The organism is Ruminococcus sp. RTP21198st1_G1_RTP21198_201120 (assembly GCF_040924265.1).
In the GTDB taxonomy this organism is placed as follows: Bacteria; Bacillota; Clostridia; order Oscillospirales; family Ruminococcaceae; genus Hominimerdicola; species Hominimerdicola aceti.
The window spans coordinates 1-57,671 of record NZ_JBCOMH010000019.1 but is presented as its reverse complement, the minus strand read 5'-3'; the positions used below and the strand labels follow the sequence as shown (position 1 = coordinate 57,671).

The window sequence follows — 57,671 nt, the reverse complement described above, 5'->3', positions numbered from 1 at the left end:
AAGAGAAGATAGCGACATGAACCAAACGCAGATAGCCGAAATCCTTTTTACCAGTCAGACAGTGTATTCAAGATATGAGCGTGGTGCAAGAACTATCCCCGTGGAACACCTCCTTATCCTAGCCGACTTCTATGGCGTTTCCACCGATTATATCCTCGGCAGGACAAACAACAAAAAGCTAAACAAATAAAAGACCCTGCCTTACGAAAGACAGGGCCTTGTTTATATTTGGGTATATTACTTCTCCTCAGACTTGCCGTGGATAGCCTCGAACTTTTCTGTTCTCGCCTTGAGTTTCTTCTCGGCGTAGCCCTCTTTGATAGTCTCTCTGCCACGCTCGATAGCAAGTGCGTTGTCAGGGATATCAGTTGTGATAGTAGAGCCTGCCGCTGTGTATGCACCCTTGCCAACTCTTACAGGTGCAACAAGGTTTGTGTTGCAGCCTATGAAAGCGTTGTCCTCGATAACAGTTCTGAACTTCTTGTCGCCGTTGTAGTTTACTGTTACAACGCCGCAGCCGAAGTTTACGTTTGCTCCAACGTCAGAATCGCCGATGTATGTAAGATGTGCCACCGCTGTGTATTCGCCGATAGTGGAGTTCTTTATCTCCACAAAGTCGCCTATCTTCGCACCCTTCTTGATGTGTGAATTAGGTCTGAGCTGAACATAAGGTCCTATCTTAACGTCGTCCTCGATAACGGACTCATAAGCCTGAACGTTGTTGAGGTTTACGCCGTTTCCAACCGTTGTGTTCTCTATTATGCAGTTGTTGCCGATGTTGCAGTTCTCGCCGATAGTGGTGTTTCCTCTGAGGATAACGCCGCTGTGTATCTTTGTTCCGTGACCGATAGTAACATTGTTTCCAATAGAAACGCCGTCTGTGCAGCAGAACTCGATACCCTCGTCAAGCCACTTTCCTATTATCTCATATCTTGCAATGTCATTCAGTGCAAGCAGACCACGTCTGTCATTTGCACCCAGTGCAACATGAGGATTTGCAGAAATAAATGCGTCAGCCTTTTTGCCCTTTGCAATAAGAAGCTCGATACAATCTGTAAGATAATATTCGCCCTGAGCGTTCTCAGGCTTGATGTCAAAAAGAACTTCCAGCAGATCAGCCGTCTTGAACCAGTAACAGCCTGAGTTTATCTCAGTGATAGCAAGCTGCATAGGTGTGCAGTCCTTATGCTCAACGATTCCCGAAATGCCGTTCTCAGTGCGGATTATCCTGCCGTAGCCTGTAGGGTTCTCAACTCTTGATGTAACAACAGTTACACCGCAGTCCTTTTCAGTGTGTAATTCAAGCGCACCCTTGATAGTTTCAGCATCGATAAAAGGAGCGTCGCCACAGAGTATAAGTGTGTTTCCCTCAGCGTGAGCCTTAAGAAAATCAGCCGCCTGCATAACAGCATGACCTGTTCCAAGTCGCTCTTCCTGCATAACAGTGCAGATGTTAGCCTTTGACTTTCTTGCGTCAAGATAATCCTCTATCTGCTGACCCTCGTAGCCTTTTACAACGCAGATATCGTCAAGCTCCGCATTTTCACAGGCTGTCAGTACCCACTCCAGCATAGGCTCACCGATAACATTGCACAAAGCCTTTGGCATATTGGTCTTCATTCTCTTGCCCTGTCCGCCGGCAAGAATAATAACATTGTTCTCCATAATACAAATTCCTTTCAGATACGTCCCACAAAATAAGACTTGGCACTTTTGCACCATTTCCCTATTATTATAATACGGTTGGGATAAAAAGTCAACAGTTGGTTCATATTTTATCGCAATTTATTCTTTTGCTTGACAACATATTGCGACACTGCTATAATAAAACGTGTAGTTATCATGTTCATATATTGCAGTTTTTTCTGCTTCGGATATGGGGGAAAATATATGCAGAAACAATTCTATCCTGTTATAGGAACTGAAATAGCTCTGCCATTTTATATCATTGGCATAGGCGTGAGCTGCTGGCAGTTTCCTGTCAGCAGACCTGAAGGCTATGATTATCCTCAGCTTTTCGTCTGTATCGAGGGCGAAGGTGAGGTAACGGTAGACGGCAAGACCGTAAAAATAATGCCTGACAGCATTTTCTATATACCACCGCACTGTCCACACGAATATAGAGCCCTGTCCCATTCATGGTACCTTGACTGGGTGTGCTTTGATGGCAAGCAGGCTCTCGAACTGCTGAAAGAATGGGATCTTAACAACTTCCATGTTTTCTTAAACTGCGGTGCAGAGCGTATGCACAAGCTTTTTGACAGCGCATACTACACCATAAAAAGCGACAAAGCATATGGCAACTATTATGCCTCCGCACAGCTTTACGATATGCTTCTTGAATACCGCAAGCTTTCGGACGATAAGTTCCCATACAAGAGCCGTGTAAATTCTGACGCCGTCGCAAAGGTCATGAAATACACTGAGGAGAATTATTCAAAGCCTATAAAGCTCGCAGATATGGCGGCTGTGGCTGGGGTATCAGAACAGCACCTTTGCAGACTTTTCAAGAAAAATTTCAGCATAAGACCAATGGAATATTTAAACACAGTGCGCATAAGCCACGCAAAGGAGCTTCTTACCTACTCCTCAAAGACAGTTGCGGAGATAGCTTCGGAAACAGGCTTCAGCGACAGCTCGTATTTTTATGTTGTATTCAAAAAGCATGAGAACATTTCGCCTGCTGAATACAGGAAGATAAAGGCATAAGGTGGCGATAAATATGGAACAAAAATATATCTATTCCTTTTCTCAGATAGAGGATAAGGTCAAAGCTTTGCATGAAACCAATACTGAGGCTGCAGCAGCCGTTGCCCTTTCATGGCTGGGTCTAAGCCGTGATGAGCTTAAAACACTCAGGGTATCAGACTACAACAGCACAATGCGAATGCTCCACTCTGCAGACAGAGTGGTGTACGTCCGTGAAGATCTTATAGCAGATATGCTTAAAGCTATATGCGAGGAGGCTCCTGAATACAGCATGGGCTTTTTCATCACAGACGTGAACTCTGCATACGAAGTCGCAGAAAAGCAGGAGCTTTCCCCTATCAGCGTGCTTAAAATGAGATACTTCTACGAAAAGCACAGTGCAAAGCTTTCAGGAGAGCCTGAGGACAGAGTATTTCTCAAAGAGATACTGCGCTCAGTTGGCGAAAGCGAAGCTGATATGGAAAAGCAATTCGCCGAATACGAAAAGGACGCACCTGAAAAAATATAGACCATTGCCACTGCACAAATACATCGTCTATATGTAGTTCATTTGCCTACACATCTATTTGTTATAATTCACAAGACGGCTTTCAAAGCCGTCTTTTTTATGTCCTAACAACAAAAAAAGAGCAAAACCGAAGTTCTGCTCTTTTGTAAACTATTCTATTAGTCTATCAGATCGAAATTAGATAGAAGAATGGCTCTTTACATAGTCAACAACAGCGTCAACAGTTGTGTAAGCAAGACCTACGCAAGTGTCAGCACAGCCGTAGTAAATAGCAATTCTGCCTGTCTCAGCGTCGCAAAGTGTTGCGCATGGGAATGTTACGTTCTGAACGTCGCCTACGCACTCATAGATCTCTCTTGGGTTGATGAGATACTCGCCGCATCTGTACTTAACTTTCCATGGCTGCTCCTTGTCAAGGATGCAAGCTGAGAAGCTGTATACAAAGCCGTTGCAAGACTCAAGAACACCGTGATAGAAGCAGAGCCAGCCCTCGTCTGTCTCTATTGGAATAGGACCTGCACCGATCTTCTTGGACTCCCAGCCCTTGAGAGGTCCCATAACGTGTCTGTGCTCGCCCCAGTACTTCATGTCAGGTGACTGTGAAATGTACATATCACCGAATGGTGTGTGACCTGAATCAGAAGGTCTTGAGAACATTACATACTTGCCGTCGATCTTTCTTGGGAAGAGTACGCCGTTTCTGTTGAATGGGAGGAATGCGTTCTCACACTGATAGAATGTCTTGAAATCATATGTATAGCCTACGCCGATAGTTGGCTTCCAGCCGTATGCATTACACCATGTTACCCAATATCTGTCTTCGATGAAGCATACTCTTGGGTCATAGCCGTAGCCCCACTGATTTACTTCTTCTGTAGACTTTTCAGCCTGCTCGAACATAATTCTTGTTGGGTTGATGTTCCAGTGAATACCGTCCTCAGAGAAACCAGCATGGAGAGCCATGTTTCTTTCCTTATCGTCAACACGGAATACGCCTGCGAACTTGCCCTCAAAAGGAACTACCGCACTGTTGAAGATAGAGTTTGATGTAGGAAGAAGATTTCTAGGAATGATAGGGTTTCTGTTATCTCTCCAGATCACTTCATTGCAGTCAGCCGGCTTATCCTGCCAAGGCATATTTGGGATAGCCTGTCCGTTGATTACTTTAACGCTCATGTTAAAATCCACCTTTCATAATATAAAAAATACTGAGGCTGACCGTCAGGTCATGCCCTTGTTTTTATTCTTCCCTCGAATAGAAATGCGAAACTTTTCCCGCTTATTCAAGGCGATATCATTCGGCTTACCTTATCGGTAAAATGCCGCTGTTATTATTAAAACACACTTTCAGAAAAATTTCAAGCCCCTATTTTTGCTGAAAACGTTTAAAATTTATATGTAAACGTATTCTTCTTAAATTTAACATTTTATTAACAGTTTGCTTGGTTTCATATTTTTGCATCGCACTAAAAATATGCGACTTTATCCGCCTGCACGTCCGTTCTCCGCCCAGTCCATGATAAAAATGAAATATCAGGCAGTATTTTGAATGTAAATTATAAAAGTTGCCCATAATGACTACATTGGCATAAGCATATTCGTGCAAGTTTCTGATTTTTTGCAAGAATAGAAAAAAGCACTTGCAAAAACAGTGAAAAGGGTATACAATATAAGTAAGGATATCGGATACATTCGGCAGAGTGCGGCGAAAGTCGGGATTTGCCGAATTGTTCTGTATAATAGTGTACTATAATTTATAATTTACAAGTGGAGGACATTGATATGAAACTAACAGAAATGTCTGCAGAGGAACTGGCAGCATTCAAGGCGGAAGTCCAGAAAGAATATGACGATTTCAAGGCTCAGGGATTGTCGCTGAACATGGCAAGAGGAAAGCCGTCTGCCGAACAGCTCGACCTGACAGAGGGTCTGCTCACAGCAGTAAAGAGCAGCGAGGATTGTTTCGCTGAGGACGGTACAGATTGCAGAAACTACGGCGGTCTTGACGGTCTGCCTGAGGCTAAGGCACTTTTTGCTCCTATGCTTGGCGTAACACCTGATGAGCTTATCATTTGCGGAAACTCAAGCCTTAACATCATGTATGATACTATCGCAAAGTTCATGCTTTTCGGCACAGGCGACGGTGAAAAGCCTTGGAAGGACACAAAAGTCAAGTGGCTCTGCCCTGTTCCTGGATATGACAGACATTTTCTTATAACAGAAAAAATGGGCTTTGAGCTTGTAAACATTCCAATGGACAAAAACGGTCCTGATATGGATATGGTAGAAAAGCTCGTTGCTGAGGACGATACTATAAAGGGTATATGGTGTGTTCCAATGTACGCTAACCCTACAGGTACAACATACTCTGACGAAGTAGTAAAGCGTCTTGCAGCCATGACAACAAAGGCTAAGGACTTTAAGATATTCTGGGATAACGCATATTGTATCCACCACCTTTCTGATACGCCTGACACACTTCTCAACATTCTTGACGAGTGCGAAAAGGCAGGCAACCCTGACAGAGTTTATATGCTCGCCTCCACTTCAAAGGTAACATTCCCCGGTGCAGGCGTTGCAATGATAGCGTCATCTGAAAAGAACATCAAGTACCTCAAATCTATGATGACAGTTCAGACTATCGGTTATGACAAGATAAATCAGCTCCGCCACGTTAAGTTCTTCGGCACATATGAAAATCTTATGGATCATATGAAGAAGCACAGAGCTATAATCGAGCCTAAGTTCAAGATAGTTCTTGACACTCTCGAAAAGGAGATAGCACCTCTGGGAATCGGAAGCTGGGAGAAGCCAAACGGCGGTTACTTTATAAGCTTCAACGCTCTTAACGGCTGTGCAAAGAGAATTTGTCAGCTTTGCAAAGAGGCAGGCGTAGTCCTCACAGGTGCAGGTGCAACATACCCTTACAGAAAGGACCCTGACGATTCAAACATCAGAATTGCTCCTACATTCCCGCCTGAGAGCGAGCTTAAAGTTGCAGCCGACGTGTTTGCTACAGCAGTTAAGCTTGCAAGTGCAGAAAAGCTTCTTGCAGAATAATTCAACTAAGTCAAGATAACAATACTCTCTATATAAAAAAGCGATGACCTTGCAAAAGGCTCATCGCTTTTTTTGTTTGCCTATAAAGCAAAAGCGGTATCGACCTCCTAAAAGGTCATACCGCCCGCTATGGTAAGGAAATTAAAATGGAAATAAAGCTTATTCTTTTACAGCTCCCGAAACAAGTCCGCTGTAGATGTACTTTTGCAGTAAGAGGAATATAATAAGAGTCGGAATGATACAAATTACGATTCCCGCAAAAACTACCTCCCACTGTACAGAAGTGGCATTCATAAGATTGTAAAGCACAGTTGAGATAACAACGTGGTCATCATCAGGCATATAAAGCTTTGGAGTGTAGAAATCGTTGTAGATACCAACGAACTTGATGATAAGCACTGTTGCTATTGCAGGCTTGAGGTTAGGGAGAATTATGCTGAAATATACCCTTGGATAAGAAGCACCGTCCATAATAGCACTTTCGTCCAGGGAATATGATATCTGTCCCAAAAACTGAATGAAAATATAGATAGAAATGATATCAGTACCGATATTCAAAATGATAGGTGCAAGCATAGATCTGTAAAGACCAAGCTTGTAAACTATCTGGAATACCGTTACCTGCATTGTGATATTAGGCAGAAGCGTTGCAATAAGGAACGCTGTCTTTACTACTCTTGAAAAATAGGTGTTGAAACGCTGAACGACATAAGCCGTCATCGTACCTGTTATTATCGAACCAACGCAGGATACAACAATGATTATAGCCGTGTTTTTGAATGCAAGAAGAATGTTCTGTGTAAAAAACGCTGTCTTGAAGTTCTCCCACTGAGGCACTTCCGGAAGAGTGAACACCGTGGTGTTTGAAAGCTCTTTGTAGGTTTTCAGCGAGCCTATGAGCACAACAAGTATCGGTACTATTACTATAAGACAACAGAGTATAAGAAAAACATACTTGATAATGTTCAGTACCCTTGAGCCGATATAAAGCGGCTTTGAATCTTTGTTTTCATTCTGTGCCATTATTTCACAGCCCCCTTTCTGCTCCTTTTGTTCTCCTTAGGGGTCTTGTCGTCCTCACGGAAGAAGTATTTTTGTATAAACGTTACGATTATCGTTATGATAAGCAGCACGATACCCATTGCCGAAGCAAGGCCCACCTTTTTCAGCGAGAACGCTGTGTTGATAGTCTTGATAACGAATGTGGTAGTGCCCATCATGCCCTTTGTTGTGATATATGGTATCTCGAATACTGAGATAGCACCCTTTACAGCAAGGATAAGCTGCAATGAGATGATAGGCTTTATGCTTGGAAATACGATATATCTGAAATTCTGCCATGGGTTAGCACCGTCAAGGTCAGCCGCCTCATAAAGATCAGGGCTGATAGACTGGATAGCACCGATATACATGATGATATCAAAGCCTATGTATTTCCATATGGAAATGAACACCAAGCAGCAGTTTGCAAGAAACGGCCTGTCAACATCGAACCACAGTATCGGGTCAAGACCCAGTGTGGTAAGGATAGTGTTGAGCGTTCCGTCAGGGGTAAGACCCTTTTGACCTTTGAGGAAAAATCTTTGGAATATGATAGATACCGCAACGCCGTTCATAAGATAAGGGAAGAAAAGTATTCCCTTGAAAAGTCCCTTTGCTCTTATCTTTGAGCAGAGGATAGACGCCAGCAGCAAAGCCAGTGCCTGCTGAATGAATGAACCAACAAGATAATAAAGGCTGTTCTTGAAAGTTTCAAGATAGTCCTTGTCAGTGAATATCGTTACATAATTTGAAAATCCTGCATATGTAGGGTTAGTGCCGTATGGATCTCTGTTCTGAAAACTGAATATGACCATATCCAGAGCAGGGATAAAGGTAAACGTTACAAGCAGGATTATCGGCAGTGCAAGAAACAGTATAGAAGTATAGAACTTTTTACCCGCATAAGTCTTTGACCACTGTGCAATGCCTTTTCTATTGCCGTTTTGCATTTGAGGTCCTCCTGAACACAATTATCAGGCACAGGAACAATGCCTGTACCTGATAAGGGATTTATCTTAGATCTTAGCCGAGAACTTTATCTCTTGCAGCAGCCCACTTCTTGTTTACATCAGCGATGATCTCGTTGAAACCGTCGTCGCCCTTGCCTGCGAATGCTGCCTCAGCAAGCTTGATCTTGAAGTTGTCCTCGTCGCCCTGCCATACGCCAACGCCTGACTCCTTGTCGATCTCGTCGAACTTACCAACGAGGTCATCCGGACAAACAGCCTTCTCGAAGAATACAGCGTCCTTGAATCCTGACAGTGTGCTTGGAAGCTCCTTGTTCTGAACTGTTGAGATCATACCCTCCTGCTCAGAGAAACCTGAATCAGAAACGAACCACTCAACATATGCCTTTGCAAGATCCTGATTCTTGGAGTTTGCACTTACGCCGAGAGTATAGTCAGGGCCTTCCTCTGCGTATACCTTTCCGTCAGCTGCTGTGATAGGAACAGGCATATAACCGATATCGTCAGGGTTCTCAGCCTTTTCCATGAACTGTGAAACTGCCCATGAACCCATTACCATTGTAGCGATCTTGCCCTCGCCGAACCATACCTTTGATGACTCCCACTCTGTGTTAGCGTGGTCTTCTTCAAGAAGGTCAGGCTTTGAGAACAGATCATACATCAGCTTGTATACTTCATAATAGCCGTTGCCCTCTACAAAGAGGTCGCTCTTATCCTGAAGAAGCTTGTTCTCAGCGTCAGCACCACCTGCTGCTGAAATAACAAGGTTCTGCCACTGAGTAATAGTCCAGCTTGCATCCTTGAAGTTTGTGTAGTAAGGGATAGCGTCTGTGTTATCCTTGATGAGCTGAAGATCTGCAAGGAACTCGTCAGGAGTCTTAGGAGTTTCTGTGATACCAGCCTGCTCCCATATCTTCTTGTTGTAAAGAACGCCTGTAGCTGTTCCGCCTACCGCAAGTCCGTAAACATTGCCGTCAGCCGTCATCTTCTTGTCTGACCAGCGATATGTGTCCTTGAACTCGTCATAAGTTCCGAGAGATACGAAATATGTAGGAAGTTCCTCAAGCTTAAGGCTTGAAGGGATACAAAGAACATCGCCGTAATCATCTGTACCCATTCTTGTTGCTACATCTGTATCGTAGTCCTTGTATGCAGTGTATTCAACTGTGCAGTTGTAAGCTTCCTCAAACTTGTCTGTGAGAGCGTCGAGCTTGCCGTCCTCTTTTCTGTCAGTTCTGTTCGTAAGAACTTCCAGTTTTGCACCCTTTGCGTCGAATGAGTCTTTGATATCAGCCTGCGATACTTCAGGTGTAACAGCCTTGCTGCTTGAATCTGTAGAGCTTCCGCAGCCTGTGAACGCACTCATTGTTCCCATTGACAAAACCAGTGCCATTGCACCGGCACATATCTTCTTTGCTTTCATACTTGATAACCTCCGAATTAGCTTAATTTTATTAAGTAAATTAATTTGTCTCCAACGACAATATTAAGTATACAGCCTAAATAAAATTAAGTCAATATCTTTTTAGAAATTAATATCTTTTTAATCTCAATTTTGTAAACAAACATAAACTTTAAGACCTGAATTTTAGCAATATGCACAAAAAAGTGGCGACAGTCTTAACAAAGACTGTCGCCAAGATCAGACAACCGACACAACCAACGGGGTCATGTCGCAAACAATAGAAAATCATAGATTAGAAAGGTGCACTTAATAAGTACAGGTCTATTATAACTTAAAATTACTTATTTGTCAATAGCAAAACAAAAAAAGATCAACAAACACTATGTTGATCTTTTTGTTATATTTGCTAATAAAAGCGCACTATATTCTCTTCACAGAGTCCTTTATAACTAGGTCACCCTCGATAGTTATTATCCTTGGCTTGCCGTCAGGTTCTTCCATTCTATCCATAAGTGTCATTACCGCAAGGTCCGCCATATAATCTGCATCAACGTTTATAGTCGTGATAGTCGGGTCTGAAACTTCGGAGATCAAATAGTTATCATATCCCACAATGGAAATATCCTCAGGCACGTTATATCCCATGCCACGGAGCTGTCTTATCGCACGGTAAGCAGCCTCGTCGCAGTTGCACACGAAAGCCGTTGGCATATCGTCCTCAGGGAAAGTCATAGTGATAAAATCACGCTTGTAACGATCGTCGATACGCCACTTTTCGTTGACCTCATAGCCATGCTCTATCATAGCCTTTACATAGCCCATATATCTGTCAAAAATACTCGTTGTGGCAAATTTACTTCCTATGTATCCTATCTTCTTGTGACCCATTTTTATAAGATATGAAGTAAGCTTGTAGCCTCCGCTGTAGCCATTTGTCACAACAGCGTCCAAGTCTAAGGACGGCACATAATAATCAAGCAGTACAAGATCTTTCACATTGTCATTAAGAAGCTTTGCATAATTCTTTGAAAGCTGTCCCAGTGAAATAAGTGCTGAAACCTGCTTGTCCTTGATACAATGCGGGAGCATGAGCCTGTCCTCATCCTCCTGATCCAGATTTTCCATTATGCAGAACATATTCTCTTTTTTGAGCCTTGTTACAATAGCGTTATACAATGCCCAATAAAATGAACCGTTAGGATTAATGAATTTTGATGGGATAAGCACACCGATAGTATTACCTCCCCTGTTCTGAGTGCTTTTCACGCCCACATAACCCATTTCGTCAGCGACCTGCTTTATCTTCTCTCTGAGGGCATCGCTAACTCCGCTTTTTCCTGCAAGGGCTTTTGACACAGTGACATTACTTGTGTCACAGGCTTTGGCTATATCTATAAGTGTAACTGCTTTCTTCAAAATTCTCACCGCTTTTTCTTCTTAATGAACTCCTTAAAATAAACTCTGATAACATTCTCATTCAATTATATCATTTTATGACATAAAGTCAATAGAATATTGCAAAATCTCACATTTACACAAAAACGCAGACCAAAATCAGTTGATAATGCTCTCAACAGGAGCATTATCCCTCTCTCTTTGCAGTCTTTTTCGCTCAATGAGTTTTCTTATTATAGTGCAGATGAGCAGAGTCGCTGATATGACAGCAACACCTATTATAGGATAAAATCTCCACATATATTCCTTATCCATATTCTGCAAAGACTGATCTACAGCCGAATTGCTCAGCTTGTCCTGTATCCTTTTTATAAGATATCCGCCCGCTTTAAGAAACGATATCATGCCCCCAAGGCTAAGTATAAAGGAAACGATATATTTTTTGAAAAACGCAAACAATATTCCTGCAAACATAACAACAACGCCTGCCGCCATTGCCCACAGCACCCACTTTGGCGGAACGGGTTCTATATACTTGCCCATGATGCCCACGATAGTTACACCGCCGTAGAAAAATCCCGAATACGCAAACGGCACTATCATAAGAAGCTTCAAAATAAGATAATAAACAGGCTCACCGTTTGGTTTTGTGCGTTTCGCCTTTTTCATCATCTTTTTCGCTGAGCGGCTCTGCCTTTCTCTGGCTTCCTCACGCTCTCTCTGTTCTTCAAGCTCCTCTTCTTTTCTGAGCCTGTCCTGCTTTTCTTTCTGTGCTTTAAGTCTGTCTTTTTTTGACATAATGTACCTCTTTTATGTATTAAAATATTATCGTATCATAGTTTTCTCATCAGATATTTTATTATATCATAGTATGCCACGAAATTCAACACATACAAATGAAATTTTCTTCCTTTGCACTGTTAAGAAGGCAGAATAAAATTGAAAAAGGCTTTCCAAGACAAATAATACTTGTGCCGACGGCTGAATTAAATTTCTCAGCAGGTCAACAATAAAAGCGAAAAGAAAAACAGAAAGGAACGTGAAAAAATGTCGTCATTTTTCAAAAAAACAGCCTGCGTCACAGGGATAATACTGCTGGGGCTGTTTGGTCTTATAGGATTTTATTCCACAACGCTCCCCGATTTCTACCTTGTTTCAAAGGGCAGCGAGCTTAGCGTGAACTCCTTTTTCACCATATCCTCAAAGCCCTGCGAAAGCAAAGTGACAGTGGCGGTGTCAGGCGGTTCGTCAGGAGCATCACGATACACAAAAAATATGCTCATGCTTTTTGGGGCAGTGCCAGTCAAGGAGGTTGAATCAAAGACAATGGAAAGACCAATGCTTTATCCCTGTGGACAGCCATTCGGCATAAAGCTTCTCACAGAGGGCGTAATGGTAGTCGATCTGCAAAAGGTGGATTCTTCAAGTCCTGCCAAAGATTGCGGTATAAGAGAGGGCGATGTTATAGTATCTATCGACGGAGAAAAAGTCAAAAGCAACGCAGACGTTGCAAAGATAATAAGAAGCTCAAACGGTGAAGCCTGCTCAGTGCGCATAAAGCGTGGAAGCAATGACCTGACCTTCAAGCTATGCCCACGCCTTGAGAGCGGAAGCTATAAAGCGGGAATGTGGGTGCGTGACTCCTCCGCAGGTATAGGCACGCTCACATTCTATGACCCTGAAAACGGAACTTTCGGAGGTCTTGGTCACCCCGTATGCGACGCAGACACAAAAGAGCCCCTCCCCCTCTCCGCAGGCACAGTTGGCGAAATAAACCTCACAGGCTTCAACAAGTCACGCTCAGGCTGTCCGGGACAGCTTTTGGGCGAGTTTGCAAACTCCGCCTCCACAGGTGATATCCTGAAAAACTGCGAAAGCGGTGTGTTCGGCACACTGAATGCAAACCCTTGCCCAAATGCAAAAGAGTTTCCTCTCGGCTTCCGTCAGGAGATACACCCCGGCAAAGCCAAAATACTCTCCTCTATTGACAATGACGGACCAAAAGAGTACGAAATTTCTATCGAGCAGATAAATCTCTCAGATTCTGCCGAGCATGACCTTGTTATCAAAATAACTGACAAGACGCTTCTTGAAAAAACAGGGGGCATTTTGCAGGGCATGAGCGGCTCGCCTATCATTCAGGACGGAAGACTCGTGGGCGCAGTGACCCATGTTTTTATCGAAGACACCGCCAAAGGCTACGGTATCTTCGCTGACGAAATGTATTCAAAGACCTCAGAGCTTGCCGAAAGCACCATAGAAAACGCAGGTTAGCGACCTTTGCCGATCGCTGTCGATTTATGAAAAGGCTTTGCATAGAGAAAAATATCATCTGCAGTCGAACAATGCTTAATTATCTTGTTTTGACATATTCACGCACTGATATTTGTACACTTTGCATTAATAAGTCGATAATTTGTTGACGATTTTTCTAAAAAACTATTGCATTTAACAAATAAATGTGTTATCATTTATCTTGTGAAAGGGAGTTAAAACAAACGCTCTCAAACAAAAATGACAGATTATACGACGGAGGAAATGACAATGACAAACAAGATCAAAATTCTTATTGGCGACGATTCGGCACAGTACGGGGTAGCATGTGCTTCCTCACTGAGAGCAATGGGCTTTTTCGTGATAACACGTCCCAAGGACGGACTTACTATCTATGACGCTATCAAAAACGAACAGCCGGACGTTGTTATCGCAGACGCAGTGATGCCGAGCCTTGACGCAATCGAGCTTATCAGAAAGATACAGAACTCGTCCTATCAGAAACCGCTTTTTATAATCACAAGCGCCTATGAGAACTCATTTATAGAAACACAGGTCATGAACGCTGGAGCATCATATTTCATGCTCAAACCATTCGACATAAAGATACTTGGCGAGAGGATAAAGTCCATGCTGGATATCGACACCGATATATCCTCCGACTCAAGCTATACGAAAAACAAGCAGAGCATAAACCTTGAGATAATCGTCACAGACATAATCCATCAGATAGGCGTCCCTGCCCACATCAAGGGCTATCACTATCTCAGGGAAGCTATCATACAGTCCGTGAACGATAAGGAAATGCTTGAAAGCGTTACAAAGCTATTATATCCTGCAGTGGCAAAAAAATTCGCAACAACGCCCTCCAGAGTGGAAAGAGCCATACGCCATGCCATTGAGATAGCATGGGACAGAGGAGATATCGACACCCTCAACAGCTTCTTCGGCTACACAATAAACACAGGCAAGGGCAAGCCCACAAACAGCGAATTTATCGCACTTATCGCAGACAAAATAAGCCTTAAATTCAAGACCACCATGGCGGTCTAGGGGTCATAAGTCATATATGCAAAAAGAGCAGAACGCATTTTCACGTTCTGCTCTTTTGTTACTTGTTGATAAATGTAGGGGCGAACAGTGTTCGTCCGTCTTTGTTCGCCTGCTAAATTTGCAATAAGACAAACTTTTTCGCTTTGGGTGTGACGTTGCATTTCTGAACACAGGCGACCTCAGGTCGCCCCTACACACAATACAAAAAAGAGGGCGAAAATGATCCGCCCTCTGCATTTTCATATTATCACAGCTTTATCTCTTCGCTGTTCTTTTCGTCTTTGCTGTTGTCATGCTCTATCCTGTCACGGTGAGTTTCAAGAGGAGCTGAATCCTTTACGCCCTCAGTGGCTTCTGGTATAAAGCAGGTCTTTACCGTCATAAAGAATATTCTAAGATCAAGCATAAGCGACTGATGCTCTATGTACATAAGGTCAAGCTTCAGCTTGTCATAAGGCGTAGTGTTATACTTTCCCATTACCTGCGCATAGCCCGTAAGTCCAGCCTTGACTTTCAGCCTGTATTTGAACTCAGGCATTGTTTTTTCATACTTCTGCGCGATCTCAGGCCGCTCAGGTCTAGGTCCTACAAACGACATATCGCCCTTTAGTATGTTTATAAGCTGCGGAAGCTCGTCTATCCTTACTTTTCTTATAAGCTTTCCTATAGGAGTGATACGGCTGTCATTTTTCTTTGCAAGGGTCGCACCGCTTTTCTTTTCAGCGTCAACTATCATGCTTCTGAACTTGTATACCTTGAACACCCTGCCCCCTGTTGTGAGCCTTTTCTGAGAATAAAGCACAGGACCGCCGTCATAAGCCTTTATTGCAATAGCCGTCACTAGCATGAACGGCGAAGCGATAACAAGCGCTGCTGCTGACAACAAAATATCTAGCGTTCTCTTTACCGCACGCTGTTCCCAGCGCAAGCCGTCATTTCTCGCCAGCAAAAGGGGCGTATCGAAAATGTGGAAATCCTCCGCACCCCTTACGATAATATCTGACAGCTTAGGGTTTATATAAGTCCTGATAGAATTTTCAAAAGTAAATTTCAAAAGCTTGTTTCTCAGGTCATTTGGGATATCCGAGATTATAACAGCCTCGTGTTTTAATATCTCACGCTCGATATCCTCAAGGCTCTCCTCACTGCTTATAGAAGCGCATATCCTGTATTTGTCATTTCTCACGCTCATTTTTGAAACAAGGTACTTAGCGTTCTTGTTTCCATAAACGATTATCATTCGCCGTGGAGGGTATACCGCCTGATATATCCAAGTGAAAACATAGCTCCACGCAAAGGCTATGGCCACCTGAATTACCGTCATAACAAGTATGGGCGCTATGTTGAGCCTGCCTCGTCCGATAAGAGAAACGAGTATAAATTCTATAAAATTCGCACCCAGCACACCCAGCACCTGCGAGCCGAAAAGCCCCGTGAATTTATCATATCCAAGACGGAAGCCGTTAAAGGTCTTTGCCATGGATATATAGAGCACCGCATAGATAGCCACCATAAGAATGTTACCATTATGCCAGAACGGGTCACGCATCGCCTTGTTGTAATAGTTGTTCCAAACCGTGTCGAAGCACTTCATAAAGGCACAGATTATAACAAGTGCGCTGAGATAGTTAAGTATCTTTTTGAACTGATCTCTGTTATTCAACAAAAAACCGCCTTTCTCTGCTGTTTTTGTTATCTGCTCAATGAGTAAAGTATAGCATACTTTTCGCCAATAATCAAGCATTACACACAAATTTCACCGACTGCCACCTTTTTCAGCTTGATTTTTCAAGATAATACCTGTATCTCCATTCGATATAGTTTTAAGCTATGATAGACTATAAAATAAAAATTATTGATTTACTAGGAATTTTGTGTTATAATGTACTTTGCAGAAAAATAAAAAATATATTTTTATATAGATAACAGAAAAGAGGAAAATAAATGAAGACCTGCGAGCTTTTCAAGAAAAAGACAACATTATCCTTTGAGGTGTTCCCACCAAAGAGTTCAACGCCTGTTGAGAGCATATACAGCACAATATCACAGCTCCAGCCACTTAACCCTGATTTTATCAGCGTAACATACGGAGCAGGCGGAAGCACGAACAATGCAACTATCGACATATGCTCGGCTATAAAAAATCACCACAAGATAGAGTCGGTGGCACATCTTCCATGCCTTTATCAGACAAAGGAACGAGTATTAGAGCAACTTGAAGAGATGAAGTCTGCGAATATTGAGAACATACTTGCTTTGAGAGGTGACAGAAACCCTGATTTTGAGCCGGCAGGTGATTTTCACTACGCTTCCGACCTTGTATCTTTCATAAAAGAACACAGCGACATGAACGTAATAGGCGCATGCTATCCTGAATGTCACCCGGAGTGCGACAGCATAGTAGATGATATAAAGCACCTGAAGGATAAAGTAGACGCAGGCTGTTCACAGCTTATCACCCAGCTTTTCTTTGACAACAGCACATTTTACGATTTCAGAGAAAAAACAGCCATAGCAGGGATAAACGTGCCTATCGAAGCAGGAATAATGCCTGTGACCAACAAAAAGCAGATACTTAGAATGACAACTCTTTGTCATGCGACCCTGCCGAAGAAGTTTCTAAAGATAATGGACAAATACGAGAACGACCCAATAGCAATGAGAGATGCAGGCATAGCCTATGCGGTATCGCAGATAGTAGATCTCATCGCCAATGATGTAGACGGCATACACCTTTACACCATGAACAATCCATATATAGCGGAGAAGATATGTGAAGCGGTGAAGTCGCTTTTCTGATCTACACAAACGCAAGCAGGCGGAGAATTGATCTCCGCCTGCTTTTTTGTTTTCCGCACAGACCAACTGTAGGGGCGAACAGTGTTCGCCCGTTTCATTTTTTCACGATCCTACTGATTATTACATTGTATAAACACTGCACCCAAATGTAGGGGACGGCGCCCCCGACGTCCCCACATCGAAGCGTTAAGGTTTGATTTATCATAAAGCTGTGTAGGCAAACAAAAGCGGGTCAGAGCTTTACACTCCGACACCGCTTTATTATAGCTTATTATTCATATCTCAAAGCGTCGATAGGATTGAGCTTCGCCGCCTTTATGGACGGAATAAGTCCAAATACTATTCCAACTACCATTGAAAATACCACCGACACTACTATTGACGCCGAGGATATCGCCACAGGCACTTCCGCTACCTTCGCTATTACCTGCGAAAGCCCTATGCCCGTCAGCACTCCGATTATTCCGCCTATGCTCGTAAGCACTGCCGCTTCTGTCAAAAACTGTGCAAGAATTCTCTTTTTCCTTGCTCCCAGTGCTTTTTTCAGTCCTATCTCTCTCGTTCTCTCTGTTACCGACACCAGCATAATATTCATTACGCCTATACCGCCTACCAGCAGTGAGATGCTAGCTATCCATATAAGCATCTTATTAGTCGATGAACTCAGATCCTGCAATGACTTCGCCTGCTCCAGCAGGCTATCGCTCTTGTATTCCACAGAAGCGCTGGTTTCCTTGCTTCCGCCCTTTACAGTCGAAACGTTCTCGTTAAGAATATCCGCCGACTTTTTGCCCGCATTCGTCATCGAGTCCGTGTCCACAGCCTTTACGATACAGTTTTCTGGCTCGTCATAGCGGAAAACTATCCCCCAATCGTTTGTGGGGATAAAGATAAGTCCGCTTGATGTCTGATTGTATGTGTAGTAGTCCTCCACTGAGCTTATAACAGGCTCAAAGTTTGAATTTTTCACAGCCACGCCTATTACAGTGAACGGCTCGCCACTTATATCTATGACCTTTCCCACAGGGCTTTCACCCTGGAAAAGGCCCTCTGCAAGCGTCTTGTCTACCACTGCCACCTTGTCAAATTTGGTAAAGTTTCTCTCCGCAAAGCCCTTTCCCTCAACTATCTCGTATCCAACAGTGTCAAAATAATCCTTGTCTACTCCGTATATAGTTGACGAATCCATTTTGTTGTTAAGATAAAACAGATTGTCAGGATTGTTTCTTGTGCGGTAAAAAGTGCTTGACTCCACCTCTTTAAGCTCGTTGATACGTTTTTTAGTGTCCGATGTGAACATTGCCACATTAGACGGCGGCGCTTCATAAGAAAAGTCGCAAACAGTGTCGCCATTTGAAAGCTGGATCTTCACAGTGTTGTTTCCTGCGCCGATAAGATTGTTCTTTATCTGCTCATTTGTACCCTTGATAGTGGAAACTATAGCAATGATAGCCGCAATACCGATAATGATACCAAGCATAGTAAGAAACGAGCGTATCTTATGTGAAAGTATTCCCTTAAATGAAAGTCTGATATTTTCTATCATATTATCCGCCCCCTTTTAATACTCAGGATAAAGGACTTTGTCGGTCTCCTTTGTCCTTACGCCCTCTTTGACGTCCTTGCCGTATGGGAAGCATATCTTATCTTTCATAGAAAGTCCGCCCTTGACCTCGATATTAGTGCCATACATTATCTTGCCTGTTTTTATGTAGCTTTTCACAAGTCTGCCGTCCTTGTCGGCTTTCATTATATAGTAGTTTCCGTTTTCCTGCCTTACATAATGTATAGGCAGATAAACGCTGTCACTGGTCGTGGTGTCATTCACAAATGAAACGCCTACCCAGTCGCCCACGTTGAAATCCGTGCTGTCGCTGAGCCTAGCTTCTATAGTGTAGGTGGAGCTGTTAGGATTGTCGCCCCAGTTGTTTGTCGAGTATGACGTAGGCTCGCTGCTTATCTTTGTTATCTCAGCGCCAATGCTCATTCCAGTGTTGTATGAGTTCACCATAACAGTGTTTCCCACAGCCGCTCTGTCAAGATTAAGCTCGCCCACACTAAAAGTAACGGAAACTCCGCCCTCGCCCTCGATTATTGCGAAAACGTCATCATCAGAGCTGTCACCACTGTAGTCCATGCTGCTGTCTGTAATGTCCATATCGTCTTTGTCGTCACCATCGTCCGAATTATCACCCTCTGCGGCAGCGTCGCCTACAGTGCCTATCTTTTTAACGACTCCGTCGATATTAGCCACTACCTTGCCGTCTGTCTTTTTCTTCAAAGCGTCATTGTAGTCAAGCTTTGCAGACTTAAGGTTAAGCTTTAAGCTCTTTATCTCGTCCTCTTTTTCTGATATCATTTTCTTTATCTCTGCACGGCTGTGCATATAGTCCTCAGAGCCTGAATTTGTACCGCCCGTCTGTGACGGGTCAGCAGGAGTGACATCTATGCCAGCGTCATTATCATCATAATCACCGTTATCAGGTATATCCACATCACCGCCATTGTCGATATCATCAGTATCATCGCTATCGTCAGCACTGTCATCACTGCTGTCCGAGCCTGCAGGCAAAACGATAGAGAACTTGCCGAACTGCTCCACAGAAGTGTCAAGAGAAAGCGTACCGCTTTCCTTATCCTCAGTTATCCCCTGCGAAACTGTCCAGTCTGCAAGCGCCTTTTTGCCAATTGTTTCACGGTTGACTATCCACTTGTATATAAAGTTTGAGTTATCATCATAAACGCAAAGCTCCGCATAAGTCCCCGTTGTCTTTATCCTATCAAGAAACGCTCTGGATACCTTTGTGTTCCTGTTGCAGTTTATAATGTAAGGATCGTCCTTTGTGCCTGCATTTTTCGTCTGGAAAACAGCCTTTACAACGTCCACAGTTTCCACAGGCTCAGGAGTTGGCTCAGGATCTGGAGTTGGCTCTGGGTCTGGTTCCGGCTCTGGTTCCGGCTCAGGATCTGGATCGTCAGGCTCTTGCGGTGCGTCCTCAGAAGGCTTTAAAAGCTTATATTTAGCAAGCTCCTTTTCAGCCATTTTGATGTTCTGCTCGCAGACCTTTACCTGATTTTCTTTCTGTGAAAGCTCCAGCTCCACCACCGTCATGTCATATTCAAGTATAGTGTCGCCCTTTTTCACAGTGTCGCCCTTTTTTACAAACACCTTTTTAACAAGCTTCTCGTTGTCAAGAGTAATTCTCTGAGCATTGGCAGAAACTATCTGCCCGTCCATGTTCACTGAGCTGTCCCACTCGTAACTATCCGCAGTTTCCGCCATAAGGTCAACAGGAACTACCGACACAACAGTTTTCTTGTCCTGATTTTTCTTATATTTCATTGCTCCCGCATATCCGCCTCCGCCAAGGATAGCTATGCACAGGAGTGTTATTATTACCTTTTTCATTCCTGCTCACCTGCCTTTTCTCCATGAAGCTCGCCATCACGGATATACATTATCCTCTTTGCACATCTTGCAATGTCAGGCTCGTGTGTTATCATAACGATAGTAACACCGTCGTCATTAAGCTCCTTGAAAAGCTCCATTACCTGATCGCCCGACTTTGTGTCAAGAGCGCCTGTGGGTTCGTCTGCAAGAAGAAGCTTTGGATTGTTGACTATCGCCCTTGCAATAGCCACCCTCTGCTTCTGACCGCCTGAAAGCTGAGTAGGCTTGAACATCATTCTCTGTGCAAGCCCCACCTTTTCAAGAGCCGCCTTTGCTCTCTGACGTCTTTCTCTTTTGCCTACCCCCGCATAAAGCAGCGGAAGCTCCACATTTTCAAGTGCTGATTGTCTAGGGAGCAGATTAAAGTTCTGAAACACAAAACCTATCTTCTTGTTTCTTATCTCCGAAAGCTTCCTATCCTTTGCCTGCATAATGTCACAGCCGTCAAAAACAAAGCTACCCTTTGTCTGCTTGTCAAGACAGCCTATAATGTTCATGAGCGTAGACTTTCCCGAGCCTGACGGACCCATTATCGCCACATATTCCCCCTCTGAGACCTCAAGGGAAATATCCTTAAGCACAGGCACAGCTTCCTTGCCCTGCAAATAATCCTTGTAGATATTTTTCAGTTCAAATACCATTGCAAGCCCTCCTTATTCAGCGAAAGCTGCGTCAGCATCAGCAGCGTCGGCATTCTCACCGTCTGCATTTTCTGCATTTTCCTCTTCACCGTAAAGCTTGTTGAAGTATTCTTCTATCTCCTCGTCCGTCATGCTTGCAAGCATATCCTCGTCTATAGCCATGCCGTCCTCATCGCTTCCGTCATAAACGATGTCCTCGTCACCGCCCTCGATATTATCGTCACCGTCCGTGTTGTCGTTCGGGTCAAGGTCATTAGGCGGAACAGACACGTCAGCCTCATTTGTGGTAGCCGTCATGCCCTCCTCGATAGACTTGTCAGGGTATGCGATATAATCGCCTTTTTCAAGACCTGATTTTATCTCGCAGTCACCGTTATCCTCGTCCTTCTGACCTATTTCAACATATCTCTTTTCTATCTTTCCGTCCTCGTTCTTAGCCCAGACGTAGTTCTTTTTGCCGTCCTTGCAGATAAAGTCGGAATAGAGCCATATGCCCGTCTTGTTTATAGAAGTGTCCTGTCCGTTGTCTATCTCGATAAGAACGTGCTGACCGAGCATAAGTCCGTCAAAGCTCTCAGGCTTAACATAGAAAGCATAGTTTGAAGACTGGCTCATCTCATCGCTTGAACCGTAGCTGTACATGTACATATCGTCAGAATTTTTCTGCGGACTTGTGTCAACAGAAGTTATCTCGCCCTTCCAAGTGGAATCATCAAGCCTTGACTTTACGATAACAGAAACGCCCTGCATGATGTCAGTGCTGTTCTGCTCGTTGAATCTGCCCTTTATTCTGTAGTCGCCCTCTTCTGTTATCTGCATTATAACGTCGCCGCCGTCCTCCTGAAGCTTGTCCACCGTCTTGACGTTCTTAACAGTTCCGTCAATAGAAGCGGTGACGTATGCGTTCTTTGTGGAAACCTCCAGCTTTTTGATCTCAACGTTTTTAGCCTTTATGTCATATTCGTTCTTGGCGATGTCGCTCTGCAAAGAAAGTATCTGTGTCGTGTATGACACAGCGGCGTCCTGATCAACGTTTTTCTTTTCCTTTTCAAGCTCAGCTATCTGGCTCTTGTTTGAGGTTATCTCGTTCTGAAGCCTCTCGACCTCAAGCTTAGCCTGCTCAAGCTGAAGGTTTATAGCCTCAACGTCATATGTAAGAAGCTTGTCACCCTTTTTAACAGAGTCACCGTCCTTAACAAGTATCTCGTCCACCGTCTTTGAGCTGTCATACTTTACGTCCACAGACTCCTGCGCCTCAACAACGCCCAAAAACGAGCAATTAGAAAGCTTGAAGTCCGACACTGTGTTAAGCGACGATACCTTCTGCACATATACCTTCTGTGAGCTTTTTGAGCCTCCCTTGCCGGTCTTTTTCCATACGAAAAAGCCTCCCACACACACTGCGCAGACGATAACAAGCACTATTATAACAGTGCATATCCTTTTTTTCGTGGTCATTGCAATACCTCCGTTTGTGATTTTTTCAAAACAGCATAAAAAAAATCCGCCTGACAGCAGCCAGACGGATAAAACAGCCCCACTCTCCCCATAAGGGTATAGCATGAGCGTATTATTCTTTGTTATCTTGCTGTCCTGTTGTCTTTTGTTCTTATCTGTTTTTATGTATACATTATACCATAAAATCGGGACAAAGTCCAGCGCATTATATGAACTTTTTCGTTTTATACGCTTTTTCTTTCGGTATTACGGCATTTGCGAAGCTTCCGTGAAATCATATAATTGACTTCTACCAAAAATTTCTACCAATTTTTCTACCAAAATCGCTCTTTTTCGATTCTTTCTATTTCGTCCTCGGTTTTGTCACAGTATATTATATAATTACACGGCTGCGGTCTGTGACTTGTACGCAGGGGTATCTTTCTTCTTTTTTCTGCTGTTTGACTTCTTAGATGCTTCTTCCGGCGCAGTCTCCTTTGTGTTGGTGGGAGCATCTTCCTTTTTGCCGCTGAGAACCCTTGCAATGGTTTCAGCCGAAGTGACCTTAGCATGATACTCCAAATGGCTATAAAGATTTGCCGTGATATTAAATGTTGCATGACCGAGCCATTCCTGAATCGCCTTCATTGGAATATCATTTGCAAGCAAAAGACTCGCACAGCTATGTCTCAGATCATGGAATCTAAGCATCTTCATTCCATTCTTCTTGATCACCTGATGAAAATCATGAGTGACCGTGTTTGGACTGATGAGCTTTCCATAAGGATCACAGCATACAAAGCCTTCAAACTCCGTAATATAATCTTTACCACAGAGCTTTTTATGATGCTTATCCATATCCTTCTTTTCGAGAAGCATATCTCTGATATGAGGAATCAGCGGAAGTGTTCTTCTTGTAGAGTTTGTTTTCAGTCTTGTCTCCACAAAGAGCTTGGGCTGTCCACTTTCGTCATAATCGCTTACGACCTTGCGTTCGATAGTGATAGTACCTTTCTTGAAGTCGATTGAATCCCACTTCAATCCAAGAATTTCACATCTTCTCAGACCGTAGTATGCTGCGATATGCACGATAAGCTCCAGCTTGTGACCTTTGAATACCTCAAACAATTCATTCAGCTCGTCTACATTATAAAAGACAGCCTCATGTCTGTCTGCTCTCGGTACGCTCATCTTGTCCATAGGGTGCTGTGTCAGCATTTCCATTTTTACTGCATAGGCAAAAGCCGAATGCAAAGCAAGGTAATACTGCTTGACTGTACTTCCCTTAACGCCCTCGTCCATTTTATGGTTGAGGTAAGCCTGGATATGTGTATGGTTCAGGTCGGCAAGCGTCACATCAGGATAATGAACAGCCATGTATTTTACAAAACGCTCTGCATTTCTCTTGTAGCACTGGAATGTGGTTCTGGCAGAATTCGCCTTGATCGCAGTGAGCCAATCGGAAAAGAAACTGTTAAGTTCCTTATTAACGATGATGTTTTCATCACTTTCGGCGTCACTATCGTTCTTGCGGTTGATACTGAGCACGACCTGATTATTGTTCCACTGCTCTGCAAACTCAGCTACGATCTCCTCGACAGCTTCGTTGAGAGATTTCTTGGTGCATTTCTCAGGCAGTCCCGTTGACACCCACTTGCGCTTACGCTTTCCCACTTTATCCTTGAAATCAAAGACAACATACTGTTTTCCGTTCTTCACGGAAGTGATGTACTTATAAGGCAGACTTGCTTTCATTATTATTTCCTCCTTGCGTTGAAAGCGGTAGAAGTCTGCTGTTGACAACTCAATTATAGCGCGAATCGTAATATAATGCAAGACCTACCAACCGCAATTCTCTATTTTCGGCGCATTGACCTGGTTTTCACGGCTTGTTTTGTGCGCGTTGCAGAACGTAATTTATGACCTCGATCTTTGCCACTCTGATCTTGCGACCATCAGGCATCCGAGGTATCTTACCTTCTCTGACAAACTTGCATACCGTCTTGTATTTCAGGTCGAGCATTTCACATAGCTGGTCTACGCCTACAATATCGGGATACTCAGCAAACATCGTTCGATATACATCGTCCTCTGCCTGTTGATGCTCCTGAACTTCAACAGTTTCGTCCATGATGAACACTCCTCTCAGGGAGGAAGAAATAGAAAACAAATAGCGTTGATGTTTCATATTCAGTTTTCAAGATGCTGTAATACATCGTCTGTCGGTTATTTTTATGCCCAAAGATTGATGTACTGTTGGCAGCTCCTACTCCGAGGAATAGAAGCTCCCGACGGCACATCAGCCGTCGTTCAAAACAAGGAGGCGTGTGTGGAACGCCGTAGGCAGTACTCGTTGAACGGATACTCCCGACAGCGTTTCAGCTATCGTCCTGCTCGATAAGCGGCAGGATACCATCTTTCTTTAATTGGTCATAGATGAATATGCGCCCTTGCTGTGTCCAATAGGAATGGATTTTGGCAGTAGGATCGCCGTTCTTATCGTAAACAGTGTGTGTCTTTGACTTCATATATCCTCTGTCTGCATATTTCTGATACAGAAGCCATATCTGCCCTTGCTTATACTGTATTCCGTGTTCATGAAGCCATTTATTCAGCCATTTTGCGGACTTTCCGTAGTCTTTTGCTATCGTGGTTATGGGCATAAGCCCCTCGGAATGCAGTACCATATCGCAATAGTCTGCTTTCGGTTTCATAACCTCTATCTGCTTTGCCTGAACAGCAGTTGTTTCGATAAGGCTGCCGTTCTGCTGTTTAGCAAGCTCCAGCTTCTGGTCTGCGATCTGCAATGCCCTTGCCATGACCGCATCGGGACTGTTCCATTGCTTTTCAAGGTTTATGAAGTATTCACGGCAGCACTTGCCGATTTCGGTACGCTGGATCATACACAGCTCCTTTGCCATATCAATGGTGAGCTGATGGTCGATATACCCCTGAGAACCACCTTTTGAGTGATGAACAAAAATGTTCGTCACTGAATAATCCACATTTTCAGTGAATCCATACTCGCACATTCGTGGAAACCACATTCTATATGGTGTCTGCACTTCAAGTGCAGCGTGAAGCTCCCGTCCGCTGACGGTAGGATTATCATTATCGTATTTCACAGCGATTGTGATCTCATTCATATAGAACACCCTCTCTCTATCTTGTCGGTGTTTATGTTTGCGTTGTACTCCTGAGCTGTCGGGAACGGAAATCCGCTCCCGGCACAGGAGCGGCAGTTTAATCTGCCAATATGAAAATAGGAGAAATGGAACTGTCGCATTCAGAGATGTTTTTGGCAGAACCCAAGTCTCAGACACAGGTTCTCCCGACAGCATCTCTGCTGTCTTAGTGAAAGGTATTTCGATAGAGCATCGAAAAAAATGAAAGAAAAGCGAATCTGTGGAAACGGCTCAGCCTGAAAATGGACAAAGAAGCTGTGCCGTTCCCTCAGCTCAATAGTTTGCCTTCGTAAAAGAAGGAGGAATTCGAGAGGTTCAATGTCTGCTTCATTAAACCCCTTCACTTTACTACCGTGAAAATCGGAAAAGTGGGAAAGATTTTCGGGATTTTTTTCTTGAAAAAGAAGAAAATCGGCATTATGCACAAAGTTGTCTATTCGTTTTCGTGCAAGATGATGTACTCTTTCAGTTTCTCCTTTGCAAGCCTGAGACGATACCTCACCATATTCTTTGTAAGCCCATATTTGCTTGCAAGATACATCAAAGTCACCTTGTTCGTGCTATAAAAATAGTCCTTTATCAGTGCATAACCCTCCGGAAACTCTGCTCTGAGCATTTCCATTGCAACAGGCAGGAAGTCAAGCCGAGACTGAAATAGTGCTTCTTTTTCGGCTGCAATCTCGTTTATAGGAAGAGTCGAGGGATCGGCTATGACGGTCACAAGCTCGTCATAATCTACGGAATATGCCCGAAAGTCCGCTTCTTTCTCCTCAATCCACATTTCCTTGCGCCTGAGCTTGTTATATTCATCCTCAATATGGCGCGGCACATCATCTCCAAAGTGCGTATAGAAAAACTTACCCATTACTTGCTGCCCTCCATGTCAGAGGTCAGATTTGTAAGAGTTTTCACACCGAGCTTCTTCATACGGTCATTAAATGCCGTAAGGGTGTAGCTCTCATTGTAAGCACAGCCGTTCAGATAATCACAGAGGATATAATCAGCCTGGTTCTTGAAGCCGTATGTTCCTGGGATAAGATTATCGCTTTTGAAGAAAAGGTGTCTCTGTCTGAACGGGTGAAGCCTGAGTGCGATACATACAGCACACAGGTAACGCTGCCGTATCTTCCTCTCATTTTTCAGGTAACGGGAGATCGTACACTGGCTGATACCCGTCATTCTTGCGAACATATCCTGACTGATATTATACTCATTCAGATAACGTGCCAGTGCATCACCAAAGGTATCTGCATCCTGTAAAAGCCGATTGTCCGTCCCGAATATGTAGATAGCATAGCTTTGAGGTTCTTCTATTTCAGTGAACAGCGGAATCCGAGGAATCTGAATAATACTTTTCATAAAAATCTCCGTCCTTTCCGTCGGACGGAGAAGCGCAAATGAACACAGTAATCCTATCATTCGGTTTCAAACCGTCCGACAATCAAACATTACTCGTTCATTTGACTGTTCATTATTCAGTTGTCCATACAGTGATCGAGTAACCCTATTGCGCATTAGGTTCACCATATGGAGCGGAGTCCTCATATCGGACTGCGTACTCTCATAATTATAACCCAAACAGCGCGAAAAAGCCAGATAACAACCGTTTCCGAACGGAATAGCCGCTATCGTTCAAAACACCGTATTTCCGCATTTCTGTGATACTTTCTCTGTGCTGTACCCTTATAGGTGAATGATACAGTTTATCAGCATACAAGCCATAAAGCACCAGATTTTGTATTATTCCAAACGGAATATATTTCACAGAACTTTCATTCTGTAAGGCGATTTTTCATCATTCTATCACATTTCGGCATAGAAAAAACGGTCTGATCTGCTCAGACCGCCTTTAAGATGTATGTAGTGACATACAATCTCAGCATTTGTTACAGCAAAGAAGAAATCCGCAAGGCAATCATTGCAGACTGTCATCTATTGTTATTGTCCGGTACACAGCTATCACCTCCGTAAAATCGAAATAACCGATCAAGTCTGTATGGTACTGTATAGGAACAAACAAATGCCAAGCTGTATGCTTGTCTGATTATTATTACACCGGAAGACCGGATATAACCAGAAATTATAATAAAAGAGCCGTTACACACTAACAGCTCTCATCATGGGGAAACTTTGAACCCACTGGGATCAAAGTCGGTCACAATGGCTGGTAAGCACTCATTCACCGATAATATCCTCATCAGTAAGCTCGATCTCTCCATTCTCCTTTTCATATTCCTTTATTTTTTCTTTCACAAGAGTTTCGATCATATTAGTCATGGAGCGATTCTGTGATTCAGCGATCTTCTTGATCTTTGCGTGGTCGATCAGATTCAGGCGAAGCGTAAACGAAGTTTTTATAATAGCCATAGCAATACCTCACTTTCACTATTATCATACCACTTTAGGCTTCTTTTGTATGCAGTCAGGTTGACACCACTTTGATACCTTGATATAATAATTATAATATTATTTAAAGCGAGGTATACCGAAATGCTGAACATTTATACCGTAAGTTTTTTCGGACATAGAAGCATTGAACGAGCGTCAGAAATAGAAAATCGACTTGATAAGTTCCTGCATGACATTATCACGCAGAAAGAGTACGTCGAATTTCTCATAGGGCGTGATGGAGAATTTGATCTTCTTGCTTCTGCTGCTATCAAAAGAGCTGTCCGTGAATATGGATACGGCAACACGCATTTTACTCTGGTTCTGCCGTACATGAAAGCAGAATATCGGGATAACGAAAAAGAATACCTCGACTACTATGATGAAGTCGAGGTATGTGAGGAATCGTCCGAAGCTCACCCGAAGGCAGCTATCCTGATCAGGAACAGGTATCTTGTTTACCGTTCCGACCTTATTGTGTGCTGTATTCAGCGCGAAAGCGGCGGAGCATATAAAACAATGCAGTATGCGGAGAAGCTTGGAAAGAGAATCATAAATCTTTCTGAACAACAAGGCTTTGAAAGGTCAATCTGCTGAAAAGAAAAAGCCCTCATAGTTGAGAGCTTCACTATCTGATACCATGTTTTAGTCAGTCGAGGATTCTTCGAGCAGATTATAAATACCATCCTCAGAGAGAACGCCACGTTTCAGGTCTTTTGGGAGAAGTCCTGCTTCATCGGCAGCAAAGTCACGCTTCCAAGCATCACTGATGTAATAGGCAGATAGCTCACCAAGTAGCTTCTTGTGTTCAGGTGAGTTGCTGTCCAGTGCCTGAACCCTGTCCATTATCTTTTCGTAATGTGTGATACGCTCAATATGTTCCTGTATCGGAGCGGAATACTTAGGCGTGATCTTCTCAAATCCGTGTATGACCTGTTTATCCGAGAACTTGGACAGCTTACCATCCGACCATTCTATAAAAACATTGTCCATTTCGTCTATGTAAAGTATTGTTGCCGTAGAGCCGACGGGATAATCTCCGGTGACCGCTTCGGTCATTCTGATATTAGCACCGACTGTAATTGAATCCATCATAGTAATAACCTCCTACTGATTTCACACACTTGCTCTATTATACTACAATGGAGTTTGAGTGTCAAGAATCAGGAGGTTTATTCATCGGGCTGCACAAAAGCTGTGCAGCTCTTTTTCTATTTCAATATCTTCTTTATCTGTTCATCACTTGCATGGGGCAGAACCTTCCGCAGATGTTCAAAGATAAGCTGATAGGATTCTTCCGGTTCCCTCTGATAGACCTTATCCGTAAATTTATCACCCATATACTTTTCGGGAGTAGAATACTCTGCCACACCCCACCCGTAGGGCTGCCCGTTCTTGTCGGTCATATAGACGAAGTTGCTTGTGATAATATAGCATTGCTCCTGTAATTTGGTGATAGAAGTATCAAATCCTTTATTGCCGCCCTTGCGATAATCACCGAGCTTTTTCAGTTCTTTGGATATGATCGGAGCGTTATTGTCAAGCAGATCATAGAAGACTTTATCTGTATGTTTTGCAAGCCCCTCATCGTACCTTGCATCGAAGTCATATCCGTCACGGCGATAGTTTGCAAAGTCGGGAAACCACTCCTTGCTGATATAGACCGCTTTGTGTTCAAAGAACTTTCCATAGGCACAGCCTGTTTTCTGAATGACCGGACTTTTCCATTCCCAAGCGTCCCACTGTCCGCTGTCAGAGTAATACCAGTGTTCCGGTGCAATATGCTCCTCTATGGAAAAGCCTTTGATACTGTTTCGGAAGAACGGCAGAAATCCGTACTTGTTTATTGCTTTTATCAGGTCAGTTTCCGACCTGATCGTGAACCGCATAGCTGCCATAAACCTCAGCTCCTTTTCCTTATTATATCACGGCAGGCAGAATCGGTCAAGGTATGACACAATTTGATGGTGAGAAGGAACATATCGGAAGTAAAATTCACGCCAATCACAATTGTAAATTTTTTGTGAATATTTCCGCTTTTCTTTCCCACTTTTTCAATTTTCACGGTAGTAAAGTGAGGGGGTGTGTGCGCACAGTCGTACAGCTCCAATTCCCATATAAAGTGGGAAAAATCCGAGAGCCGCAGGCTCAATTTGAAAAACGCCCGATCAGGGCGGTTTCAAAACCAGCAAGCACGGCACTGGCGCACTACAAATTTGAGATTTGAGTACCGCCAGCGCAGATGCTTGTCAGAGGGCGCTGCCCCTAAGACCCCGAACAGAAAGGAGAGAAAATGAAGAAGAAAATCAAGCGAACACGGAGCGTTCAGGTACGGTTGACACAGGAAGAATACGACTTCCTTGAGCAGAAGTTCAGGCTCAGCGGTTATAAGTCTAAAAGTGAGTTTATGCGTATCGCATTCTTTGATACACTTATCGTGAAATTCAGCACCGAGGATATGCAGGAATTGTTACGGCTTGTCCGCAGTATTTCCAACAATGTGAATCAGATAGCGGTTCGTGTGAACAGTACCGACAAGGTTTACCGTGAGGATATGGATAATATCAAGGACGGAGTTGAGAAGATATGGCAACAACTAAGATATTTCCAATCACAGCTACGGTCGGTTCAGCAATAGCCTACATTGCTGCCGCTGCCAAGACCGACAACGGCAGACTGATCAGCACCTTTATGTGCAGTCGTGAACCCAGCAAGGCTGCCAAAGAATTTGCTGAAGTCACAGCAACAGGTACAGGCAGAAGCACCGTCATTGCCCAGCACTTCATTATGTCGTTCAAGCCTGGGGAGGTTACTCCCGAAAGAGCTATGGAGATCGGCAAGGAAATGTGCGAAAAATACCTTAAAGATCAGTACCAATACTATCTCGCAGTCCATACCGATAAAGGTCATGTTCATCTGCATTGTATCTTCAATAATACGAACCTCATCAATGGGCTTACTTTTGAGACATTGGAGAACCGCAGATTTACAGAGAAAGACAGGTCATACAACAAGCTCCGTACCCTTGCAGACGAGGTATGCCGGCGGCATCATCTCTCCGTAGTCGAACACCCCGAAATGGGTAAAGGCAAGAGCCATTGGGAATGGGATATGAACCGTCAGGGATTATCGTGGAAGGCAAAGCTGAAATACACGATAGATCAGGTCATCAAGGTCAGCGAGGACTTCGATGATTTTCTCAGGAAGTGCGCCGATTTCGGTGTGTTTGTCGAGTATAATCCCGACCACAAGATCGACCTGAAATTTATGCTTGCCGAGCAGAAGGAACGCAATCCGAGAGCCAAGTTTACACGCGCCCGAACACTCGGCTGGTTCTACGAGACAAAGCAGATCAGGCAGCGTATTGAGCAGAACAAGGGCGTTATGATCTATGTGCCGAGGTCAAAGATCAGAGTTATCACGAAGAAGCCCCTGAACAAGTTTATTCAGGACGCTATCGACCGTGGCAATATGAAGCTCGCCAGTATTGCTAAGAATGTGATCGCTGAGTATGGTATCGAGCCTGAAAATCTTCGCAGTGAAGCTATCTCTACCTATGCTCACAGCCGAACACTTCTCTCCGAGCTGAACACCATGAACACGGAGATAGACGATCTCAAATTCAAGCTGAAAGTCCTGCGGCAGTACCGCAAGTTCAAAAGGTGCGCCGAGGAGCTGAAAACTCTCAGCGGTCTGGCTGCGAAGAAGTACCGCAAAGACCACAGCTATGACCTGAACGAATACGGGAAAGTCCGCACTCAGGTGTTGGAGCTTTACCCGTCCGGTCATATCCCGACCGTGGAGAGCTTGGAGCAAAAAATAAACGCCCTTATGCAAGGGCGTTCACAGAAAGATATGCAGTTTCGTGAGGAAGATAAACGGGCGCGTGACCTTGCCGACGCACAGCGTACCATTGAGGAATTTCTCCGTCAGGAACGCAGCGAGCAGCAGCAAGATCGCAAGCGTAAAAAGAATGGGGATTTAGAGTGATTAAATGTTAAATAGAATCTTAGCACATTCTGGGCAAAAGCAGTAACCCTTTTTTTCATTCAAGCGAAAGTCATATATTTCTTTGCAATAAGTTACGATTTCATTGCACTCATTGCACCGAACTATAACACAATCCAAAATAGAGCTATTATACAGTTCTTGAGGAATAGCCTTGTATAAATCTCCATATTCGATACTACCATCTTTTGACGATTTATAAGATACTCGTTTTTTAATCAGATTCATTTTGCTTCTTCTCCTTTTGCAACTCTTTGAAAGTCTCCAACGCCGTGAGTAATAGCTTATTCACGCTCATACCGAGCGTTTCCGCATAAGCCTTGATCGCATCACGCTCCTCGGCGGACACATACAGCTTCAGCGTTTTGTAATTCGCTTTGGCATACTGTGCGTTTGAGGAAATCTTCTTGGAACGAGCCTGCTTCTGCTGGCACTCCTTACAATACTTTTGAGAGCCTGCCGTCACCTTATAAGGCTTTTCGCAGATAGAGCATATCTGTTCGCTGCCGATCGCAACAGCTTCTCCGGCTTGCTTCTTCTCCTTATATGCCTTATTCCGCATGACCTGAGCCTTGTCACGGCAGTAGATGCAGTATTTCGCTCTGGCGGACGGCGATTCAAACTCCATTCCGCAGATCTGGCAAGTGTGCTTATACATCAGATCACCCCTTGATCGGTTATTACAGCTATTCTATCACATTAATGGGGATATGTCAAGTATAATTGAAAATATAGTGACGCTGCACTGGGGAAATCAGATAATTTGCTGCGCATTGCCGAAATTCAAAAACTTCTCAAAATTATACTTGACAATAGGGATATTGAATAGTATAATGAAAGCACAACAGGAACACAGAAACCCGAAACCACGAAAGGAAGGTAAATACCTATGTTAAACAAATTCTTAGTCTCAGGCAGAATGACTGCCGATCCCGAAATCAAGACTATTGGTGAGAACCGCCTCTGCGAGTTCACTATCGCTTGCGAACGTCCGAAGCGTAAGGGTGAGGAGACTGCCGAGACAGACTTCTTCCCCTGCACCGCCTGGAACCGCAACGCCGATGTGATCGTCGATTGGTTCGGCAAGGGCGATATGGTGACACTCGTCGGCTCAGTCCACAACAAACGCTATGAAAAGGACGGTCAGAAGCGTTCGGCTATCGAGGTCAAGGTCGAGGAGATCCACTTCAACGGCGGTAAGAAGCGTGAGAACACCGCACCGACTGACAACGGCTACGATAATCCCTACGCAAAAACAGAGGACGATCCGCTGTTCTAAAGTATAATCACAAGGAGGATAAAGAAAATGGGCATCACGATCGCAATCAGTAATCAGAAAGGCGGTGTGGGCAAATCCACCACAGCCTATAATCTCGGAGCTTGCCTTGCTCTGAACCATGACAAGAAGGTGCTTCTCATCGACTTCGATCCGCAGGCGAACCTCTCCGAATACCTGAAATACGAGCCGGACGGCAACCCGACCATGACACAGCTTATCATGTCATTCTACACAGGAAATCCCGTGACCGCCGAGACAGCTCAGAGAGCGATCCGTCACAGCGAAACCGCAGGAGTGGACTACCTTCCCGCCGACATCAACCTCGCCAATGCGGAAACGATCATGGTCACGATGATCTCAAAGGAGCATATTCTCCGCAGGATACTCACGGAAGATGTGATCGGAGCGTATGACTTCGTGCTGATCGACTGCCTGCCGTCCCTCGGAACGCTCCTTATCAATGCCCTTACCGCTGCGGACAGAGTGCTGATACCCGTGCAGACGCAGAAGTTCAGTATGGACGGTTTGCAGTCCCTTGAAGCTCTCACACAGCTTGTCAAGGCAAATACCAACCCGAAGCTGAACCTCATCGGAGTGCTGCCGACTATGGTTGACCGCACAAAGGTCAGCAGAACGGCGATAGAAACCCTCAATGAAAAGTACGGCGAAATGCTGTTCAGGACAAGCATCAGCAAGTCCATTGAAGCGGCGAAAAGCTCCGAGAACGGCACACCGCTTTGTCTCACAGGTCACAAGTTAGGTCAGGAATATGATGAATTAGCTCAGGAGGTGCTTTCAAGATGTTAAGTATGTCAGAACTCGCAATGAACCCCAACCGCAAGGTCACTACCAAATGCTACGGCGAAGTTAAGGTGTGGAACGACCGTGAAGAAGCTCAGGCTTATTTCCTTGAAGCGATGATGAACAGTGACGGCGCAGAGCATGACCGCTACTCCGGCATCTACATTCAGCTTCAGAACGGGCTTGACTACTGCACCGATGAAGATGATGACGAGGAGGATGAGTCATGAAGCCCTTTGATACCGATAAAATGCCGTGGCTTTTCACTCCCCACGGCGAGGGTGAGCTGAATGAGTATTTCAGCTCCGACCACAGCATAGTCATTTCCGAGACTTCTAAGGAAGTGATCGCAAGCCTTTCCGAGAGCCGTGACAGGTTCTCAGGGAAGCTATGCTACACCTTCAATTACAATCAGCGCAGATACAGATACACGCTCCTGCGGTTTGCGGATATGATCGTCCGTGCAGATGTGACGGCGAAAAAGCTGAAAAGCCGCATTATGGAGCTTGACGCAGAGAACCGTGAGCTTCGCAAACAGCTTGCGGACATGGAAAGGAAGATGAAACGATGAATACACCGCAGTTTGACCTGAGTGCTATGCTCTCCACACCGCAGCAGACCGCTGTTCAGCAGATTCCTTGCGACAAACTCCACCCATATCACAATCACAAGTTTGAGCTGTACTCCGGCGAGAGACTTGAAGATATGGTAGCCAGCATCAAGGAAAATGGTGTGCTATCACCGATCATCGTTCAGCCGGACGGAGACGGATACGAAATTCTTATCGGTCACAACCGCTGGAATGCTTCTAAACTTGCAGGACTGTCGACTGTTCCGTCGATCATCAAGGCAGGGCTCACCGAGGACGAAGCCGAAATGTATGTCATAGAGTCGAATGTTATGCAGAGAGGCTTTGAAAACCTCAGAATATCGGAACAGGCTGCCGCCGTTGCACTCCGCCATTCCGAAATGTTCTCTCAGGGCAAGCGGAATGATATTCTCAGGGAGCTTGCACGCCTTGAAAATCCCTCAGCCGAACCCGACAGCTCAACTTTGAATCCAGTGGGTTCAAAGTTAGACACGAGCGAGAGCATCGGAAATGAGTACGGTGTCAGCAAAGGCTCGGTAGTAAGGCTTATTCGTATCAATAAGCTCACTGATGAGCTGAAAGCCCTTGTGGACAGCGGAGATATTGCTATCCGAACAGGCGTGGAGCTTTCTTTCCTTTCTGAAGATACACAGGCTGTTGTCGCTGAATGTGCTGAGGACTGGAAGATCGACATGAAAAACGCTAAGAAGCTCCGTGCTTCTGCCGACAGCGAGGGCAATATCACTCCCGAAACCGTTCACGCTATTCTTTACGGCGAGGACACCGAGCCGAAAGTGAAGTCCAAAAGTGTGAAGATCAGCCACGATATTTATACCAAGTATTTCAGCAACGGCGAGAAGCCGAAAGAGATCACGGAAACCATTGAAAAGGCACTTGCTTTTTATTTTGAAAATATGGAGGAGAACTAACATGAAGAAGATTATCACAGCGGTATTCTGCACCGCACTTGCACTCAACTCAGGGCTTACCGCCTACGCTGCCGAAGCCCCCGACCGTGAAAGCCTTGAAACCGCCATTTGGGAAGACATCTGGAACGGCAAGGGCGATAATGGTCTTGACTATCCCGAAGCATCGTACAAGCATCATCTGCTTGACAAGTGGCTCGATGATAACTACGGCACAGGCGGATATGACTGGACCGATGTGGGCGAGGTCACACACGGCTACCGCAGATACTACCGTGACCTGATCGACGGCTGGGACTTTGAGGACGATAACGATGGCGGCTGGACGATCGAGACTGAGGATAACTTTTACAGCTTCACGCTCCTGAACGGCACTTGGCAGATGATCGACCGCAACGGCGATACCGTGGACACCTTTCCTCCGTTCAGTACCTTGAAAGATGAACCCGAAGAAAGCACAGGCGTTCATCAGATCAACGATAACGGCGAGGACTCACCGAGAGTGATCGGAGAGGTCACAGCACGAACGGAAACTGCTTCTGAGGGCGGTTCTTCCGCAGAGGGTAACGATACCCCCGACAGTCCGTCAAGCGGTTCTGAGGGCGATTCTGCGCAGTCTGAGACAAATCCTCTGCCTATCATTGCAGGAGTGGCAGCTCTCGCAGGAGTCGGCGGTATCGGCTACTATATGACGAAGAAAAGGAAGTGACGGCAATGATTTTCAAGAGCAAACAGACCGTGGACGGCGCTCCCGTGTGGGAAGTCGATACCGACACACAGACGGTTCGCCACCGCAGCCCTAAGACGGGCAAAACAGAGCGTTATATGTTCCACACCGATCAAATCAGGTATTATCTGCATCACATTGAAGATAAGCGGCCTGACCTCTTGCAGGAGATCGTGGACAAGGGCGAGATCTACAAGCACCTTGACGAGCTTGACACAAAGGTCACGGACGCAGTTAATCGTCAGACCGAGCTTCTTATGCAGTCGAGCCGTGACTATCAAATTGCCGTTGAATCGGGCAATCTCAATGCGGTTGGCTCAATCGGAAATCTGCTACGTATGCAGGCACAGAGAGCCGTGTACGATACAATGATCTATCTTTGGAGGGACGAATGATGTTTTGTGCGAACTGTTACAAGGAAATTCCCGCAGGCAAGAGTTATTACAAGCATCAGGATACCAATCAGAGCTACTGCTCCCTGGACTTTCTGAATGATCACATGATCTATACCCACACGATCACCCTTGAAACAAGCGAGGGTGAAGAAAGCACTGAGGAGCAGGACAATGACGAGTGAGGGGCATTTTTGCGGAATAATAAGAAACGGATAGCCGTCTGTTTATGACGGTCTATCCGTGTTTGAGTGTATTCGGGTACTGAGATAAATCAGAATTTGTCAAACAATAAACATTCTGACAACGGTATTTAAGAAGTCATATAATCCATGTGCAAAAACAACACCCATATAACCGCAATCTTTAATTTTGTATTTTGCAAAACCAAATACAAGTCCTATGCCAAATGTAAATATCACTTGAATGATACTTCCGTTGATGATATGCCAAAGTCCAAACAAGAAAGATGCAATTACAACAGCAAGCCATTTGTTCTTCTCAAAGAAATTCATGAAAGCATCTTGTAAATATTCTCGAAACACAAATTCTTCCACTGGCCCGATGATTAACATATAAAACAAAAAATCATAAGTGAGAACAGTCCACGAAAAATCCATATGATTTCCTATGAGCGAAAAGCCACAAAAGGCAGGAACAATGGCAATCACAACATTAAGAACGAGTGCTATCGCAGCACCAATCAAATATTGACGTTTATTTTTTGGTGCAATATTGATTTTCATATTTGTTAATTTCATTGCAATCAATGCAATCAGTCCATTAGACAAGTTGAGAAATATATGCACAATAACTTTAAGTGCAGTTATGTCTATGTATTTTACGAATTTCGCACAAAACGTAACTGTACATATCATTACAAGCGATAAAGAAAGAATAACAATATTTCTTTTTTTAACTTCCATACTCTCACTCCCAAATTCCGATTTAAGCGAGGAAGTAGTATTACATCCCACTTATACTTATTATACCAAACCGCCCCGAAAAGGTCAATACGCAAGCCCTTTTTTCACGCCCCTTTTCGTTGCAATATACCACCGATTATGCTATAATAGTCGTACAGAGCAGATCAGAGGTGAGAGCAATGGATAACGAAAACAAAGAATTAGTAAACCGTTCATTATACAAGCGAATCAAATCAATGAACCGTGCTGAAATGGAGAATTTCGTGAGAAATGTCTTTAATCAGGGCTATGAGAAAGCCGAGAAAGAAACGCACAGCATTGATTATGACAGTCTGAGAGCCGACCTGAGCCGCATTAAGGGTATCGGTGAAAGTCGGCTTGAAGAAATAATGACTGTCATTGATAAACATATTGAAAATACAAGCGATAAAGGAGGTTAAACCTTGACCGTTGATACCAAAGAGGTAGTTACCACGATCGCCTATATGATCGGTGTCCGAATGTCGGCACTCACCGCAAGCTATGGGGAATGTGCCGAGCTGATAGACAAGCTCAAAGCCGACCGTGATGCTACTGCTATACGATATTTATGTAAGCTGCGAACCGTACTGATGCAGAAGTTCAAAAAGACCGATGATCTGATGCGGTATCAGCTCAAAAATCTGTATAACATCGAATGGTATGACCACGATAACATCAAGCAGCTTGAAAAATGGGGATTCACCATTATCCAAGCGAATTACCGTTCGGACAAGTATATGCAGGATCTCACAAAACTCATTAACGAAAACATTGATAAGTGTTCCCATTTGTTCTACGACTGGCTGAATTGGGAGTATATCCGAGATCTGTTCTCTGTCCCGAAGTATAACAAGAACGGCGTGATGAAAGATGAGTTCAACAAGTACATGGCGAACATCGAGCATTACCCGTTTCAGATGTATATTCACTGGCAGCCTGCCGATGTGGGAAGCATCGTCTATTCCGACCGCAAGTTCCTGAAGATCATCTACGGTCAGCATAATGACAGCTTCACAGACTTCACGAAATATAAGGACGCTGATGATGAAACCCGAAATAATATTTATGAATTTATTGACAGCTCTGAGAAAACAGCAATTGCCGTCGATTGTGAGAACAGTAATCCCTTTAAGCTGTATAGTGTTCTGAAAGGCTTAAATCAAGATGAACTTGCCAAGATCGAGAAAATCACGCTCTATGACGATCCGAACACTACCGCTGGCTGGGACTGGCTCTCCAAATTCACGCAGATACCCGTTGAACATATCGAGATCGACCGTGTGACCGACAGAAAGTCCCTGGTTGATTTAAGAATGACAGCGAGTGTTGTCACGGATTTCTACCGTGACGGGATCACATCGTTTATTATTGTGTCGAGTGATTCCGACTTTTGGGGACTCATTGAGAGCCTGCCGAAAGCTCACTTCCTTGTCATGTACGAATATGAGAAGTGCGGAACGTCAATCAAAAACGCCCTCGCACAGCACGGTATCTACTATTGTGCCATTGACGATTTCTGCTCCGCTGCCACCGAGGACATGAAGCGAGCTGTTCTCTTTGCGGAGCTTGAAAAGCATCTCCCCACCCTCTATGGGGAAAATCCTCTGGAACTCACGCAGAAGATTTATGAAGCTACAAGAGTTACCGCTACCAAGAAGGAAATGGAGAACTTCTGTAATCGGTACGTCAAGACCTTGCGGCTCAAGGTCAACTCCGAGGGAAAGTTTGTGATTGAGATACAGAAATAACGAATCAGGGAGCGAAGCTACGCTCCCTGTTCTGTTTTGTGCGTTATGTTATGGGGAAATTGCTTTCAGAGGTCTTTTTTGCGGCGCATATCCAGATATGATCTGAAAGGCTGGACTTTCATTCTGCACTGCTTTATACTTATAATATAGCCATTACAAGGAGGTCAACCTATGGATATTTTGAGGGATATGGTGGAACACATACGCTTGGACTTTGACCGCACTCTGTTGGACGATGAAGATTACACCGGTGCAGAAGAAAGACTGCACAGCTTCATAGAAAACGAGCTGCCGCCTGAGAAGTCGCAAGAAATGGACTCACTCGTTAATGATGTAACAAATGCCATGTTTCACGCTGCCATCTTGTACGGCATCAAGTATGGAGCAAGGCTCACGGCAGAATTGCTGGAATGATAAAAGCCCACGCAGATCACAACTGATTTGCGTGGGCTTTTTTATCTCTATCAATTATCCGCATCATTTCTGTATTTTATAACAGGGATCTGCTTTGTTTTCTTCCCGACCTTAACACGATTAAGACAAAATATCATATCGGGTGTTCTTTGAAAATATCCCTCACTTTTCAGCCAGCTCATTCCGCACTTGCAATGCTTCAATCCGATAAACTGCTGTTTCATTTTCCTGCCGCATTCGGGGCATATTCTATCAGCCATATATCACTCCACAAATCACAAATCCCTAAGCACTTCTGCAAAATCCTCCAAGTTATACGCTCCTTCGATAGAGTTATGATCGAAGGTCATAAAATACTTGAATTTTCTTCCGGCTTGTGCTGCCCAGGTCTGTCCGAGTTTCAGTTTTGTTCTGCTGTCACCGTTGTCACGGTCATCGCCCTTTGCTTCAACAAGAACGATCTTACCGGATTTCATCATCACAATAAAATCAGGATAATGATTGATAAAGCCATTGATATGAAAGCCTTTTTTCTCAATGATCCTATGCCACCACAGAACACCATCACAGCCAGCTATCACATCAAGTGTGCGGCGTTCAAAGCCGTTCATCTTGTCCCATTCGGCTTCATACAGCGATTTCGGTACTTTATCCGTGGATTCGGACGGAGTTATCACCATAGGAAAAGCATATGTACCCTCGGTGAATACACGGTCACGCTCGATAAGATCGTAGAAACGTTCCTGCATATAGGCTTCACGCAGAGTTTTAATCTTCTCCTTGATACGGGTAGCATAAGTGATATAAGAAGTTTCAAGTGCCGCCAGCTCGTCCTCGGTCATGTTTGCAATAATACGGCGGACATAGTTTTCGACCTCCGAAGTGCTGAAAGCATTGTCACGGTTGATCTCATGACAAATCTGCTTTGTGCAGCGTTCGATTTTTTCTTCAGGAGCGAGTTTTGCAAGGAGCTTTCGCATATATTCATCTTCAAGTGAGGACAGTTTCTTATACTTCGGAACAGCTTCGCCTTGGCTCTCGACATCTATCTCAAACATTTCGCCGGTTGACAGGCTAAATGTAACAGAAGCGTCTTGCTCACTCAGTGAAAAGCCTTTCATCAGGCTTTCTTTTGTCAGCAGAGCCGTATTGCCGCCGAAAAGATCGGGAACAGACTCAATGCAAAACTGCGGTATTTTCAGCTCCTGCACCTGTTCGGTGAACTGCTCCTGAATACGATATTGTTTCAGCATATCACCAAGCTCACCACCTATCCAAACGCTTTCTTGCTTTGTTTCTTCTTCGTATTGTTCCGCTGTTTCCTCAGCCTGCGAGATCATTTCTTCAACAGACGGCGGAGCTGTTTTTACTGTTTCCGAGTACGGCGCAGGCTCGACAGGTGTATGAATATCCGAGAAATCATCTTCTGTTTCCGCTTCCGGTTTAGGTTCGGGAGCAAACTGCATTGTGGTCTGCTCCGGCTGAGGTTCAGGAACAGTCGTCTCCGTTTCGATTATGGGGAGAGTATCGGCAGTACGGTAGTCCTTGCGTGAGAAGCCTGCGTTGTTAAGCCCCGCAACAATGCTGTCAAGAGTATCGTGGAACGCATTGGAGCAAGTCAGCACAAATGAGCTGTTCAGCAGCTTCGCACCGTGTTTACGGGCATAAGGCTGACGGAGTATTCTGCCGAGTATCTGTTCAACATCGACCTTTGAGGTCTTATTGGCGAGACTTGCGAGGATATACGCAAACGGACAGTCCCAACCCTCTTTCAGAGCGTTGACCGTTATAATATACCGTATCGGACAATCACGACTCATAAGGTTAGTTTTACCGAGATCGTTGACCTTAGAAGTCTTTATCGCTATCTGTTCTGTTGGGATACCTCTGCCGAGAAGTATCTCCTTGACCTTATCAAAAGTGTCATTATCGTTATTATTCTTCGGCTGTGCCTGGAAAAGCACGATAGGACGAATATACTTGCCTGTGCGTTCTTCTTCCTCAATAGCCTGCTGTTCAAGAATACCACGCAAATGAATTGCATCATCAATAACGCTGTCTCTGGAAGTGCGGTTATACACGATAACAGGCAGCTTGACCATATTCTCCGTCTTGAGTTTTCTGGCATCAACGTAGGAAATAATGTTGCTGTTATTGCGAGGGGTAGCCGTCAGATCAAGAACGAACGACGGATTAAGGTTGTTCAGCATTGCCACGCTGAGGTCTGAACCAGCATTATGGCTCTCGTCCACGATTACAACAGGCGAGAGGTGGCGCAGAGCCTGAATCAAAGCGGTATCGGGAGTATCTTCAAGCAGTTCGGACTCGTCCTTGAAGTAGTCGGCAAAATTTTTGAGATTGCCGTTTTCCTGATAGACCTTGCGAACATCTTTCTTCTTGCTGTCGATACGAAGAGAGCCGTAGCTCAGAATGCAGACAGTAAGCTGTTCATGGACGGTATCGGGAGTGAAGTTCTGACCGTTCAATAGCATTTCCTTTGTGAACACGCCCACTCTGCCGCCAAAGTCCGCATTTAACCGCCGTGTGTAAGGGTGATCGGGATTCATAAGGTTCGTTGTAGTCTGCACAAGTATCGGATCGGAGGGAACGAGCCACACAACCATTTTCGGCTTACCCTGCGGCAATGCGTCAAAGATACGGCGGACGGCAGCACAAGCCATAAAGGTCTTACCGCCGCCTGTCGGCACTTTCATACAAACATGGGGAACGCCTTTGATGCTGTTGCGGTAGCCCGGAACACTGCCAGTACCAAGACCAACAGCAACGTCCTGATCGCTCCAATATTTCTGCCAAGCCTTGTTAAGATCGCCTGTTTCGTTCAGCGCAGACAGGTATGCGGACAGATTGCCCATGACTTCACGCTGATAGCTGTTCAATTCCATAGTCTGCACCTCACATTCTTGTAATGTCACGGGGGATCTTCTTGAAAGTGATATGGAACTTTTCAAGCTCCTCGTCACTCAAAATGCACCTATCGGCATAGATCACATAGCTTTGAGCCGTTGTCTTTACCGTGTGCAGGAACTCCCTGTCAAGTGTCGTGACTTCGTTTTTATCATAATAAAAATAGTATGCCGTGTCAAAGTATTCGCCGAGGAAATACGGCTCGTCCGCCTTGTCGGTGACAGCCTGTTTTGTTTCGGTGAAATAGACATAGCTGCGTATCTTATCAAGCGGAACATTCTCGTTGAGGTACTCACCGTCAAGGAGCATTTCGCCCAGCTCATAAAACGTAAAGCCGCCGCCCGTTCCCTCGACTGCCTTTTTGCCATCACCGTAGCCGTCAATTACACGCTTTACACGTTCTGCGGTAATGCTATCAGCATAGTCCATCATCTCGATCAGAATAAACTTGCGGTTGCCTCCGTCCTGCTTGTTCATGTTGAGGACAGCGTGGGCGGTTGTGCCGGAGCCTGCAAAGCTGTCGAGGACAATGGAATCCTTGTCAGTTGCAATTTTAATTACTCTTTCAATCAGCCTTGTAGGTTTAGGGGTATCAAAACCTCCGGTACCAGAAAGAAGGATTTTTTGTTCATTTGTAGCTTCTACATTTGTGCCAACTTCATCGTATTTCCAGAGTGTGGATACCACTTTTCCTTTGTTCTGGTCAAGATATGTTTTAGATTGAATGCTTCCTTTACCCTTAGATAAAAAGAAATATTTAGGCCATGGCGTTGTGTTATATCTTTCTGTCGCTATTTTTCGAGCAGTATCTAAGTCACACGCCAGCATAATAGCTGGAATGTCGTTCGATACTTCGCCTCCACAAATATCCTCACGAATGGAAGCATCATCTATGACTTTCAATTCATAAGGTGCCCATTCACAAAGTGTAGCTAATAATTTATCTTGCCCGTCTTTCCAACAGCGACCTTTTGGAGGGTACATTAAATCCCCGGTAATGGGGTGCTGTATCGCATAGACCATTCCTCTATGCGTACTCGCACTTGGTGCATGAATAGGTGTAACCTTATATGGTAGAATATCGTTATCATAATTTACATAACGAGCATCCATTTCAGCTGTACGTTCAAGACGGTTTGGATTCCATTTGGGTAACTTTGAATAAACCAAGATGTTATCGGTATCATACGGAATGCCTTTTGAGTCGTTTCTTATAGTGTAATTGTTCTGCCATGTTAGTCTTGCGACAAAGCAATTGGCACCAAAAATCTCATCACAGATTATTTTCAGATTAAATAGCTCATTATCATCAATGGATATAAAGATAACCCCGTCCTCTGCAAGCAGCTTATGCAGGAGCTTCAACCGAGGATACATCATACACAGCCATTTATCGTGACGGGACAAGTCCTCGCCCTCGCTGCCGACTACCTCACCGAGCCATTTCCTGATACGGGGATCATTGACGTTATCGTTGTAAACCCAGCCTTCGTTGCCCGTGTTGTAGGGCGGATCTATGTAGATACAGCGGATCTTGCCCTCATACTGCGGCAAAAGAGATTTCAGCGCAGAGAGGTTATCACCGTGAATTATCATGTTGCCGTCGGCATCGCCGTATTCATACTGCGGATCAAGCACACGGTACGGCACGTCCATGTGGTGATTGATGACTTTATCCTTGCCTATCCAGTCGAGTGTCGGCATTTCGGTCACGCTCCTTTTTGTGGGGATAAATGCTTTACTTATTATTATAGCATAGTTCGGAGGGATTTTCAACCGCTTAGACGAAAAAACGGGAACAACTCGCTGTTGACTTATTTCGAGACTTTCATAGTTGCCGATTCGTTCGTGGGCGTATTATCGTATTTAGTTGAATATCAAAAAGGCATATCACGGAAGCGTTTTTTTCACAAGACATATACGCAATCCTATTTGAAACTGTTTTGTCCTATTGATATATAACAACCGTCTTTTGATAAAGAGTTATCGCCATATTCTTTTAGCCTTTCCTTATTGATGATTTTGTACCAATTTCAATCGAGGGTATACAAAAAAATTTTAAAAATATTTCCAAACCTATTGCAATTTTCAAAGATTTGTGGTATAATAAATATAAAAAAACTGATGACTTTAGAAAAAAGGAAAAATTACTAAATAAATTAACTTCGAGATAAAAAGGGGGTGGAAATATGACTCCAGAAGAAGCTACTCAGCTTTATAATATTGAGCAACGCAAATATTATGAGTATTGCGGATATGTTGTGTCTTATCAGAATAAAATAGGCGAGTATCAGTCTGAACGTCAGAATAAACGCGTTCAAGTAGAGAATAAGCAAACTGAAATTCAAAAGAATAGAGAGCTTTTAGAAGCTATAAGTGGTACAACTGGTGTTCATGATGACCTTTTTTCTCACCTTACCAAAATAAACAGTAAAGTCGAAGATGCTGCCTCGAACTTTAAGACAATGGTAAGTTCAAGCACTGTCAGTTCCTTTGACTTATGTAATGCTTTTGGTGAAAAAGCGACAAGTGCTAACTCTCAATTGACAGCGGTGTTTGATGCTATATCAAAGGGAGCATCGACTGTTACCGGAGTTATAGAAGCACTCAACCAAGAATTACAGGCATTGAATGCTCGTATACAAGAGCTTGATTCAGAAATAAGCCGAGCACAGGCTATGATTGACCAGTATGAAGCAAGCAAACGTAGTTGTTTAGCTAATATGGCTTACTATAAAAAGATTATGGATGCGATAGTAACGTAATAATAGTGAGGAATAGGAGGTGTGTACATGGCGACGATCGAGCTATATAAAAGTAAGATAAACAATATGTCTAACTATATTAACCAAGCTAAGTCTGCTGTCGGAGACTTCTGCGTGGATTTGTCTGCCCTAAAATCGAAAGTTCTCGGAATCAACAGCAGTGTATGCGATAGTGTTGTCACGAGCATCTCGACCTCATCTCAGACACAAGAGCAGCAGATTGCAGGTCTTGAAGCAACTCAAAGAGAAGTCGATGAGTTTATTAACTTAACGGTAAATCGTGATAACTCTGCTTCTTCTGAAATATCTCGTTCCAAGAAGGACTTTTACAAACAATACTCTTATCTTAAACCTGACTGCGAGAAGACTGACTGGGAAAAGTTCTGCGAAGGCTTAAAGAAGGTCGGTCAGTGGTGTAAAGATCACTGGAAAGAGATCGTGCTTGTAATTGAAATCGTAGCGGCTGTTGTCTGCCTTTGCGTTCCTGGCTTACAGGGTATAGGCACTGGTATTCTTATCGGTGCCTTAAAAGGTGCTTTGACCGGCGGCTTGATCGGCGGAATTACCAGTATGCTAACCGGAGGGTCATTCCTAGAAGGATTTGCCCAAGGTGCATTAGATGGTGCCATAATGGGTGGTGCCTTGGGCGGCGTAGGCGGAATCGCTGGCAAATTTATAACCTGTGGTTCTAAATTAGGAAACGCAATCCAGACAACCTCTAAAATCAGCGGAGCCATTTCCAATAGTATGGATGGTTTTGACATGGTTTCTTTGGGACTTGGAATGGTAGATCCGAATAACCCAATCACAGAACTGAACAACAAAATGCATCAGAGCGATGTATACAACAATTTCCAGATGGGTGTAAGCTTATTATCAGCTTTCTCCGGTGCTGCAGCGGACAATATGGCTTGTTTTATTGCTGGTACATTGGTGCTTACAACTGCTGGTCTGCTTGCTATTGAAAAGCTAAATCCTGGTGATAAGGTTATTTCAACTGATCCTGATACGCTCGAAACAAGTGAAAAAACTGTTCTTGAAACATATATCCGTAAGGTGGACAGGCTTGTTCATCTTGTTATCAACGGTGAAGAAATCGTTACTACAGACAATCACCCATTCTATGTACAAGATAGAGGTTTTATTGAAGCGGGTAGGCTTCTTGTAGATGATAAGCTTGTAAGTGTTAATGGTGATGACCTATTCGTTGAATATGTCAAAACCGAAGAGCTTGATACACTTATTGATGTACACAATTTTCAAGTTGAAGATTTCCATACTTATTTTGTTGGTAATCTTTTAGCGTGGGTACATAATAAAACATGTCCCCCACACATGAATGAAGATGGCACATTAAAACCAAATCAAGAGTATAAAGCCGGAGAAAACGGCTACACATACAAAACCGATGCAAATGGTAATATAAGTTCTGCTCATGCGGACGAATTGAAATTCAAAACCCATGACGGAAGATTGAACCATAATTCAAACACAGCCGGTAAATTACCTGGTGATGACGCAGGCCATTTGTTTGCTGATCAATTCGGTGGTTCACCAGAATTGGATAACCTTGTATCACAGAAAAGCGGATTAAACCGAGGTATAAAAGGGAATCCTAAGACATATAGAAATATGGAAAAACAATGGTCTACTGCATTAAAGAATGGTCAAAAAGTAACGGATATTGATATAAACCTTTCATATAAAAATGGTTCGTCACGTCCGTCAGCATTTGATGTTTCGTACAAAATCGATGGAAAATTATTCAATCGACATTTTAAAAACTAATAATAAAAACAAATAATTAAAATCTAACAATAAGGAGATCTGTTATGTTAAAAGGTTTTGAAGATGCATTTGTTGATGCACAAGCTAATGTTATTTCGCTTTGCCTTGAATTACTTAAGAATTCTGAAAAGAGTGCAGACGTTATATATGTATACATATTACAAAATGATGACGAAGAGTATATTGACGCATTTTTTGAGAAAGATGGCAAGTTGTTCACAACCAATGATTGGTGTTCAGATGCTCAAATTAAGGAATTCTTTCATTGTGGAATAGAAGATATAGAAAGCATTGTTGAGCTTTGTGATACCTATGATGCAAAGTGTCCACACGAATTCAAATTAGTATACAATGTTAACTCTAAGTCATTTGACTCAAATTACAATTATGAAAATGCAACCGATGTTTATGATAAGGATGTAATTGAGTTAGTCGAAGAATGGTTTAATGAATGCGAAAAAAATATAAGTCATTGATAAATTTTAGGAGATAAAATTATGATTGAAGTCAATGAGCAATTAGCTGAAGTTATATCAAATTCTCGGGTCGCTTTTATTAATGGTCAGATGGCTGAAGCCTTTAAACTCGCTAAAGAAGCGATTAAACTTGATGAGAACTGTGCAGATGCTTATCAGTGTGCAGCAAATGTGTGTATGTCGCTCAGCAGGTATGAGGATGCAATTGAGTATTACCAAAAAGCTGTAAACTGCGATCCGAACAATGGAAACCGTTATTTCAGCCTTGGCTATGCACAGGCAAGTGTGAATAAGATTGCTGAGGCTATGCAGAATTTCGCTAAAGCTGATGAGCTTGGGCTGAACGAAGATGCTGCAGGACAGATGTATCATATCCTCGGAATTGTAAATCAGGAGTTCGGAAAACTTGATGATGCCCTCATCAATTTGAAAAAGTCGGAGCTTATCATTCCGGCAGACATGGATATACTGAAACGCAAGGCGGTTATCTATGGGCTTCTTGATGAGATTACAAATGGCTTGCAGACTGCTAATCAATGGATAAAAAATAATATAGGAAAAATAGTCGATGACCCAGATGACATAATCGAAGGACTTGCAACTGGTGATACTGTTAAGGAATTGTTCAGAGTAAATGTAAGTAACGATAACGGTTTAGTAAATGTTACAACTAGTGTTAAGTCATTAAAGTAGACAATTATTTACATCAAGAATTTTTGATATTAAGGAGAATATTATGCGAGATACAATTAAATCAAAAGAGTATTTTGATGAGTATATTTTGAAAATGTCAGAAGGAATCAAAAGATTTGAAGAGGGTATTGCTGCTGGAAAATACTTAAATGACAAGATACTTTTTGTAAAAGATTACATTTTACAAAAAAAAATCGGGATAATAATCGCTAAGTATTCAAAAGGTGATTCAATTGAAGAAATAAAAAAAGAATTTGAATCTTCTTTAGATTTGTTTGGTGAAGCGTGGGATGATTCAGTATACGAGAGCAATATTATTTTTGCTTCTTTAGCATATCTTCTGAATTTGGACGATGGTAAGTTGAATATAATAAAAAATAAATTGAGGAAATCTGAAACATATGATTCATTATTAGATTTTATCCTCATTGGAAATAAAAGTGAGTTTGATACATCGAAAATATCCTTTCCTCGTCCATACAAAAAGTTAGTAAAAAGCATTAACGATGAAGATAGAGATGCTTTTCTAAAATATTTGAGAGGATGGTATAAAGGCTCTGTAGATAGTGCTTGGTATGGTACACATGAACTGGTGAATAAATATCAGTATTATGGATATTGGTGTTTTGAAGCTGGTGCTATTGCAAAAAGACTTGGTTTTATAGATGACGATTTGAAAAATGAGCAATATTATCCATATGATATGGTTCATTTCGTATAATGATTCGTAAACAGTCCAGAAGAGAATGGAGTGATAAAATGTCAGATATACAAAATGAAAGACTCATTGAGTTTATATCTAATTCAAAAGTGGCGTTTATTAATGGTCAGTTCCAAGAAGCTTTTACACTCGCAAAAGAAGCAATTAAGCTTGATGAAAACTGTGCAGATGCTTATCAGTGTGCAGCTAATGTATGTATGTCACTTGGTAGATATGAGGATGCAATTGAGTATTACCAAAAAGCTGTAAACTGCGATCCGAACAATGGAAATCGCTTTTTCAGCCTCGGCTATGCACAGGCAAGCGTAAATAAGATTGCTGAAGCCATGCAGAATTTTGCTAAAGCAGATGAGCTTGGGCTGAATGAAGATGCCGCAGGACAGATGTATCATATCCTTGGAATTGTAAATCAGGAGTTTGGAAAGCTTGATGATGCTCTCATCAATTTGAAAAAGTCGGAGCTTATCATTCCGGCAGACATGGATATACTGAAACGCAAGGCGGTTATCTATGGGCTTCTTGATGAGATTACAAATGGCTTGCAGACTGCTAATCAGATGAAGCTGCTTGCACCATCTGACTATTCCGGCTATCAAGCTGCTTACATTTTGCTCAAACAGGCTGGACGTATAGACGATGCGTTTAAGGAATTGCGTTATGCTCGAATGAACCTCCCCTCCTTCCCTTTCGCTCTTTGCGGGGATATGGTGAATTACGAACTTGTTAAGCATGAACAAGATGGCGACACGATTCATTTTGAGAAAGCGTTAGCTTATATTAAGCATTTCCTGAAAAAAGAGAAACCGAGTATTTCTGATGTTGTCGAGTGCTATTTAACTGCCGCCGATCTCTATCTTCAGCTTGAAGATGCTGATAAAGTCATAGAGTGCTTAGTTGCAGCGGAAAAGCCTGTGTTCTCTTATAACAACGGCGTTCTGTTTGGAGAGTATACACCTCAACAGTTAGATCCAAACTCGATTTTAAATGAGATGAATGCCAATCTTTATCGCTATGAACAATTGAGTGTTGAACAACTGGAAGCGATGAGGAAAAGCGGTACATATATCACTCCGACTGAGGAATCTAAAGCAGACAACGACGAATACAAGCTCACTGACGAGGCGTTTGATATTTCTGCTGAGGATAGAGACAGAATCAATCGTATGTACATTGGTGCGTATACGTTACTTGAAGACAATCGTAAGATAATGTACTATGCTTTAGAGTTACAAAAGAGTCAAGAGCCTTCAATGATTGAACTCGGCTGGTACACGGAAGCGAGAGCAATGCGAGATCTTAACTTGGATGGTTGGCAGGATCAGTATGGTTCAGTTATTAAAAAGCTGAGAAATAATATACTGAAAGATCCTACAGACATCAATGCAATGATGCTTCGAGTGAGATGTTTAATCGATACTAAGCAGTTTGATGAAGCAGAAGAAAAGTGCAAGTATCTCAAGGAAGAATTACAGAAACCTCTTATGGAAGAGCTGAACGAAGCTAAGAACGGAGGTAAGTAATATGGCATTTCTTTTTCATGACATTGTACTTGATGATACAGCATTTAAAACGGCGTCCGATGATATGGCATCGCTGAAACAGCAAGCTGCTAATCTTAAAACCAAGCTTGAAAAAATGTACGAAGATGTAACAAGTGCATTGGATACTTCGGCAGGAGATGAAATTCAGTTTACAGCTAAAAATGTTCTTCTGCAGCCGATTGAGGATATGAGTGCAGTTATTCAGCATATTTCTGATACGCTAAATACTATAATAGGCACAGGATACTATAAGGATATATTCGTTAAGTTCGAGGAACTGAACGAATGAATAAAACGATATTTAGGAGGAATTAACTATGGCAGGCATGGGCAAAACAGGAACAGTGAATATCACACCTGAGATGATGGATGAAGCAATCAAGGCCATTCAGGCATACCGTACCACCGCTTTTGGTGCTGCTGACGGTAATGGTTCTGATGGTCTCTATGGTACTGTAAAGAAAGAGGTTGAAACCCTTACAGCGAGTGATTTCACTGGTTCAGCATCGAAAGGCTTCGTTAACTTTTACACAAACAATATTGAACCTGCAACAGGTTCAAGTCTCAAAGGTGCGCTTGAGATGCTTGAATCAATTTGCAAGAGTATCAAATCTGCTATACCAGATACTGAAGGCGTTGATGAGCAACTCGGAACGGAAAATAACAAGTAATTTATAGGAGGATACTAATATGGCAGGTTGTAGAGTAGTAAAAGCGTCAATGGATACGAGCGTAACAAATCTTTTGAACTATTCAACCCAGTATGGAGAAGCAGCAACGACATTTGTTGCCGCCTTTAAAGCTGCTATCGAGGCAATGGAAGGCGACGCTAAGGATGCTTTAGTTGAATTTTTTGAGACTAATATTGAAGGTCTTGTAACTAAGGATATTCCTGGTGCAGTTAAGGGCCTTTCAGAACTTCTCAAGGCGAATGCGCAGAATTTTGATGATGTTGATGCTCAGCTTGCGAATAGCATCAGAGGAAATGGTGGAGGCAATGGTGGCAATTAACCCACCTACATAAGTGTATAATGTACCTTCGCACTATAAAAAATAGTTGGTTGGATTGCGTACAGCCTCGGTGCTATTATTTGGCTGAGGCTGTACTTTTTATTAGGAGGTGGCAATATATGTTTAGAGAGTTAACCGATGCAGAACTTGCTTTACTAAGTGATTCTGAGAAAGAAGTATATAACAAAGAATTACTACTATATAAAGAGAGGATGGCTTTTGTCGGACAGCTTGAGAGAATCGAGGGTGCTGATTATCAGTATAGAAAGCCAAAGTTCAGTGGTATTAACCCAATTCCCAAAATTGATGTCCCACAATGTGATATTGTCGCTCCAAAGAAAGTTTCTTTTCCACAGGGATTATTAGATAAGATGCGTAAGGTGGTTGTTTCTTATTCGAGTTTTACTCCGCCTAGTAAGATCCACATTAAAGGAATGTCAGATCAGCGAGGCGGTGCTGTAAGGATAATGCCAACAGTCATGCCCATAGGGAAAATACGTCTTGCAGGTATTCCTAAAAAGTCAGGTAGTGCTATTGCAAAACTTCCTCAGATCCAGCCTGCTGGCTCGGTAAAGGTTACTGGTATACCGGAAAAGCCGGATAATGCTATTGCAAAACTTCCACAGATTCAGCTTGTGAGTTCAGCAAAGGTTACTGGTATGCCGAAAAAGCCGGATAGTGCTATCGCAAAACTTCCACAGATTCAGCTTGTGAGTTCAGCAAAGGTTACTGGTATGCCGAAAAAGCCAGATGATGCTATCATAAAACTTTCTCAGATTCAGCCTGTTGGCTCGGTGAAGATTTCCAGTATACCGAAAAAGCCAGGTAGTGCTATTGCAAAACTTCCTCAGATCCAGCCTGTTGGCTCGGTAAAGGTTACTGGTATACCGGAAAAGCCGGATAATGCTATTGCAAAACTTCCACAGATTCAGCTTGAGAGTTCAGCAAAGGTTACTGGTATGCCGAAAAAGCCAGATAGTTCTATCACAAAACTTCATCAAATTCAGCCTGTGGTGTCAGTTAAGGTCACTGGTATGCCTGAAAAGCCGGATAATGCTATCGTAAAACTTCCACAGATTCAGTCTGTAGGTTCAGTTAGGATCACTGGTATGCCTGAAAAGTCTGATAGTGCCATCGCACATCTTCCCCAGATTCAGCCTGTTGATTCGGTAAAGGTTACCGATATGCCGGAGATAAACATACCTGCAACTCAATCGATAACTAAAGAAACGGTTACAGATGTTATTCAAAGAATAATACTATTATGCAAGGAGCGTAGCAAATGAAAAATAATGAAATCATGATTTCAGTTCAATTTGATTTTCCTAATGATTCGAATAAATATGGTGAAAAATTCTCTGGAATCACTGATAGTCTCGCTTTCCTTGTTAAGGATGATATAACACTAAAAGCTTTTATTGAAGGCCTGTATTATGGACTTCATAATAATTTTCCAGAACATTTTATTCTTTTTAAGGATTATCTAAAACACCGTAAGCAGTTTGTTGTCGATTATTCTCGAAAAGGCAAATTCAAGGTTATCAATTTTGAAGAAGAATTGTTGTCTAATAAGGTAACACTAATTGAATTAGGCTTTGTTACTTCAAGCGTTTTACTGATAACTATGAAGCGTAAATTGGAGAGTCAACTGCTCTTTGATAAAATTCCAAGTAGCTATATTCTTGATTCCGATGATAATCCCCTTGAATACAATATAAGCAGTCGTACTCTTGAAGCGGTCGATTCATCGGATATTGAAATTCTCCCTCCAGGTGATATACCTGAAAAAGACGAAAGAACGTTAGCCGACATTTTGATACCTACCGTTCTTTCTACAGGAGGAATGATAGGCGTTAGAGCTGTGATGTCTAAATCCGCCAGTTCGAGTGGTATGGGTGGTATGATGTGGATGATGACGGCTGCTACCGGTGTAATGACTTTGGTTACATCCACCTACAACTATTTTAAACAAGGAGCAACGAACACTAAGAAGAAAACCGAATGGAAAGAAAACTACGAAAAATATATTAAACGTCTGATCGATGAAAAGATAGGTATTTGGCAAAAAGCTGACCTCACCTATCTTCAGTCGTTGTATCCGGATATGTTAAAACTGTTCACACAGTTATCTACACTAGATTCTGCTATTTTTTCAAGATCACAAAATGATAACGATTTCATGCGTATTACTTTAGGCGTATCCGAGCATGTGAAACCTCTATTCGATATTAAATATGAGAAAAAAGATGAGATTTTTTCTGATGTTTATTATTATTTACGGTACGAAACATGCACTAATAGCAAAGACGAGAGAACAACTGATAAGAGAATCGCAGGGATCTATATTCTTACACCTGAAAGTGAATTACCGTGGTATGCATTTATAAAGAAACATACACGGAAGGATGAGGAAGCAAAACTCAAGAAGTCTCAAAGGGAAGGGCTGATCTCAGAAGAAAAAGTATTGCTTTCTGATTTGCCATACAGGTTTTCCACAGAATATTTCCGATATATTGATGGTAAAACATGGGGTAAGAGCGGTATTAAGGCACCATATATGCTTGATATAAGAAATGCCGGTGCCTTGGGTATAGTTTCTCCTGACAATTCCTTTGCACATGATACTATTAAGCACATTGTATTAGAACTCGCTTATTATCATTCTCCGGAAGATATTCAATTTGTATTTTTCTTTGAAGAGGGATTGAGTATAGAGGAGCAAAAACAAAGGATTGATATATATAAATTTCTTCCTCACTGCAACGAATTACTAGAAAATACATCTCAGTTCGTTTTCGACAAAGAGAGCGCTGGTCTTGTTTATGGTCAATTATTGAACATAATGACTCAAAGAGCCAAGGACATACAATCCGATGAAGAAAACGAAGTTGAATCTGAACATAACACCCAGATAGTGTGTGTAGTATTTGAAGATTATAATATCAAGTCTACTGGTTTTTCAAAATATCTTCCCGAAGCTCCCAAAGAGGGTGAAGACTACCAGAATAAACTCGGTTTAACATTTATTTTTTGCCGCGATGATAAGGATAAGCTTCCTCGTTATTGTGGAGATGTAATTTACATGAATGTAGACGCTAAAAAAGTGGGATATGGCTACGTTGTACCACGCTATAGCGTTATGACACGAGAGAACATCTTAGCTAATATGACGGAGACAAATAAGTATCCCAATTTCTGGAATGACTATATTTTCTCTTCTAAAGAATACAAAGAACAATATGAGCTTGCATACCGAAGACTTGCAGCCATTTATTATACACGTATTGCAGAGAACGGTCAGGTGCCAAGCATGGTTACCTTATTTAAATTGCATGACATTTCTAGTGATGATATCATTCCTGAAAATGGTGTGGATAATCCATTATCTACCTCACCTTTTGCAAAACGCATACTTGAGTGCTGGGAATCAAGTGAAGAAGAATATGACGTCACCAGAAATTTACGTGTTAAGATTGGTGCAAATGAACATGGATCAATGTCACTTGACTTATATGAGAAAGCAGACGGTCCTCATATGCTTGTTGCAGGTACTACTGGTTCCGGAAAATCCGAAACTATTATCACCTATCTAATCGGATTGTGTATGAAGTTTTCTCCCATGGATTTAAACTTAATGTTAGTTGATATGAAAGGTGGAGGTTTTTCAGATCGTTTAGGAGATTTGCCACATTGTGTCGGCGTAGTTACCGATACGGCAGGTGAAAGTGAAGGAATATCATCCGCATATATGCTGAAACGATTTCTTGAGACGCTTAATGCTGAAATTAAAAAGAGAAAACTACTTCTTCAGGAATTTGGAATAGATACAGCGGATGCATATATTCGCGCAAGACGAATAATGGTAGAAATTTCCGGAATGATCGAAGCTGATGGGACGAAGTCTTTGAAAGAACTCTATGAAATTTCAATTCAGCTCAAACAGCAAAAAATAGCCATAGACGATGCTGATTATTCTGAAACAGTCAAGAAGATTCTTGAGAAAATGAGTAAACTTAACGCTAAACAGATGGACACATTTGTTAATAAAGGACTGGATAAAATCAAAAGTCTTTCTCATCTTGTACTTGTAGTTGACGAGTTTACTGAATTAAAGCGTTTTTCAAGCGAAAGCAATGACGTTGACTTTATTGCGGAAATAACAACGATTGCCCGTGTTGGCAGAACGCTTGGATTTCATATCATTCTTGTATCACAGAATATCGAGGGTGCTATCACTGACGATATAAGAGTAAACTCAAAAGCAAGAATCTGCCTAAAGGTTGCCACGAAGCAAGCTTCCAAGGAAATGATTGATAGTCCTGTGGCGGCTGCTCCGAAAATGCCGCTGAACGGACGAGCCTATTTACTTGTAGGAACAGGCTCTCGCTTTGAGTACTTTCAATCTGCCTATACAGGTTCTAATCAAAATACAAGCATTGAAGATCCTGTGAATATCACATTTGTGCCTGACAGCGGAACTTTTAATGAAAAGTTCTATCGTTCAGATAAGGATAATACTGTATTGCAGGCACAACAAAAAAATGTTGATCCTAATGCTACTCAATTGAAGTTTGTTGTGGACACTATTATTGCAGTTAATACAGGAAAACAAATTCCAGAGACAATATTCCTTCCCCCATTAAAAACTAAGATAAAACAACCTAAGCTTATAAATGCAACAGAATGGAGTTGATACAGCAATGGACAAGAGAAACTTGATTTGTACGTTAGGTCAGTACGATATTCCTATTGTACAGAAGCAACCTCTTTTTAAAGTTGACTTACTCGACAAAAATATAGCTCTGTTCGGTGCAGCAATGAGTGGAAAAACAAACTTCCTTAAATTACTGATTCAAACGCTACATATTATCACTAATCCTGATGATGAGGAAATTTTTATATTAGATTTTGGTGGAGCTCTTGCATCCTATAAAACTATGCCTCTCGTTGCAGCATACTTTGATAATTCCAATGAAGAATATGTTAAGCGTGTTTTCAGGATACTTGAAGAAAGAATCAAGAAGAATACTGAGATTCTGGAGGGAACCGGATTTTCTTCATATTTCGGTGAAAAAAAGATTGTTCACACGACATTTATAATTGATAATCTTAATTCGTTCCAAGATGAACCGAGGTATTCAGCATATCAAGAAAAATTCGCCAAAATGTGCAGAGATGGTTTGTCAAAAGGCATTTCAATTGTATTTACTGCATCAGATACTAAAGGGTTATCATCATATCTCAACAATTTTGGGCAGAAAATCGCATTTGAAATGCCCTCGGATAAATATATCGAGATATTCAATTCAAAAGTATCAGAAATCGGAGCGATTCCTGGGCGCGGCTTTGCGAATGTAACCATAAAGCCTGATAATATTGAAGGTACATTTAGAATGAATGCACCATATGAGGTTCAATGCTATATTTCTGATCAGATGGAGCCTGATAGTAGTTTTTTGTTCTGCTTAAAGAGTAAGTATCACTACAACGAAGAAAGTGGTAGAGAAGAAAATGGCAAGTTTGACAGGTGTGTAAAGAAGCATCTGACATTCAATGGCGATTTGACTCGTGACGAGTATCAACGTTTAAAACAAGAACCTATAACA

At 42.9% G+C, this 57,671-nt stretch carries 59 protein-coding genes (1 of these 59 running past the window's edge); 33 read left to right on the top strand and 26 right to left on the bottom strand.

The window, feature by feature from the left end; all coding sequences use genetic code 11:
- Positions 1–190, top strand: partial view of a helix-turn-helix domain-containing protein gene (locus tag AB5627_RS12105; protein ID WP_022288672.1) — the 3' portion only. It extends 26 nt beyond the left edge of the window; only the last 190 of its 216 coding nucleotides appear in the window; its start codon lies off the left edge, out of view; it ends in the stop codon at positions 188–190.
- 47 nt (positions 191–237) lie between these two features.
- Here the strand turns inward: AB5627_RS12105 and glmU are convergent, their stop codons facing one another.
- The gene (gene glmU / locus AB5627_RS12100; RefSeq protein WP_022288673.1) at positions 238–1,665 is read right to left on the bottom strand and encodes a bifunctional UDP-N-acetylglucosamine diphosphorylase/glucosamine-1-phosphate N-acetyltransferase GlmU; all 1,428 of its coding nucleotides are present in this window, start codon (positions 1,663–1,665) and stop codon (positions 238–240) included.
- Positions 1,666–1,890: 225 nt separating this feature from the next.
- Between glmU and AB5627_RS12095 the strand changes: the two genes are divergently transcribed.
- Both AB5627_RS12095 and AB5627_RS12090 read left to right on the top strand, forming a co-directional pair.
- Positions 1,891–2,709 carry an AraC family transcriptional regulator gene (locus AB5627_RS12095; RefSeq protein WP_022288674.1) on the top strand — a complete coding sequence of 273 codons (819 nt, stop codon included), beginning with the start codon at positions 1,891–1,893 and terminating at the stop codon, positions 2,707–2,709.
- Positions 2,710–2,722: 13 nt separating this feature from the next.
- Complete coding sequence (locus AB5627_RS12090) at positions 2,723–3,217, top strand: hypothetical protein (RefSeq protein ID WP_022288675.1); 495 nt, start codon at positions 2,723–2,725, stop codon at positions 3,215–3,217.
- Positions 3,218–3,394: 177 nt separating this feature from the next.
- On the opposite strand, the gene AB5627_RS12085 is transcribed toward AB5627_RS12090, so the two are convergent.
- Positions 3,395–4,393 (bottom strand): glycoside hydrolase family 130 protein, encoded by a 999-nt coding sequence (locus tag AB5627_RS12085; RefSeq protein ID WP_022288676.1) that lies wholly within the window; start codon positions 4,391–4,393, stop codon positions 3,395–3,397.
- 606 nt (positions 4,394–4,999) lie between these two features.
- On the opposite strand from AB5627_RS12085, the gene AB5627_RS12080 reads away from it, so the two are divergent.
- A complete protein-coding gene (locus AB5627_RS12080; RefSeq protein ID WP_022288677.1) occupies positions 5,000–6,277 on the top strand; it encodes an aminotransferase class I/II-fold pyridoxal phosphate-dependent enzyme in 1,278 nt (425 codons plus the stop codon).
- A 159-nt stretch (positions 6,278–6,436) separates the two neighbouring features.
- Here AB5627_RS12080 and AB5627_RS12075 read toward each other — a convergent pair whose 3' ends face one another.
- The 5 genes from AB5627_RS12075 to AB5627_RS12055 all read right to left on the bottom strand — a co-directional run bounded on the left by AB5627_RS12075 (position 6,437) and on the right by AB5627_RS12055 (position 11,884).
- A complete protein-coding gene (locus tag AB5627_RS12075; protein ID WP_022288678.1) occupies positions 6,437–7,300 on the bottom strand; it encodes a carbohydrate ABC transporter permease in 864 nt (287 codons plus the stop codon).
- Positions 7,300–8,268: a carbohydrate ABC transporter permease gene (locus AB5627_RS12070; RefSeq protein WP_022288679.1), complete on the bottom strand. Its 969-nt coding sequence runs from the start codon at positions 8,266–8,268 to the stop codon at positions 7,300–7,302. The genes AB5627_RS12075 and AB5627_RS12070 overlap by 1 nt, the downstream gene beginning before the upstream one ends.
- Positions 8,269–8,341: 73 nt before the next feature.
- A complete protein-coding gene (locus AB5627_RS12065) occupies positions 8,342–9,709 on the bottom strand; it encodes an ABC transporter substrate-binding protein (RefSeq protein WP_022288680.1) in 1,368 nt (455 codons plus the stop codon).
- Positions 9,710–10,111: 402 nt separating this feature from the next.
- Positions 10,112–11,107 (bottom strand): LacI family DNA-binding transcriptional regulator, encoded by a 996-nt coding sequence (locus tag AB5627_RS12060; RefSeq protein ID WP_368369868.1) that lies wholly within the window; start codon positions 11,105–11,107, stop codon positions 10,112–10,114.
- Between the two features lie 138 nt (positions 11,108–11,245).
- A complete protein-coding gene (locus AB5627_RS12055) occupies positions 11,246–11,884 on the bottom strand; it encodes a hypothetical protein (RefSeq protein WP_038670282.1) in 639 nt (212 codons plus the stop codon).
- A gap of 249 nt (positions 11,885–12,133) precedes the next feature.
- Here AB5627_RS12055 and spoIVB point away from each other — a divergent pair, with 249 nt between their 5' ends.
- Positions 12,134–13,360 carry a SpoIVB peptidase gene (gene spoIVB, locus AB5627_RS12050; protein ID WP_117856797.1) on the top strand — a complete coding sequence of 409 codons (1,227 nt, stop codon included), beginning with the start codon at positions 12,134–12,136 and terminating at the stop codon, positions 13,358–13,360.
- Positions 13,361–13,630: 270 nt separating this feature from the next.
- A complete protein-coding gene (gene spo0A, locus AB5627_RS12045) occupies positions 13,631–14,413 on the top strand; it encodes a sporulation transcription factor Spo0A (RefSeq protein WP_022288684.1) in 783 nt (260 codons plus the stop codon).
- A 247-nt stretch (positions 14,414–14,660) separates the two neighbouring features.
- Here the strand turns inward: spo0A and AB5627_RS12040 are convergent, their stop codons facing one another.
- Positions 14,661–16,076, bottom strand: a complete 1,416-nt coding sequence (locus tag AB5627_RS12040) for a sugar transferase (protein WP_368369867.1) — start codon at positions 16,074–16,076, stop codon at positions 14,661–14,663.
- 281 nt (positions 16,077–16,357) lie between these two features.
- Here AB5627_RS12040 and metF point away from each other — a divergent pair, with 281 nt between their 5' ends.
- Positions 16,358–17,212, top strand: a complete 855-nt coding sequence (gene metF / locus AB5627_RS12035) for a methylenetetrahydrofolate reductase [NAD(P)H] (RefSeq protein WP_022288686.1) — start codon at positions 16,358–16,360, stop codon at positions 17,210–17,212.
- A gap of 271 nt (positions 17,213–17,483) precedes the next feature.
- On the opposite strand, the gene AB5627_RS12030 is transcribed toward metF, so the two are convergent.
- The 11 genes from AB5627_RS12030 to AB5627_RS11980 form a co-directional block, all read right to left on the bottom strand.
- Positions 17,484–18,758 (bottom strand): ABC transporter permease, encoded by a 1,275-nt coding sequence (locus AB5627_RS12030; protein WP_289148441.1) that lies wholly within the window; start codon positions 18,756–18,758, stop codon positions 17,484–17,486.
- A 15-nt stretch (positions 18,759–18,773) separates the two neighbouring features.
- Positions 18,774–20,621: a biotin/lipoyl-binding protein gene (locus AB5627_RS12025; RefSeq protein ID WP_368369866.1), complete on the bottom strand. Its 1,848-nt coding sequence runs from the start codon at positions 20,619–20,621 to the stop codon at positions 18,774–18,776.
- Complete coding sequence (locus AB5627_RS12020) at positions 20,618–21,304, bottom strand: ABC transporter ATP-binding protein (protein ID WP_022288690.1); 687 nt, start codon at positions 21,302–21,304, stop codon at positions 20,618–20,620. The genes AB5627_RS12025 and AB5627_RS12020 overlap by 4 nt, the downstream gene beginning before the upstream one ends.
- A gap of 12 nt (positions 21,305–21,316) precedes the next feature.
- Positions 21,317–22,762, bottom strand: coding sequence for an efflux RND transporter periplasmic adaptor subunit (locus tag AB5627_RS12015; protein WP_051706223.1), 1,446 nt, complete (start codon positions 22,760–22,762; stop codon positions 21,317–21,319).
- 381 nt (positions 22,763–23,143) lie between these two features.
- Entirely contained in the window at positions 23,144–24,496 is a 1,353-nt protein-coding gene (locus AB5627_RS12010; protein ID WP_287214580.1) for a site-specific integrase, read from the bottom strand.
- A gap of 127 nt (positions 24,497–24,623) precedes the next feature.
- A complete protein-coding gene (locus tag AB5627_RS12005) occupies positions 24,624–24,872 on the bottom strand; it encodes a helix-turn-helix domain-containing protein (protein ID WP_195221088.1) in 249 nt (82 codons plus the stop codon).
- 247 nt (positions 24,873–25,119) lie between these two features.
- A complete protein-coding gene (locus AB5627_RS12000) occupies positions 25,120–25,887 on the bottom strand; it encodes a phage antirepressor KilAC domain-containing protein (protein ID WP_287214578.1) in 768 nt (255 codons plus the stop codon).
- Positions 25,888–26,359: 472 nt separating this feature from the next.
- Entirely contained in the window at positions 26,360–26,791 is a 432-nt protein-coding gene (locus tag AB5627_RS11995; RefSeq protein WP_195221090.1) for a hypothetical protein, read from the bottom strand.
- Complete coding sequence (locus AB5627_RS11990; protein ID WP_195221091.1) at positions 26,791–27,285, bottom strand: helix-turn-helix transcriptional regulator; 495 nt, start codon at positions 27,283–27,285, stop codon at positions 26,791–26,793. Before AB5627_RS11990 ends, AB5627_RS11995 begins: the two co-directional genes overlap by 1 nt.
- Before the next feature lie 444 nt (positions 27,286–27,729).
- Complete coding sequence (locus tag AB5627_RS11985) at positions 27,730–27,858, bottom strand: hypothetical protein (RefSeq protein WP_272114404.1); 129 nt, start codon at positions 27,856–27,858, stop codon at positions 27,730–27,732.
- 243 nt (positions 27,859–28,101) lie between these two features.
- Positions 28,102–28,293 carry a hypothetical protein gene (locus tag AB5627_RS11980; RefSeq protein WP_173550964.1) on the bottom strand — a complete coding sequence of 64 codons (192 nt, stop codon included), beginning with the start codon at positions 28,291–28,293 and terminating at the stop codon, positions 28,102–28,104.
- Between the two features lie 123 nt (positions 28,294–28,416).
- On the opposite strand from AB5627_RS11980, the gene AB5627_RS11975 reads away from it, so the two are divergent.
- Positions 28,417–28,911 (top strand): hypothetical protein, encoded by a 495-nt coding sequence (locus AB5627_RS11975; RefSeq protein WP_195221092.1) that lies wholly within the window; start codon positions 28,417–28,419, stop codon positions 28,909–28,911.
- Between the two features lie 48 nt (positions 28,912–28,959).
- Here AB5627_RS11975 and AB5627_RS11970 read toward each other — a convergent pair whose 3' ends face one another.
- Together AB5627_RS11970 and AB5627_RS11965 are read right to left on the bottom strand one after the other, a co-directional pair.
- Positions 28,960–29,409: a DUF4298 domain-containing protein gene (locus AB5627_RS11970; RefSeq protein WP_195221093.1), complete on the bottom strand. Its 450-nt coding sequence runs from the start codon at positions 29,407–29,409 to the stop codon at positions 28,960–28,962.
- A 116-nt stretch (positions 29,410–29,525) separates the two neighbouring features.
- Positions 29,526–30,212 (bottom strand): hypothetical protein, encoded by a 687-nt coding sequence (locus AB5627_RS11965; RefSeq protein ID WP_368369865.1) that lies wholly within the window; start codon positions 30,210–30,212, stop codon positions 29,526–29,528.
- Positions 30,213–30,607: 395 nt separating this feature from the next.
- Here AB5627_RS11965 and mobC point away from each other — a divergent pair, with 395 nt between their 5' ends.
- Together mobC and AB5627_RS11955 are read left to right on the top strand one after the other, a co-directional pair.
- Positions 30,608–30,952 (top strand): plasmid mobilization relaxosome protein MobC, encoded by a 345-nt coding sequence (gene mobC / locus AB5627_RS11960; RefSeq protein ID WP_368369864.1) that lies wholly within the window; start codon positions 30,608–30,610, stop codon positions 30,950–30,952.
- Positions 30,901–32,304 carry a relaxase/mobilization nuclease domain-containing protein gene (locus tag AB5627_RS11955; RefSeq protein WP_368369863.1) on the top strand — a complete coding sequence of 468 codons (1,404 nt, stop codon included), beginning with the start codon at positions 30,901–30,903 and terminating at the stop codon, positions 32,302–32,304. Before mobC ends, AB5627_RS11955 begins: the two co-directional genes overlap by 52 nt.
- Before the next feature lie 232 nt (positions 32,305–32,536).
- Here the strand turns inward: AB5627_RS11955 and AB5627_RS11950 are convergent, their stop codons facing one another.
- Positions 32,537–32,980 (bottom strand): hypothetical protein, encoded by a 444-nt coding sequence (locus tag AB5627_RS11950; RefSeq protein WP_368369862.1) that lies wholly within the window; start codon positions 32,978–32,980, stop codon positions 32,537–32,539.
- 231 nt (positions 32,981–33,211) lie between these two features.
- Between AB5627_RS11950 and AB5627_RS11945 the strand changes: the two genes are divergently transcribed.
- The 8 genes from AB5627_RS11945 to AB5627_RS11910 are packed head-to-tail and all read left to right on the top strand — an operon-like array spanning position 33,212 to position 37,221.
- Positions 33,212–33,601, top strand: a complete 390-nt coding sequence (locus AB5627_RS11945; RefSeq protein WP_022050215.1) for a single-stranded DNA-binding protein — start codon at positions 33,212–33,214, stop codon at positions 33,599–33,601.
- 27 nt (positions 33,602–33,628) lie between these two features.
- A complete protein-coding gene (locus tag AB5627_RS11940) occupies positions 33,629–34,408 on the top strand; it encodes a ParA family protein (RefSeq protein ID WP_022050214.1) in 780 nt (259 codons plus the stop codon).
- Complete coding sequence (locus AB5627_RS11935) at positions 34,402–34,632, top strand: hypothetical protein (RefSeq protein WP_022050213.1); 231 nt, start codon at positions 34,402–34,404, stop codon at positions 34,630–34,632. The genes AB5627_RS11940 and AB5627_RS11935 overlap by 7 nt, the downstream gene beginning before the upstream one ends.
- Positions 34,629–34,973, top strand: a complete 345-nt coding sequence (locus AB5627_RS11930; RefSeq protein ID WP_117856266.1) for a hypothetical protein — start codon at positions 34,629–34,631, stop codon at positions 34,971–34,973. Before AB5627_RS11935 ends, AB5627_RS11930 begins: the two co-directional genes overlap by 4 nt.
- Complete coding sequence (locus tag AB5627_RS11925; RefSeq protein WP_368369861.1) at positions 34,970–35,920, top strand: ParB N-terminal domain-containing protein; 951 nt, start codon at positions 34,970–34,972, stop codon at positions 35,918–35,920. The genes AB5627_RS11930 and AB5627_RS11925 overlap by 4 nt, the downstream gene beginning before the upstream one ends.
- A gap of 1 nt (position 35,921) precedes the next feature.
- Positions 35,922–36,626, top strand: coding sequence for a hypothetical protein (locus AB5627_RS11920; protein WP_368369860.1), 705 nt, complete (start codon positions 35,922–35,924; stop codon positions 36,624–36,626).
- Between the two features lie 5 nt (positions 36,627–36,631).
- A complete protein-coding gene (locus tag AB5627_RS11915) occupies positions 36,632–37,039 on the top strand; it encodes a hypothetical protein (RefSeq protein ID WP_368369859.1) in 408 nt (135 codons plus the stop codon).
- The gene (locus tag AB5627_RS11910) at positions 37,036–37,221 is read left to right on the top strand and encodes a hypothetical protein (RefSeq protein WP_368369858.1); all 186 of its coding nucleotides are present in this window, start codon (positions 37,036–37,038) and stop codon (positions 37,219–37,221) included. The genes AB5627_RS11915 and AB5627_RS11910 overlap by 4 nt, the downstream gene beginning before the upstream one ends.
- Before the next feature lie 99 nt (positions 37,222–37,320).
- Here AB5627_RS11910 and AB5627_RS11905 read toward each other — a convergent pair whose 3' ends face one another.
- Complete coding sequence (locus AB5627_RS11905) at positions 37,321–37,962, bottom strand: CPBP family intramembrane glutamic endopeptidase (protein WP_117923796.1); 642 nt, start codon at positions 37,960–37,962, stop codon at positions 37,321–37,323.
- A 179-nt stretch (positions 37,963–38,141) separates the two neighbouring features.
- Here AB5627_RS11905 and AB5627_RS11900 point away from each other — a divergent pair, with 179 nt between their 5' ends.
- The 3 genes from AB5627_RS11900 to AB5627_RS11890 all read left to right on the top strand — a co-directional run bounded on the left by AB5627_RS11900 (position 38,142) and on the right by AB5627_RS11890 (position 40,145).
- A complete protein-coding gene (locus AB5627_RS11900; RefSeq protein WP_177444242.1) occupies positions 38,142–38,402 on the top strand; it encodes a hypothetical protein in 261 nt (86 codons plus the stop codon).
- A 3-nt stretch (positions 38,403–38,405) separates the two neighbouring features.
- Positions 38,406–39,731 (top strand): NYN domain-containing protein, encoded by a 1,326-nt coding sequence (locus tag AB5627_RS11895; RefSeq protein WP_368369857.1) that lies wholly within the window; start codon positions 38,406–38,408, stop codon positions 39,729–39,731.
- Between the two features lie 171 nt (positions 39,732–39,902).
- Positions 39,903–40,145, top strand: coding sequence for a hypothetical protein (locus tag AB5627_RS11890; protein WP_195221108.1), 243 nt, complete (start codon positions 39,903–39,905; stop codon positions 40,143–40,145).
- 50 nt (positions 40,146–40,195) lie between these two features.
- On the opposite strand, the gene AB5627_RS11885 is transcribed toward AB5627_RS11890, so the two are convergent.
- The 3 genes from AB5627_RS11885 to AB5627_RS11875 are packed head-to-tail and all read right to left on the bottom strand — an operon-like array spanning position 40,196 to position 44,774.
- Positions 40,196–40,405 (bottom strand): hypothetical protein, encoded by a 210-nt coding sequence (locus AB5627_RS11885; protein WP_195221110.1) that lies wholly within the window; start codon positions 40,403–40,405, stop codon positions 40,196–40,198.
- 15 nt (positions 40,406–40,420) lie between these two features.
- Positions 40,421–43,048, bottom strand: coding sequence for a DEAD/DEAH box helicase (locus tag AB5627_RS11880; RefSeq protein WP_368365423.1), 2,628 nt, complete (start codon positions 43,046–43,048; stop codon positions 40,421–40,423).
- 10 nt (positions 43,049–43,058) lie between these two features.
- On the bottom strand, positions 43,059–44,774 hold the full coding sequence (locus AB5627_RS11875; protein WP_195221112.1) for a site-specific DNA-methyltransferase: 1,716 nt from the start codon (positions 44,772–44,774) through the stop codon (positions 43,059–43,061).
- A gap of 485 nt (positions 44,775–45,259) precedes the next feature.
- Here AB5627_RS11875 and AB5627_RS11870 point away from each other — a divergent pair, with 485 nt between their 5' ends.
- The 12 genes from AB5627_RS11870 to AB5627_RS11815 all read left to right on the top strand — a co-directional run.
- The gene (locus tag AB5627_RS11870) at positions 45,260–45,835 is read left to right on the top strand and encodes a hypothetical protein (RefSeq protein ID WP_195221113.1); all 576 of its coding nucleotides are present in this window, start codon (positions 45,260–45,262) and stop codon (positions 45,833–45,835) included.
- A gap of 27 nt (positions 45,836–45,862) precedes the next feature.
- Complete coding sequence (locus AB5627_RS11865; RefSeq protein ID WP_287214536.1) at positions 45,863–47,623, top strand: polymorphic toxin-type HINT domain-containing protein; 1,761 nt, start codon at positions 45,863–45,865, stop codon at positions 47,621–47,623.
- Between the two features lie 44 nt (positions 47,624–47,667).
- The gene (locus AB5627_RS11860; protein WP_178016790.1) at positions 47,668–48,099 is read left to right on the top strand and encodes a hypothetical protein; all 432 of its coding nucleotides are present in this window, start codon (positions 47,668–47,670) and stop codon (positions 48,097–48,099) included.
- A 21-nt stretch (positions 48,100–48,120) separates the two neighbouring features.
- Complete coding sequence (locus AB5627_RS11855; RefSeq protein WP_368369856.1) at positions 48,121–48,792, top strand: tetratricopeptide repeat protein; 672 nt, start codon at positions 48,121–48,123, stop codon at positions 48,790–48,792.
- Between the two features lie 43 nt (positions 48,793–48,835).
- Complete coding sequence (locus AB5627_RS11850; RefSeq protein WP_117904541.1) at positions 48,836–49,513, top strand: PoNe immunity protein domain-containing protein; 678 nt, start codon at positions 48,836–48,838, stop codon at positions 49,511–49,513.
- A 38-nt stretch (positions 49,514–49,551) separates the two neighbouring features.
- Entirely contained in the window at positions 49,552–51,033 is a 1,482-nt protein-coding gene (locus AB5627_RS11845; protein WP_181979834.1) for a tetratricopeptide repeat protein, read from the top strand.
- Position 51,034: 1 nt separating this feature from the next.
- Positions 51,035–51,343 (top strand): hypothetical protein, encoded by a 309-nt coding sequence (locus AB5627_RS11840; RefSeq protein WP_117904545.1) that lies wholly within the window; start codon positions 51,035–51,037, stop codon positions 51,341–51,343.
- Positions 51,344–51,371: 28 nt separating this feature from the next.
- On the top strand, positions 51,372–51,725 hold the full coding sequence (locus AB5627_RS11835) for a hypothetical protein (protein WP_117904546.1): 354 nt from the start codon (positions 51,372–51,374) through the stop codon (positions 51,723–51,725).
- 19 nt (positions 51,726–51,744) lie between these two features.
- Positions 51,745–52,065, top strand: a complete 321-nt coding sequence (locus tag AB5627_RS11830) for a hypothetical protein (RefSeq protein ID WP_117904549.1) — start codon at positions 51,745–51,747, stop codon at positions 52,063–52,065.
- A 119-nt stretch (positions 52,066–52,184) separates the two neighbouring features.
- Positions 52,185–53,351, top strand: a complete 1,167-nt coding sequence (locus AB5627_RS11825) for a hypothetical protein (RefSeq protein WP_265290824.1) — start codon at positions 52,185–52,187, stop codon at positions 53,349–53,351.
- A complete protein-coding gene (locus AB5627_RS11820) occupies positions 53,348–56,758 on the top strand; it encodes an FtsK/SpoIIIE domain-containing protein (protein ID WP_270759685.1) in 3,411 nt (1,136 codons plus the stop codon). The genes AB5627_RS11825 and AB5627_RS11820 overlap by 4 nt, the downstream gene beginning before the upstream one ends.
- A 7-nt stretch (positions 56,759–56,765) precedes the next feature.
- A partial coding sequence (locus AB5627_RS11815) for an FtsK/SpoIIIE domain-containing protein (RefSeq protein WP_368369855.1) occupies positions 56,766–57,671 on the top strand: 906 nt, incomplete at its 3' end.

Coding starts and splice junctions, on each gene's coding strand:
- AB5627_RS11870 (WP_195221113.1), top strand. CDS start 45,260: ATGACTCCAGAAGAAGCTACTCAGCTTTATAATATTGAGCAACGCAAA.
- AB5627_RS12030 (WP_289148441.1), bottom strand. CDS start 18,758: ATGATAGAAAATATCAGACTTTCATTTAAGGGAATACTTTCACATAAG.
- AB5627_RS11970 (WP_195221093.1), bottom strand. CDS start 29,409: ATGATGGATTCAATTACAGTCGGTGCTAATATCAGAATGACCGAAGCG.
- AB5627_RS11985 (WP_272114404.1), bottom strand. CDS start 27,858: ATGACAGTCTGCAATGATTGCCTTGCGGATTTCTTCTTTGCTGTAACA.
- AB5627_RS11840 (WP_117904545.1), top strand. CDS start 51,035: ATGGCATTTCTTTTTCATGACATTGTACTTGATGATACAGCATTTAAA.
- AB5627_RS11865 (WP_287214536.1), top strand. CDS start 45,863: ATGGCGACGATCGAGCTATATAAAAGTAAGATAAACAATATGTCTAAC.
- metF (WP_022288686.1), top strand. CDS start 16,358: ATGAAGACCTGCGAGCTTTTCAAGAAAAAGACAACATTATCCTTTGAG.
- AB5627_RS11950 (WP_368369862.1), bottom strand. CDS start 32,980: ATGTATAAGCACACTTGCCAGATCTGCGGAATGGAGTTTGAATCGCCG.
- AB5627_RS11830 (WP_117904549.1), top strand. CDS start 51,745: ATGGCAGGTTGTAGAGTAGTAAAAGCGTCAATGGATACGAGCGTAACA.
- AB5627_RS12085 (WP_022288676.1), bottom strand. CDS start 4,393: ATGAGCGTTAAAGTAATCAACGGACAGGCTATCCCAAATATGCCTTGG.
- AB5627_RS12010 (WP_287214580.1), bottom strand. CDS start 24,496: ATGAAAGCAAGTCTGCCTTATAAGTACATCACTTCCGTGAAGAACGGA.
- AB5627_RS11955 (WP_368369863.1), top strand. CDS start 30,901: ATGGCAACAACTAAGATATTTCCAATCACAGCTACGGTCGGTTCAGCA.
- AB5627_RS12025 (WP_368369866.1), bottom strand. CDS start 20,621: ATGAAAAAGGTAATAATAACACTCCTGTGCATAGCTATCCTTGGCGGA.
- AB5627_RS11880 (WP_368365423.1), bottom strand. CDS start 43,048: ATGGAATTGAACAGCTATCAGCGTGAAGTCATGGGCAATCTGTCCGCA.
- AB5627_RS11890 (WP_195221108.1), top strand. CDS start 39,903: ATGGATATTTTGAGGGATATGGTGGAACACATACGCTTGGACTTTGAC.
- AB5627_RS11930 (WP_117856266.1), top strand. CDS start 34,629: ATGAAGCCCTTTGATACCGATAAAATGCCGTGGCTTTTCACTCCCCAC.
- mobC (WP_368369864.1), top strand. CDS start 30,608: ATGAAGAAGAAAATCAAGCGAACACGGAGCGTTCAGGTACGGTTGACA.
- AB5627_RS11915 (WP_368369859.1), top strand. CDS start 36,632: ATGATTTTCAAGAGCAAACAGACCGTGGACGGCGCTCCCGTGTGGGAA.
- AB5627_RS12090 (WP_022288675.1), top strand. CDS start 2,723: ATGGAACAAAAATATATCTATTCCTTTTCTCAGATAGAGGATAAGGTC.
- AB5627_RS12055 (WP_038670282.1), bottom strand. CDS start 11,884: ATGTCAAAAAAAGACAGACTTAAAGCACAGAAAGAAAAGCAGGACAGG.
- AB5627_RS11965 (WP_368369865.1), bottom strand. CDS start 30,212: ATGGCAGCTATGCGGTTCACGATCAGGTCGGAAACTGACCTGATAAAA.
- AB5627_RS11820 (WP_270759685.1), top strand. CDS start 53,348: ATGAAAAATAATGAAATCATGATTTCAGTTCAATTTGATTTTCCTAAT.
- AB5627_RS11860 (WP_178016790.1), top strand. CDS start 47,668: ATGTTAAAAGGTTTTGAAGATGCATTTGTTGATGCACAAGCTAATGTT.
- AB5627_RS11910 (WP_368369858.1), top strand. CDS start 37,036: ATGATGTTTTGTGCGAACTGTTACAAGGAAATTCCCGCAGGCAAGAGT.
- AB5627_RS11875 (WP_195221112.1), bottom strand. CDS start 44,774: ATGCCGACACTCGACTGGATAGGCAAGGATAAAGTCATCAATCACCAC.
- AB5627_RS12080 (WP_022288677.1), top strand. CDS start 5,000: ATGAAACTAACAGAAATGTCTGCAGAGGAACTGGCAGCATTCAAGGCG.
- AB5627_RS11905 (WP_117923796.1), bottom strand. CDS start 37,962: ATGGAAGTTAAAAAAAGAAATATTGTTATTCTTTCTTTATCGCTTGTA.
- AB5627_RS12095 (WP_022288674.1), top strand. CDS start 1,891: ATGCAGAAACAATTCTATCCTGTTATAGGAACTGAAATAGCTCTGCCA.
- AB5627_RS11990 (WP_195221091.1), bottom strand. CDS start 27,285: ATGAAAAGTATTATTCAGATTCCTCGGATTCCGCTGTTCACTGAAATA.
- AB5627_RS12020 (WP_022288690.1), bottom strand. CDS start 21,304: ATGGTATTTGAACTGAAAAATATCTACAAGGATTATTTGCAGGGCAAG.
- AB5627_RS12075 (WP_022288678.1), bottom strand. CDS start 7,300: ATGGCACAGAATGAAAACAAAGATTCAAAGCCGCTTTATATCGGCTCA.
- AB5627_RS12065 (WP_022288680.1), bottom strand. CDS start 9,709: ATGAAAGCAAAGAAGATATGTGCCGGTGCAATGGCACTGGTTTTGTCA.
- AB5627_RS11925 (WP_368369861.1), top strand. CDS start 34,970: ATGAATACACCGCAGTTTGACCTGAGTGCTATGCTCTCCACACCGCAG.
- AB5627_RS11945 (WP_022050215.1), top strand. CDS start 33,212: ATGTTAAACAAATTCTTAGTCTCAGGCAGAATGACTGCCGATCCCGAA.
- AB5627_RS11845 (WP_181979834.1), top strand. CDS start 49,552: ATGTCAGATATACAAAATGAAAGACTCATTGAGTTTATATCTAATTCA.
- AB5627_RS11850 (WP_117904541.1), top strand. CDS start 48,836: ATGCGAGATACAATTAAATCAAAAGAGTATTTTGATGAGTATATTTTG.
- AB5627_RS11995 (WP_195221090.1), bottom strand. CDS start 26,791: ATGGGTAAGTTTTTCTATACGCACTTTGGAGATGATGTGCCGCGCCAT.
- AB5627_RS11885 (WP_195221110.1), bottom strand. CDS start 40,405: ATGGCTGATAGAATATGCCCCGAATGCGGCAGGAAAATGAAACAGCAG.
- spoIVB (WP_117856797.1), top strand. CDS start 12,134: ATGTCGTCATTTTTCAAAAAAACAGCCTGCGTCACAGGGATAATACTG.
- AB5627_RS11980 (WP_173550964.1), bottom strand. CDS start 28,293: ATGGCTATTATAAAAACTTCGTTTACGCTTCGCCTGAATCTGATCGAC.
- AB5627_RS11900 (WP_177444242.1), top strand. CDS start 38,142: ATGGATAACGAAAACAAAGAATTAGTAAACCGTTCATTATACAAGCGA.
- spo0A (WP_022288684.1), top strand. CDS start 13,631: ATGACAAACAAGATCAAAATTCTTATTGGCGACGATTCGGCACAGTAC.
- AB5627_RS12070 (WP_022288679.1), bottom strand. CDS start 8,268: ATGCAAAACGGCAATAGAAAAGGCATTGCACAGTGGTCAAAGACTTAT.
- AB5627_RS12015 (WP_051706223.1), bottom strand. CDS start 22,762: ATGACCACGAAAAAAAGGATATGCACTGTTATAATAGTGCTTGTTATC.
- AB5627_RS12000 (WP_287214578.1), bottom strand. CDS start 25,887: ATGAATGAGATCACAATCGCTGTGAAATACGATAATGATAATCCTACC.
- AB5627_RS11825 (WP_265290824.1), top strand. CDS start 52,185: ATGTTTAGAGAGTTAACCGATGCAGAACTTGCTTTACTAAGTGATTCT.
- AB5627_RS11935 (WP_022050213.1), top strand. CDS start 34,402: ATGTTAAGTATGTCAGAACTCGCAATGAACCCCAACCGCAAGGTCACT.
- AB5627_RS11855 (WP_368369856.1), top strand. CDS start 48,121: ATGATTGAAGTCAATGAGCAATTAGCTGAAGTTATATCAAATTCTCGG.
- AB5627_RS11920 (WP_368369860.1), top strand. CDS start 35,922: ATGAAGAAGATTATCACAGCGGTATTCTGCACCGCACTTGCACTCAAC.
- AB5627_RS11975 (WP_195221092.1), top strand. CDS start 28,417: ATGCTGAACATTTATACCGTAAGTTTTTTCGGACATAGAAGCATTGAA.
- AB5627_RS11940 (WP_022050214.1), top strand. CDS start 33,629: ATGGGCATCACGATCGCAATCAGTAATCAGAAAGGCGGTGTGGGCAAA.
- AB5627_RS12005 (WP_195221088.1), bottom strand. CDS start 24,872: ATGGACGAAACTGTTGAAGTTCAGGAGCATCAACAGGCAGAGGACGAT.
- glmU (WP_022288673.1), bottom strand. CDS start 1,665: ATGGAGAACAATGTTATTATTCTTGCCGGCGGACAGGGCAAGAGAATG.
- AB5627_RS11835 (WP_117904546.1), top strand. CDS start 51,372: ATGGCAGGCATGGGCAAAACAGGAACAGTGAATATCACACCTGAGATG.